58 protein-coding genes (2 of these 58 cut by a window edge) are annotated in these 57,671 nt (G+C 40.2%); 9 read left to right on the plus strand and 49 right to left on the minus strand.

Going from position 1 to position 57,671, the window contains the following annotated elements; genetic code table 11:
* Positions 1-565, plus strand: the 3' portion of a protein-coding gene (locus AC1TO8_RS18595; RefSeq protein WP_482057125.1) for an HAD family hydrolase. 197 nt of this gene lie to the left of the window's left edge; the window shows 565 of its 762 coding nt (coding positions 198-762); the start codon falls outside the window, past its left edge; its stop codon occupies positions 563-565.
* 19 nt (positions 566-584) lie between these two features.
* Here AC1TO8_RS18595 and AC1TO8_RS18600 read toward each other — a convergent pair whose 3' ends face one another.
* Complete coding sequence (locus tag AC1TO8_RS18600) at positions 585-2,837, minus strand: type IA DNA topoisomerase (RefSeq protein WP_482057126.1); 2,253 nt, start codon at positions 2,835-2,837, stop codon at positions 585-587.
* Positions 2,838-3,262: 425 nt separating this feature from the next.
* Between AC1TO8_RS18600 and AC1TO8_RS18605 the strand changes: the two genes are divergently transcribed.
* Positions 3,263-3,529 (plus strand): AbrB/MazE/SpoVT family DNA-binding domain-containing protein, encoded by a 267-nt coding sequence (locus tag AC1TO8_RS18605; protein WP_482057127.1) that lies wholly within the window; start codon positions 3,263-3,265, stop codon positions 3,527-3,529.
* Between the two features lie 87 nt (positions 3,530-3,616).
* Here the strand turns inward: AC1TO8_RS18605 and AC1TO8_RS18610 are convergent, their stop codons facing one another.
* The 3 genes from AC1TO8_RS18610 to AC1TO8_RS18620 all read right to left on the minus strand — a co-directional run bounded on the left by AC1TO8_RS18610 (position 3,617) and on the right by AC1TO8_RS18620 (position 5,463).
* Entirely contained in the window at positions 3,617-4,102 is a 486-nt protein-coding gene (locus tag AC1TO8_RS18610) for a dihydrofolate reductase (protein ID WP_482057128.1), read from the minus strand.
* A 19-nt stretch (positions 4,103-4,121) separates the two neighbouring features.
* Positions 4,122-4,916 carry a thymidylate synthase gene (gene thyA / locus AC1TO8_RS18615; RefSeq protein ID WP_482057129.1) on the minus strand — a complete coding sequence of 265 codons (795 nt, stop codon included), beginning with the start codon at positions 4,914-4,916 and terminating at the stop codon, positions 4,122-4,124.
* A gap of 352 nt (positions 4,917-5,268) precedes the next feature.
* Entirely contained in the window at positions 5,269-5,463 is a 195-nt protein-coding gene (locus AC1TO8_RS18620) for a hypothetical protein (protein WP_482057130.1), read from the minus strand.
* A 713-nt stretch (positions 5,464-6,176) separates the two neighbouring features.
* Here AC1TO8_RS18620 and AC1TO8_RS18625 point away from each other — a divergent pair.
* Complete coding sequence (locus tag AC1TO8_RS18625; protein WP_482057131.1) at positions 6,177-6,332, plus strand: Spo0E family sporulation regulatory protein-aspartic acid phosphatase; 156 nt, start codon at positions 6,177-6,179, stop codon at positions 6,330-6,332.
* Between the two features lie 58 nt (positions 6,333-6,390).
* Here AC1TO8_RS18625 and AC1TO8_RS18630 read toward each other — a convergent pair whose 3' ends face one another.
* The 5 genes from AC1TO8_RS18630 to pdhA all read right to left on the minus strand — a co-directional run bounded on the left by AC1TO8_RS18630 (position 6,391) and on the right by pdhA (position 11,571).
* Positions 6,391-6,591 carry a PA14 domain-containing protein gene (locus AC1TO8_RS18630; protein WP_482057200.1) on the minus strand — a complete coding sequence of 67 codons (201 nt, stop codon included), beginning with the start codon at positions 6,589-6,591 and terminating at the stop codon, positions 6,391-6,393.
* Between the two features lie 104 nt (positions 6,592-6,695).
* Complete coding sequence (gene lpdA, locus AC1TO8_RS18635; RefSeq protein ID WP_482057132.1) at positions 6,696-8,120, minus strand: dihydrolipoyl dehydrogenase; 1,425 nt, start codon at positions 8,118-8,120, stop codon at positions 6,696-6,698.
* A gap of 2 nt (positions 8,121-8,122) precedes the next feature.
* Positions 8,123-9,421 carry a dihydrolipoamide acetyltransferase family protein gene (locus AC1TO8_RS18640; protein WP_482057133.1) on the minus strand — a complete coding sequence of 433 codons (1,299 nt, stop codon included), beginning with the start codon at positions 9,419-9,421 and terminating at the stop codon, positions 8,123-8,125.
* Between the two features lie 33 nt (positions 9,422-9,454).
* Entirely contained in the window at positions 9,455-10,432 is a 978-nt protein-coding gene (locus tag AC1TO8_RS18645; protein ID WP_482057134.1) for an alpha-ketoacid dehydrogenase subunit beta, read from the minus strand.
* Between the two features lie 71 nt (positions 10,433-10,503).
* Complete coding sequence (gene pdhA / locus AC1TO8_RS18650) at positions 10,504-11,571, minus strand: pyruvate dehydrogenase (acetyl-transferring) E1 component subunit alpha (RefSeq protein WP_482057135.1); 1,068 nt, start codon at positions 11,569-11,571, stop codon at positions 10,504-10,506.
* A gap of 245 nt (positions 11,572-11,816) precedes the next feature.
* On the opposite strand from pdhA, the gene AC1TO8_RS18655 reads away from it, so the two are divergent.
* Positions 11,817-12,548 (plus strand): alpha/beta hydrolase, encoded by a 732-nt coding sequence (locus AC1TO8_RS18655; RefSeq protein WP_482057136.1) that lies wholly within the window; start codon positions 11,817-11,819, stop codon positions 12,546-12,548.
* A gap of 365 nt (positions 12,549-12,913) precedes the next feature.
* Here AC1TO8_RS18655 and AC1TO8_RS18660 read toward each other — a convergent pair whose 3' ends face one another.
* Positions 12,914-13,378 (minus strand): low molecular weight protein-tyrosine-phosphatase, encoded by a 465-nt coding sequence (locus AC1TO8_RS18660; protein ID WP_482057137.1) that lies wholly within the window; start codon positions 13,376-13,378, stop codon positions 12,914-12,916.
* 149 nt (positions 13,379-13,527) lie between these two features.
* Between AC1TO8_RS18660 and AC1TO8_RS18665 the strand changes: the two genes are divergently transcribed.
* Positions 13,528-14,169 carry a thiamine diphosphokinase gene (locus tag AC1TO8_RS18665; RefSeq protein ID WP_482057138.1) on the plus strand — a complete coding sequence of 214 codons (642 nt, stop codon included), beginning with the start codon at positions 13,528-13,530 and terminating at the stop codon, positions 14,167-14,169.
* 269 nt (positions 14,170-14,438) lie between these two features.
* Positions 14,439-14,948: a C40 family peptidase gene (locus AC1TO8_RS18670; protein ID WP_482057139.1), complete on the plus strand. Its 510-nt coding sequence runs from the start codon at positions 14,439-14,441 to the stop codon at positions 14,946-14,948.
* A gap of 126 nt (positions 14,949-15,074) precedes the next feature.
* On the opposite strand, the gene AC1TO8_RS18675 is transcribed toward AC1TO8_RS18670, so the two are convergent.
* The 3 genes from AC1TO8_RS18675 to AC1TO8_RS18685 all read right to left on the minus strand — a co-directional run bounded on the left by AC1TO8_RS18675 (position 15,075) and on the right by AC1TO8_RS18685 (position 17,888).
* Positions 15,075-15,758 carry a response regulator transcription factor gene (locus AC1TO8_RS18675; protein ID WP_482057140.1) on the minus strand — a complete coding sequence of 228 codons (684 nt, stop codon included), beginning with the start codon at positions 15,756-15,758 and terminating at the stop codon, positions 15,075-15,077.
* A gap of 137 nt (positions 15,759-15,895) precedes the next feature.
* On the minus strand, positions 15,896-17,449 hold the full coding sequence (locus AC1TO8_RS18680) for an ABC-F family ATP-binding cassette domain-containing protein (RefSeq protein WP_482057141.1): 1,554 nt from the start codon (positions 17,447-17,449) through the stop codon (positions 15,896-15,898).
* Positions 17,450-17,573: 124 nt separating this feature from the next.
* Positions 17,574-17,888 carry a hypothetical protein gene (locus tag AC1TO8_RS18685; protein ID WP_482057142.1) on the minus strand — a complete coding sequence of 105 codons (315 nt, stop codon included), beginning with the start codon at positions 17,886-17,888 and terminating at the stop codon, positions 17,574-17,576.
* Between the two features lie 64 nt (positions 17,889-17,952).
* On the opposite strand from AC1TO8_RS18685, the gene AC1TO8_RS18690 reads away from it, so the two are divergent.
* Positions 17,953-18,273: a hypothetical protein gene (locus AC1TO8_RS18690; RefSeq protein ID WP_482057143.1), complete on the plus strand. Its 321-nt coding sequence runs from the start codon at positions 17,953-17,955 to the stop codon at positions 18,271-18,273.
* Positions 18,274-18,376: 103 nt separating this feature from the next.
* On the opposite strand, the gene AC1TO8_RS18695 is transcribed toward AC1TO8_RS18690, so the two are convergent.
* The 24 genes from AC1TO8_RS18695 to AC1TO8_RS18810 all read right to left on the minus strand — a co-directional run bounded on the left by AC1TO8_RS18695 (position 18,377) and on the right by AC1TO8_RS18810 (position 41,894).
* Positions 18,377-19,372, minus strand: a complete 996-nt coding sequence (locus AC1TO8_RS18695; protein ID WP_482057144.1) for a hypothetical protein — start codon at positions 19,370-19,372, stop codon at positions 18,377-18,379.
* Positions 19,356-19,907: a hypothetical protein gene (locus AC1TO8_RS18700; protein WP_482057145.1), complete on the minus strand. Its 552-nt coding sequence runs from the start codon at positions 19,905-19,907 to the stop codon at positions 19,356-19,358. Before AC1TO8_RS18700 ends, AC1TO8_RS18695 begins: the two co-directional genes overlap by 17 nt.
* Before the next feature lie 14 nt (positions 19,908-19,921).
* Positions 19,922-20,317 carry a hypothetical protein gene (locus AC1TO8_RS18705; protein WP_482057146.1) on the minus strand — a complete coding sequence of 132 codons (396 nt, stop codon included), beginning with the start codon at positions 20,315-20,317 and terminating at the stop codon, positions 19,922-19,924.
* Positions 20,318-20,382: 65 nt separating this feature from the next.
* Entirely contained in the window at positions 20,383-20,868 is a 486-nt protein-coding gene (locus AC1TO8_RS18710; protein WP_482057147.1) for an ABC transporter permease, read from the minus strand.
* A 37-nt stretch (positions 20,869-20,905) separates the two neighbouring features.
* Positions 20,906-22,999 (minus strand): hypothetical protein, encoded by a 2,094-nt coding sequence (locus AC1TO8_RS18715; protein ID WP_482057148.1) that lies wholly within the window; start codon positions 22,997-22,999, stop codon positions 20,906-20,908.
* A gap of 5 nt (positions 23,000-23,004) precedes the next feature.
* Positions 23,005-24,888 carry a pilus assembly protein CpaF gene (locus AC1TO8_RS18720; protein WP_482057149.1) on the minus strand — a complete coding sequence of 628 codons (1,884 nt, stop codon included), beginning with the start codon at positions 24,886-24,888 and terminating at the stop codon, positions 23,005-23,007.
* A gap of 7 nt (positions 24,889-24,895) precedes the next feature.
* Positions 24,896-25,726: a CpaE/TadZ family protein gene (locus AC1TO8_RS18725; protein WP_482057150.1), complete on the minus strand. Its 831-nt coding sequence runs from the start codon at positions 25,724-25,726 to the stop codon at positions 24,896-24,898.
* A gap of 2 nt (positions 25,727-25,728) precedes the next feature.
* Positions 25,729-26,427 (minus strand): hypothetical protein, encoded by a 699-nt coding sequence (locus AC1TO8_RS18730; RefSeq protein WP_482057151.1) that lies wholly within the window; start codon positions 26,425-26,427, stop codon positions 25,729-25,731.
* Between the two features lie 16 nt (positions 26,428-26,443).
* Complete coding sequence (locus AC1TO8_RS18735; RefSeq protein ID WP_482057152.1) at positions 26,444-27,424, minus strand: SAF domain-containing protein; 981 nt, start codon at positions 27,422-27,424, stop codon at positions 26,444-26,446.
* An 81-nt stretch (positions 27,425-27,505) separates the two neighbouring features.
* The gene (locus AC1TO8_RS18740; protein ID WP_482057153.1) at positions 27,506-28,291 is read right to left on the minus strand and encodes a hypothetical protein; all 786 of its coding nucleotides are present in this window, start codon (positions 28,289-28,291) and stop codon (positions 27,506-27,508) included.
* Between the two features lie 164 nt (positions 28,292-28,455).
* The gene (locus AC1TO8_RS18745) at positions 28,456-29,934 is read right to left on the minus strand and encodes a serine/threonine protein kinase (RefSeq protein ID WP_482057154.1); all 1,479 of its coding nucleotides are present in this window, start codon (positions 29,932-29,934) and stop codon (positions 28,456-28,458) included.
* Positions 29,935-30,129: 195 nt separating this feature from the next.
* Complete coding sequence (locus tag AC1TO8_RS18750) at positions 30,130-31,194, minus strand: 23S rRNA (cytidine(2498)-2'-O)-methyltransferase RlmM (RefSeq protein WP_482057155.1); 1,065 nt, start codon at positions 31,192-31,194, stop codon at positions 30,130-30,132.
* Positions 31,195-31,200: 6 nt separating this feature from the next.
* Positions 31,201-31,974 (minus strand): ABC transporter ATP-binding protein, encoded by a 774-nt coding sequence (locus AC1TO8_RS18755; protein ID WP_482057156.1) that lies wholly within the window; start codon positions 31,972-31,974, stop codon positions 31,201-31,203.
* Positions 31,971-32,291 carry a thioredoxin family protein gene (locus AC1TO8_RS18760; RefSeq protein ID WP_482057157.1) on the minus strand — a complete coding sequence of 107 codons (321 nt, stop codon included), beginning with the start codon at positions 32,289-32,291 and terminating at the stop codon, positions 31,971-31,973. Before AC1TO8_RS18760 ends, AC1TO8_RS18755 begins: the two co-directional genes overlap by 4 nt.
* Positions 32,288-32,650: a cyclic-phosphate processing receiver domain-containing protein gene (locus AC1TO8_RS18765; protein WP_482057158.1), complete on the minus strand. Its 363-nt coding sequence runs from the start codon at positions 32,648-32,650 to the stop codon at positions 32,288-32,290. The genes AC1TO8_RS18760 and AC1TO8_RS18765 overlap by 4 nt, the downstream gene beginning before the upstream one ends.
* A complete protein-coding gene (locus AC1TO8_RS18770; RefSeq protein ID WP_482057159.1) occupies positions 32,640-33,440 on the minus strand; it encodes an Fpg/Nei family DNA glycosylase in 801 nt (266 codons plus the stop codon). Before AC1TO8_RS18770 ends, AC1TO8_RS18765 begins: the two co-directional genes overlap by 11 nt.
* A gap of 26 nt (positions 33,441-33,466) precedes the next feature.
* Positions 33,467-34,270: a TIGR01457 family HAD-type hydrolase gene (locus tag AC1TO8_RS18775; RefSeq protein ID WP_482057160.1), complete on the minus strand. Its 804-nt coding sequence runs from the start codon at positions 34,268-34,270 to the stop codon at positions 33,467-33,469.
* A 235-nt stretch (positions 34,271-34,505) separates the two neighbouring features.
* Positions 34,506-35,435, minus strand: a complete 930-nt coding sequence (gene rnz, locus AC1TO8_RS18780; RefSeq protein ID WP_482057161.1) for a ribonuclease Z — start codon at positions 35,433-35,435, stop codon at positions 34,506-34,508.
* A 136-nt stretch (positions 35,436-35,571) separates the two neighbouring features.
* Positions 35,572-38,964 (minus strand): methionine synthase, encoded by a 3,393-nt coding sequence (metH, locus tag AC1TO8_RS18785; protein WP_482057201.1) that lies wholly within the window; start codon positions 38,962-38,964, stop codon positions 35,572-35,574.
* A gap of 319 nt (positions 38,965-39,283) precedes the next feature.
* Positions 39,284-39,745: a FixH family protein gene (locus AC1TO8_RS18790; RefSeq protein WP_482057162.1), complete on the minus strand. Its 462-nt coding sequence runs from the start codon at positions 39,743-39,745 to the stop codon at positions 39,284-39,286.
* A gap of 96 nt (positions 39,746-39,841) precedes the next feature.
* Positions 39,842-40,636, minus strand: coding sequence for an HAD family hydrolase (locus tag AC1TO8_RS18795; protein ID WP_482057163.1), 795 nt, complete (start codon positions 40,634-40,636; stop codon positions 39,842-39,844).
* 24 nt (positions 40,637-40,660) lie between these two features.
* A complete protein-coding gene (locus AC1TO8_RS18800; RefSeq protein WP_482057164.1) occupies positions 40,661-41,197 on the minus strand; it encodes a hypothetical protein in 537 nt (178 codons plus the stop codon).
* Positions 41,198-41,221: 24 nt separating this feature from the next.
* Positions 41,222-41,425, minus strand: coding sequence for a DUF896 domain-containing protein (locus tag AC1TO8_RS18805; RefSeq protein WP_482057165.1), 204 nt, complete (start codon positions 41,423-41,425; stop codon positions 41,222-41,224).
* Between the two features lie 100 nt (positions 41,426-41,525).
* Entirely contained in the window at positions 41,526-41,894 is a 369-nt protein-coding gene (locus AC1TO8_RS18810) for a LysM peptidoglycan-binding domain-containing protein (protein WP_482057166.1), read from the minus strand.
* Between the two features lie 174 nt (positions 41,895-42,068).
* On the opposite strand from AC1TO8_RS18810, the gene lexA reads away from it, so the two are divergent.
* Both lexA and AC1TO8_RS18820 read left to right on the plus strand, forming a co-directional pair.
* Positions 42,069-42,695, plus strand: coding sequence for a transcriptional repressor LexA (gene lexA / locus AC1TO8_RS18815; RefSeq protein ID WP_482057167.1), 627 nt, complete (start codon positions 42,069-42,071; stop codon positions 42,693-42,695).
* Between the two features lie 100 nt (positions 42,696-42,795).
* Positions 42,796-43,449, plus strand: a complete 654-nt coding sequence (locus tag AC1TO8_RS18820; protein ID WP_482057168.1) for a pentapeptide repeat-containing protein — start codon at positions 42,796-42,798, stop codon at positions 43,447-43,449.
* Positions 43,450-44,211: 762 nt separating this feature from the next.
* On the opposite strand, the gene glnA is transcribed toward AC1TO8_RS18820, so the two are convergent.
* The 12 genes from glnA to mutL form a co-directional block, all read right to left on the minus strand.
* Complete coding sequence (gene glnA / locus AC1TO8_RS18825; RefSeq protein WP_482057202.1) at positions 44,212-45,540, minus strand: type I glutamate--ammonia ligase; 1,329 nt, start codon at positions 45,538-45,540, stop codon at positions 44,212-44,214.
* A gap of 35 nt (positions 45,541-45,575) precedes the next feature.
* A complete protein-coding gene (locus AC1TO8_RS18830) occupies positions 45,576-45,986 on the minus strand; it encodes a MerR family transcriptional regulator (protein WP_482057169.1) in 411 nt (136 codons plus the stop codon).
* 80 nt (positions 45,987-46,066) lie between these two features.
* On the minus strand, positions 46,067-47,320 hold the full coding sequence (locus tag AC1TO8_RS18835; protein ID WP_482057170.1) for a methionine gamma-lyase family protein: 1,254 nt from the start codon (positions 47,318-47,320) through the stop codon (positions 46,067-46,069).
* A 45-nt stretch (positions 47,321-47,365) separates the two neighbouring features.
* The gene (gene hflX, locus AC1TO8_RS18840) at positions 47,366-48,661 is read right to left on the minus strand and encodes a GTPase HflX (protein WP_482057171.1); all 1,296 of its coding nucleotides are present in this window, start codon (positions 48,659-48,661) and stop codon (positions 47,366-47,368) included.
* A gap of 28 nt (positions 48,662-48,689) precedes the next feature.
* Positions 48,690-49,664, minus strand: a complete 975-nt coding sequence (locus tag AC1TO8_RS18845; RefSeq protein ID WP_482057172.1) for an AAA family ATPase — start codon at positions 49,662-49,664, stop codon at positions 48,690-48,692.
* A 55-nt stretch (positions 49,665-49,719) separates the two neighbouring features.
* Positions 49,720-50,379 (minus strand): YdcF family protein, encoded by a 660-nt coding sequence (locus tag AC1TO8_RS18850; protein WP_482057173.1) that lies wholly within the window; start codon positions 50,377-50,379, stop codon positions 49,720-49,722.
* Positions 50,376-50,933: a ribonuclease FAU-1 family protein gene (locus tag AC1TO8_RS18855; protein ID WP_482057174.1), complete on the minus strand. Its 558-nt coding sequence runs from the start codon at positions 50,931-50,933 to the stop codon at positions 50,376-50,378. The genes AC1TO8_RS18850 and AC1TO8_RS18855 overlap by 4 nt, the downstream gene beginning before the upstream one ends.
* Before the next feature lie 266 nt (positions 50,934-51,199).
* Positions 51,200-53,800 carry a transglycosylase domain-containing protein gene (locus AC1TO8_RS18860; protein ID WP_482057175.1) on the minus strand — a complete coding sequence of 867 codons (2,601 nt, stop codon included), beginning with the start codon at positions 53,798-53,800 and terminating at the stop codon, positions 51,200-51,202.
* Between the two features lie 123 nt (positions 53,801-53,923).
* On the minus strand, positions 53,924-54,163 hold the full coding sequence (hfq, locus tag AC1TO8_RS18865) for an RNA chaperone Hfq (RefSeq protein ID WP_438350972.1): 240 nt from the start codon (positions 54,161-54,163) through the stop codon (positions 53,924-53,926).
* Positions 54,164-54,203: 40 nt separating this feature from the next.
* Complete coding sequence (gene miaA / locus AC1TO8_RS18870; protein WP_482057176.1) at positions 54,204-55,163, minus strand: tRNA (adenosine(37)-N6)-dimethylallyltransferase MiaA; 960 nt, start codon at positions 55,161-55,163, stop codon at positions 54,204-54,206.
* Complete coding sequence (locus AC1TO8_RS18875; protein ID WP_482057177.1) at positions 55,153-55,932, minus strand: class I SAM-dependent methyltransferase; 780 nt, start codon at positions 55,930-55,932, stop codon at positions 55,153-55,155. Before AC1TO8_RS18875 ends, miaA begins: the two co-directional genes overlap by 11 nt.
* 48 nt (positions 55,933-55,980) lie before the next feature.
* On the minus strand, positions 55,981-57,671 hold the 3' portion of the coding sequence (gene mutL / locus AC1TO8_RS18880; RefSeq protein ID WP_482057178.1) for a DNA mismatch repair endonuclease MutL. 211 nt of this gene lie beyond the right edge of the window; only the last 1,691 of its 1,902 coding nucleotides appear in the window; the start codon falls outside the window, past its right edge; the stop codon is at positions 55,981-55,983.

Genomic DNA, 57,671 nt, shown 5'->3' on the forward strand with positions numbered 1-57,671 from the left:
CGGTAACTTTCCTGAATCACTCATCCATACTTACCGTTACTTTAGTTCTAAATTCCAGCGGCTAATTCATCCTCATGAGGAAGATCAACTCTTTCAGTTGGGCCTTAGCGTATACGATCTAGAGGTAGAGCCCTATCCAGGAATGGTTGAGACACTCGAATTACTTAAGAGCAATGGTCATCAACTGCATCTCTATACAGGCGGTGAGACAGTCATTCAACAACGGAAGATTGATCAAATGAATTTAAGATTGTATTTCGATGATCGCATTTATATTCGTGAACATAAGAATACAGATAGTCTTGAGCAAATATTACGAAGTGGGCACTTCGATCGTTCATCCACTTGGATGATTGGTAATTCCCTTAGAACCGACGTCATGCCTGCATTAACTGCAGGAATCTGTAGCATTCATATTCAAATTTCGAATGAATGGGAGTATAACATTATTGAACTGGAAAGAACTCCTAATCAAATCCTTTATACAGCTAACTCCATTGATGAAGTCCCTCGATGCATCGCCCATAAAATAGATCTTGAAATGAAACAACGGACCCTAGGTTAAAGGGGTCCGTTGTTTGGAGCTATGGCTCTACCATGAGTTCGCCTGTCTCCAAGCTCTTTATAAGAAGTTTACCTTCACTTGGTGTTCCATCCTCCAAGGAAAGCTTCAACTTCCCTGTCTTCCCCTTCTCAATAAGTGCTTTCACTTGTGTATCGGTTAATACTCGCCCACAATTTTCTTTCCAGATGACAAACTTACAACCTTCTTTATAATGAGAGCAGCCATAACCTTTACGCCCCATGAATATCATCCCACCACAACCAGGTCGTGGACACTTGCCAATGATTTGAGGAGCCCCTGTAGAAGACTCAGTATCTGAGGTTGAGCTTGCTTTAGTGGCTACTTTGTTTCTCTTCGCAGAAGCTGATTTCCCACTAGCTGCTTGAGTCTTCGTGGTAGTTCTCTGTGTTGAGGGCTCACTCTCAAAAGATGTCTTATCCGCTCGAGATTGCACACGAACCTTGTCCACGATCATCGTAGCGAATTTCTTCACATTGCCCATAAATTGCTGATCAGACGCAGTACCACGAGATATCTCGTTCAATCGCCGTTCCCACTGCCCTGTCATTTCAGGCGAAGTTAGAAGTTCAATACCCGCACCGCGAATTAATTCGATAACCATGCGACCTTTTTGCGTGAGTTCAATTCTTTTGCCTTGCATCCCTACATAGCCTACCCCCTTCAGCCGCTCAATGGTAGCCGCTCGAGTTGCTGGCGTTCCTAAACCAGAGTCTTTCATGGCATCACGTAACTCTTCGTTCTCAATCTGCTTGCCCGCACTTTCCATCGCTTTGAGAAGAGTTCCTTCTGTAAAGTGCTTAGGCGGTTGAGTATCCTTCTCTTTTACGATTGCATCTGTGCATGTAACACTATCATTTCGCATAATGGAGAATGGTTCATTTACTTCATTTTCCTCTTCGTCGTCTTCTTCCTTATCCTTTGCGTTCGACTTCTTGACAACTTCCTTCTTTTGATCGGAAATGATGATCTTCCAGCCTAAACTTAATAGCTCTTTAACCGTTGTTTTGAACATCTCGCTTTCCACTTCCGTCATCACGGTATGAACCTTATATTCAGCCGCTGGATAGAATTGTGATAGAAAACGACGCACGATGAGATCATATAACTTCTGTTCGTCTGGACTAAGATTGGTTGCCTTACGATGAGTAGGCATAATTGCATGATGATCCTCTACTTTTGAAGGATTACAAATCGCTTTATTACCAATATGAACTAAGCTACGATCTGCCCCCGCCACCAAATCGGAGTACACTGTACCTTGTAGAACAGACAATGTTTTATGCATTTCCGGTATGTTCTGTTCAGTCACGTAGTTTGAGTTCGTCCTTGGATACGAAATGACTTTGTGCTTCTCATAAAGTGCTTGCGCAATATCTAATGTCTTCTTAGCTGAGAATGAGTATTTCCCGTTAGCCTCACGCTGGAGAAGAGTCAAATCGTATAACTTATTGGGATGCTCTTTTGTTTCTTTTACTTCATAAGAAGCTATCACTCCATCTTGCCCCTTAACTTTAGCTGCTAAAGCCTCCATCTTAGGCTGATCCGTCATTCGTTCTCCTTGCCACATTCCTTTGTACGTAACTTCGTTTTGCGTGAAATGGGCTTCCAAATCAAAGAACTTTAATGATGAGAAGGCTTCAATCTGTTTCTGCCTATCGTAAATTAACGCTAGAACAGGTGTCTGTACCCTCCCTACGGATAACAGCACATTATGCTTCGTCGTAAACGCCCGAGAACCATTCATCCCAATCAGCCAATCCGCCTCACTACGCGCCCTTGCCGCTTTGGTTAAGTTCTCATACTCGGACCCCTCTTTTAACTCGGCAAATCCTTTCCTGATCGTTTCAGGAGTTAAATCCGATATCCAGAGCCTTTTGACAGGCTGAGTTAATTTCAAGTGACGCTGAATGAGTGAGAATATATGCTGACCTTCTCGCCCAGCATCGCATGAGTTAATAAGCAAATCACTTCGTTTAGCTAGTTCTTCAATAACTTTAAGTTGATCAAGTGTTCTTGCATTAGGCACCAACATAAATGGATCAGGAATAATAGGGAGATCTTTGATATTCCATTTCTTATACTTTTCATCATATGCATCTGGCTCTGCTAGTCCAATTAAATGACCTATGGCCCACGTAATAATATATTGTTCTCCTTCTAAATAAGAACGATAGTTTTTTGCCTTGGGCTCAATTGCGGCAGCTATATTTCGACCCATATCCGGTTTCTCCGCAATAATGAGTGTCTTCAATAGATTGTCACTCCTTACATACTAATTCATTCACTTTTAGAGGTTGTTCAAAAAAGTCCTCTTTTGAACTCACACTTTTAATATATCGTATCATATAAAAGTTATGTAAACTATGTTATTTCTCAATCTATGAAATCTGAGGTTTTGGTAACCTGTGTTAAACTACCAATAAGAATAATATTTTTTATGTATATTCTTTTGAATATTTTAGCGAATTTTGTCGATTAATATACTGTGAAAAATGTAATTAAATAACTTTTATTCTATTGGAAAATCTATCAAAAGAATAATAAGTGGTTTTATATTACTTTTTAGTTGACAACAGACTACAATTAGGAATAAAATTCAAAAGAAGAATAGCATAAAAAGTCGAATAATAGTTTTTTTGTCGAATTTTATGTTTTACTATAAAGGGGGAAATGAATATGTTAAAAGCAACAGGAATTGTAAGAAAAGTAGATGAATTAGGTCGTATTGTTTTACCTATAGAATTACGTAGAACACTAGGTATTGAAATTAAGGACGGATTAGAAATTTATGTAGATGGAGATCGTATTGTACTTAAGAAATATGAGCCTTCTTGTATCTTTACAGGAGATGCAGAGAACCTTGTTTATTTCAAAGGTAAAATGATTAGTAAAACGGCTCTTGAAGAAATGATGGAAGTATATAATCAGAATTTCTCCAAGTAGAACCATTTAATCTGATATAATTGAACAATAATAGGGCTGCCCCCTAAGACCACATTCTGGTTCTTAGGGAGACAGCCCTATTTCATATTACTTTCGTATATAAGTACAGAAATGATGATCATAGTGATTCTTGTCATCTCGGATTCCACGTGTTTCCTCAGTTAAAGTCCAAACAGACCAATCTGTCTCTGGAAAAACAGTTTCACCTTCAAAGTCAGCATCTATTCTTGTCACAAGCAGTCGATCCGCAAGGGGCATCCATTGTGCATAAATCTGAGACCCACCTATGACCATTAACTCCTGATCTTGTACAAAGTCTAACACCTCTTCTACCGTACGAATAACATGCGCACCTTGTGCTGTATAGTTCGGGTCACGTGTCATGATAATATTCATCCGATCCTTTAAAGGCTTACCACCGAAGGATTCCCATGTTTTCCTCCCCATTACAACTGGTTTCCCAATCGTTTGCTGTTTGAAGAAAGCCATATCATGTGGTAGATGCCAAGGCATTCCGTTGTCTTTCCCCACAACACCATTTCGTCCCATTGCCCAAATCATAGTAACAGTCATGTCTGTTCACCCTCCCCTTCTATATAGCGACTGGAGCTTTTATTCCAGGATGATATTTGTAATCAATGAACTCGAAATCTTCGAAGCAGTAATCAAAGATAGAATCCGGTTTACGTTTAATTTCCAATGTTGGGAGATCATAAGGCTCGCGTTGTAGCTGTCTGTCCACTTGCTCCATATGATTACAATAGATATGCACATCGCCACCAGACCAAATAAACTCTCCAACCTCTAGTCCGCACTGCTGAGCCACCATATGCGTAAGTAGTGCATAACTCGCAATGTTAAACGGAAGCCCTAAGAACGTGTCTACAGACCGCATGGTGAGCATACAGGATAACTTCCCGCCAGCTACGTAGAATTGGAACACAAAGTGACATGGAGGTAGCTTCATATTATCAATTTCGCCCACATTCCACGCACTAACAATATGACGCCGTGAATCAGGGTTATTCTTAATCGCTTCAATGACGTTTGCCAGTTGATCAATTTTCTCACCGCTAGTCGATTCCCACGCTCTCCATTGAGAACCATAGACTGGACCTAATTCACCATTCTCGTCTGCCCATTCATCCCAGATCGAGACGCCATTTTCTTGCAAATACTTTGTATTCGTGTCCCCACTAATAAACCATAGCAACTCATGGATGACCGACTTCAGATGAATTCTTTTAGTCGTTAACAAAGGAAATCCTTTGGATAGATCGAAGCGAAGCTGGCGACCGAATACGGATACCGTACCCGTACCTGTCCGATCTTCTTTTGGTGTACCATTGGCTAAAATATCCTGTAACAATTCTAAATAGTTTTTCATTGTTAATACGCACCTCACAATTATTCTATATCTGTAATTTTTTTATGATCCAACATTATACGACTACATTCATTATCATCGTAAACACATCGTTTAATAGATCATCTATACTTACTTCTATTATAACTACAATCCGAACCCACTGTCACTTTAATAACTACTCCAGTATTCTGTATCTCTCGAAGGCGTTGAACGATGACTACTCTCTTCTTCCCTTCCCAACTAATGCAGTTCTTTCTTACCTGTTTTTATTTGTAGCTCTTTAATACTAGGAAATATTTTATGCATTGAATAATAATTATAAAGGATCCTCAATATGTTCCGCTCTAGATCCTCCAACACACTCTCATCTCTAAGCTATTTTATTAATAGGCTGCCATGCCAGCACATTGCCCTGGCTAAATGTCCGTGGTGATCCAGTCTTAAGGCAGGTCGCTTTAATCAGTCCATTGCGAATAGAATTCACCTCAATACGACGCTGCGTGATCTTACCTGATCGGTCCATATATACAATTTCAACGACTTGACCGACATATTTTACTGGCATGACATTCACCCCTTTTCTCGAACGTTCGTTCTTATTATATGCGAATATACGTTCTTTATTCAAGTAAATAATAAAAAAATATCATTTTATATGGTAACATCTACCTAGTTCTGATAGACTAAGTTTGTCATATATTATCATATTTAAGGGAAATAAAGCATGCGGATGGCTATAAGTTTATTAAGCTTTTTGGCTTGTGGTATGTTGATTATACTAGGGGTAGTATCTTTGATTAGGAAAAAGGGAACCTCCAAAAAGATGTTTCTATATTCGCTGGCTAGGTGATGTGCTCCCATCATAGTAGACAGTAGAAAAGACAAAAACACCTCCTGCCCCTGCAGCCAGCAATCAAAGTGTCACCCTGCTGTTGCGCGATGGCGAAAAGATAACGGGAGTAGCGGAAGTATCGAATGATCCCGAACGCGCCAAGGTACGGACGTCAGAGGGTCCAGTGTGGGTACCTTGTGCGGATATACAAAAGGTTTCTAAGGTAAAAAATATGTTTCAGTAAATTAATGGCCACATGGGTGATTGAATCTCTGTGGTCATTACCTTTCTCGCTCTAATCTTTAAGTTAATAATTACCGCCTGATGAGTCTGCAGGAATAGACGAAACCTACCGGACATCCCGGGATGGTCGCGGAAGTCCGCCCCACGGTCGCAGTGCACGGTGCCCGTATTACATAGATATTTGATCTTGGGAGCTGTTCGATTTGGATATAATCCGAAAAATTGAAGAACTCCGGTTAGAATTGAATAAACTATCTATGATTAAACAACTGGCTGACCGGGAAATCATAGAAACTAGTCAGCGTTTAGATGAAGCACTGAATCAATTCACCATGCTTAAGCAGAAGCCTATAAAATGAAATAAGGGAGTCGCGCAAGCGGCTCCTTCTTGGATTTAGTTCAAGAAAACTATACCCATCAAAAAAAATCCTTAGATGGTACTACTTCTTTAAACATAAAATCGCTATCAGACCACGATAACTGAGCGCGTCCAAAAGTCGGCCCTTTGAAATATTCCATCTTTATATCGCACTTCTTACCAGCTTCTAGCCAAATTCGACCTGTCAACTCTCCATCTCCCTGGAGCTCCCAATGATCAATTATTAACTCTTTATTGATCCATAGTCACGCACCATCATCTGAGTAAATATGAAAAGTGTAGAACAGCAGAAAAAAAGGAGGAACGTAATTACGTTCCTCCCTTCTGATAATATTTATGCTTATTATTTTTTACGAGGAGCTATCGCGTGAATAGGATTACCAAGACCTAACTCAGCAGCTTCCATCACGATTTCACCCAATGTTGGATGTGCATGAATTGTCAATGCGATATCTTCCAAAGTAGCACCCATTTCAATAGCTAAACCAAGTTCAGCAATCAAGTTGGAAGCTTCAATACCAGCAATATGGCATCCTAGTACAAGATCTGTACCTTCTTCAGAGATTAGCTTCACGAAGCCGTCTGGGCTATTCAGAGATAGAGCACGACCGTTACCGGCAAATGGGAATTTAGCTACAACAACTTTGTAACCTTTTTCCTTCGCTTCTTTCTCAGTATAACCAACACTAGCACATTCAGGATCCGTAAATGCTACTGCAGGAATACATTTGTAATCAACAACAGATGTAAGACCACCAATCACTTCCGCAGCTACTTTACCTTCATATGAAGCTTTATGAGCAAGTGCAGGACCTGCAACGATATCACCAATAGCAAAGATATGCGGATAGTTAGTACGTCCTTGATGATCTACCTTCACTAGACCACGATCATCCATTTCGATACCTACAAGATCAAGACCAAGTTCACCATCCGTATTCGGACGACGACCAACGGTTACAAGTAAGTATTCAGCAGTAACTTCCTTCGTTTCTCCACCAACAGAATATTTAACTGTAACATCTTTATCTGTTTGTGTAGCACTTTCTGCCTTCGCACTTGTAATAATCTCAATACCTGTTTTCTCCATACTCTTCACAACTAGCTTAGTCATATCCGGATCGAAGCCGTTTAGAACGGATTCCAAGCCTTCAATGATCGTAACCTTCGTTCCAAACTTCGAATACATTTGACCAAGTTCTGCTCCGATGTATCCTCCGCCAATAACAATCATCGTTTTTGGAATTTCAGGTAAGTTCAACGCTTCCGTAGAAGACATGATACGACCACCGAAAGGAAATGGTTTAAGTTCGATTGGACGAGACCCTGTAGCAATAATACAGTTCTTGAAACGGTAACGTGGGGATTCGTGATCGTTAAAGACACGAGCTTCGTTCTCATTGATGAACATACATTCACCATTGAATACTTCTACTTTATTCCCTTTAAGTAGACCAGCAACTCCACCAGTCAATTTCTTAACAACACCATTTTTATATTCTTGCGTCTTAGAGAAGTCTACCTTCACATTATCAGAAGTCACACCAAATGCTTCGCCATGTTGTGCAGACTCATATTGATGAGCAGCAGCGATCAAAGCTTTGGAAGGAATACATCCACGGTTAAGACATACACCGCCGACTTCAGATTTATCTACGATAAGTACCTTCTGGCCAAGTTGAGCAGCTCGAATAGCTGCTACATAACCACCAGGACCTGCACCAATTACTAATGTATCGATATCTAGAGAAGCGTCTCCTACTACCATGATTAAACCTCCATTACTAGCGACTCAGGATTATTGAGTAGCGATTTAATATAGTTCATGAAATGTTGTGCAGTAGCGCCGTCAATAATACGATGGTCGAAGCTTAAGGACAATGCCATTACTTTGGCTGCCACAATTTCGCCGTTCTTAATTACTGGCTTGTCAGAAATACGACCTACACCCAAGATAGCAACTTCAGGGAAGTTAATAATTGGAGTGAAGAACATACCACCAGCAGAACCAATGTTGGAAATTGAAATCGTGCTACCTCTCATTTCGCTCGCGCTCAATTTACCATCGCGTCCACGAATTGCAAGGTCAGTAATAGCTTCAGCAATCATCCAGATGCTCTTACGATCAGCATCTTTAATAACTGGAACGATCAAGCCTGTAGGCGTATCCGTTGCAATACCGATGTTGTAATATTTCTTGTATACAATTTCATTACTTTCTTCATCAATCATCGCGTTAAGAGCAGGGAATTGACGACTTGCGGCAACCAATGCTTTTACGATAAATGGTAGATAAGTAACTTTGATTCCTTTTTTCTCTGCGATTGGTTTCATACGAGTACGGAAATCAACCAGATCAGTTACGTCTACTTCGTCCATAATCGTAACATGTGGAGCGGTATACGCTGATTTAACCATCGCATTCGCAATCGCTTTACGAATACCCTTGAATGGAACGCGTTCTTCTTCAAGACTAACATTACCCGCAACAGTTGTTGTGCTGGATGCTTGTGATGTAGCTTCTTCAGATGCACTAGCGGCTGCTGGTGCTGCAGTTGCCTGACCACCATTCTTGAAGGATTCAACATCTTCCTTCGTAATTTTACCATTCGTACCTGTACCCGTTACATTAGAGATATCAATCCCTTGCTCACGAGCGAATTTACGAACGCTAGGTGTAGCTAGAATGTCTTTATTAGGAGCGACTGGAGCAGCTACATCAGCAACTACTGCTGGTGTAGAAGTTGTATCCGCACTACCTTTTGCAACATCTGCTTCTTGTGTAGATTGTGCTTCAGCAGGAGCATCTTCTTGATGAGGGATATCGCCTTCAGCATCAATAATTGCAACGACATCGCCGATACGACATACTTGTCCGTCCTTCGTTAGTACTTCAAGTACTGTACCATTCACTGGACTTGGAACTTCAATGACCGCTTTGTCATTCTGTACTTCCATGATGATATCATCATCCGTAATTTTATCGCCTTGCTTGATATGCATTTTAATAATTTCACCTTCATGTAAGCCTTCGCCTAATTCAGGGAAACGATATTCAAATTTAGCCAATGTGTTTACCTCCTTGTTTGTGCAGGAACCATTTTAGAATTCCATTACTTTGTTTACTGCAGTAATAATACGAGCTGGTGTTGGAAGCCAAGCATCTTCAATTTGTGCAAACGGATAAATGGTATCCGGACCCGCCACACGAAGAACTGGAGCTTCAAGGTGAAGAATAGCTTTCTCGTTAATTTGTGCAATAACTTCCGCTGCAATACCCGCGCTCTTTTGAGCTTCTTGTACAACAATTGCACGATTTGTTTTCTTAATAGATGTAACGATCGTATCGATATCAAGCGGACTCAATGTACGAAGATCAATGATTTCAGCTTTAATTCCACTCTTCTCCAACTCATCCGCTGCTTTGGTAGCTGTATGAACTGTCATACCATAAGATATGATCGTTACATCAGAACCTTCGCGAACGATGTTCGCCTTACCTAGTTCAACGGTATACTCACCTTCTGGTACTTCTGCACGGAATGCATGATACAAATTCAAGTGTTCCATGAAGAATACTGGGTCATTATCGCGAATTGCAGCAATCAAGAGACCTTTTGCATCATAAGGGTTGGAAGGTACTACTACTTTTATACCCGGAGTTTGAGTAATTAAACCTTCTAAAGAATCCGTGTGCAGCTCAGCTGCCTTTACTCCACCACCGAATGGTGTACGGAATACGATCGGAGAATTATAACGTCCTCCCGAACGATAACGCATACGTGCAGCTTGAATTACTATTTGATCCATTGCTTCAAAGATAAATCCGATGAATTGAATCTCTGCAATAGGACGGAATCCTTGAATTCCTAGTCCAACCGCCATACCACCGATTGCTGATTCAGCGAGTGGTGTATCAAATACACGATCTTCTCCGAATTCTTTTTGCAAACCTTCTGTTACACGGAAAACACCACCAACATTCCCTACGTCTTCACCGAAGATTAGTACATTCGGATCACGCTCTAACTCAACGCGCATCGCATCGCGAATCGCTTCTTTCATGTTCATTTGTGCCATCGCTTCATTATCCTCCTTAAACATTCACATTCAAATAAAAGTCATTTATTAAAAATGGTACGGATCTATTTTTATTCGAAATCAGCTTTTTGTTCTTCAAGATGTTGCGGTGTGTGTTCAAACATAGTGTCAATCAAGCCTGAAACCGTCATTTTTTCAACTTGTTCTGCTTTCTTGATCTCTTCATTTACTTTCGCTTTCGCTTCTTCTCTTACGCGAGCAGTGTCTTCTTCATTCCAAAGACCCTTCTTCTCCAAGTATTTAGCAAAGCGTACAATTGGATCTTTAACGCTCCATTCAGCTTCCTCATCTTTCGTGCGATACTTAGATGTATCATCAGACAAAGAGTGCGGACGGAAACGATACGTAACTGCTTCGATCAATGTAGCGCCTTCTCCATTACGACCGCGTTCAGCAGCTTGTTGAACAGCACTTATGACAGCAAAAATGTCCATACCATCAATTTTGATTCCTCTAATGCCTGCGGCAACTGCTTTGTGCGCAATTGAAAGTGCAGCGGTTTGTTTAGAGAATGGAGTAGTGATTGCATAACCATTGTTCTGTACAAAGAAAATAACAGGAAGTTTATATACGCCTGCAAAGTTCAATCCTTCATAGAAGTCACCTTCAGATGAACCACCGTCACCCGTATAAGCGATTGCCACTTGTTTCTGCTTCTTTAATTTGAAGCCCATTGCAATACCCATTCCGTGAAGGATTTGCGCACCAATAATAATTTGTGGCATTAATACGTTAACACCTTCTGGAATTTGACCTCCATGTTGGTGACCACGTGAGTATAGGAATGCTTGATAAAGCGGTAGACCATGCCACACTAACTGTGGAATGTCACGATATCCTGGACATATAAAGTCTTCTTTCTGAAGAGCGAACTCACTACCAACCATAGTCGCTTCTTGACCAGATACAGGAGCGTAGAAACCAAGTCGGCCCTGACGTCCTAAATTAACTGCGCGATCATCCCATGTACGAGTAAATACCATGCGATACATAATTTCTTTCAATTGATCATCGGTAAGATCCGGCATCATATCTTTATTAACAATTTCACCATCTGGAGAAAGTACAGATAATGCCTCTACTTCCTCTGCATACACTTCATAAGGAACCTTACTCATTTTCTTCACCTCGACAAAATAATTTGATTTATCATGTGCACCTGTTATAGGATTATTATACACCTGTTCTATACGTTCGTCAAAGGAAAATGCTAGTTAATTTCATTATTATTGATTTTTGTATATATAACAGGGTAATATAAGTAGTATAACAGTCAACATTTGTTCACTTCATTGTCTCTTAACAATTTTATCTTATCACTTTACTTATTGCAAAAATACACTATGAGAAAAGGGGATCATTCATGACCGATTCACGGTATTTGAAAAGAACCATAATTAAGGATCATATAACCAGTAGCTTCTTAAATGAAACACGTAACCTCCGTATTTACTTCCCACCTGGTTATAATGAGCTTGTAAGTTATCCTGTTGTTTATTGCCAAGATGGAGAAGAATTTTTTAATTTCGGGAGAATTGCCACTATTGCCAATCGCCTCATTCTCGATGAAGGTGCAGAACCTTTCATAATTGTAGGTGTTGAAGTGGACACATCGGTCCGAACGGCAGAGTATGCACCATTCGGGGACAGATTCCACAACTATATGAAATGCTTCGCTGAAGAGATTATTCCCTATGTAAGTGGCAAATATCCTGTAAGAACAAACCCAGATGACATCGTGATCGCAGGTGATTCCCTCGGTGGAAGCGTATCTCTTCATATAGCACTTCAATACCCACATCTGTTCACCAGAGTTCTTAGCCTGTCTGGTGCATACTATGAAGCATCTCAAGAAATCATTGCTTCTCAACAAGATTTGTCTTGGTTGAACATCTACATGATTGTCGGCCTACAGGAGAATGAGTTCCAGACCGATACCGGAGTATACAACTTCGTTCAACTTAACAGGGACACACAGAATCTGTTACAATCCCGTGGAGCACAAGTCCACTATGAAGAGAAAGACGGTCGACATCTTTGGGGTTTCTGGCAGAAGGAATTACCAGAAGCACTGTTATATTTCCTACAAGAATAAGGTTTTCCCTGCAACCGTGAATCCTAATACTCTTCTTTCTATAGAAGGAGAATTAGGGTTCATTCTTTCCGCTCCTCAATGATTACGCTTTCACTTCACCTTCAAAAAATGGCATGTTGTGACATGCCCATGGGTGCAAGTTCGAAAAGATGACTTTTTGAACTTCCTCTTTAATTGCGAGTTCAAAAAGTCAAATTTTCAGCACCGAGAAGATTGGATGAAGATAGGGAGTGAGGAGCGGAGCGTAGGCAGTACCTACGTGAGCACCGGAAAGACCGGCTGAATCCAATATTCGATGTCGAATACACTCCTTGCTATGCTTCGTGATCAAAAGATGACTTTTTGAACTTCCTCTTTAAGTGGAATTATAACTTTTCTTTCTTTATCTTGTCTAGCAATACTGAACAACCAGCGTCCATTAACGCGTATACCTCTTCAAAATTCCCTGTAAAGTATGGATCAGGCACTTCGCGTAAAGTCTCATTAGGTAATAAATCCATATAACTAATAATCTGAGCGTCTTCTCCTCCTTTTACTTTTCGGAGGTTAGACAGATTGGATTGATCCATACATACGACATAGTCGAAATTTGTAAAGTCTTCGCTTGACACTTGTCTTGCGACCATCCCTTCGTAACTAATACTCCGTTCATCTAATAACTTCCTAGTTCCTTCATGTGGAGGATGACCAATATGCCAATCCCCTGTTCCTGCGGAATCCACTGTAATCCGTTCATCTAATCCATCGATCTTAATTTTATCACGCAGTACAGCTTCAGCCATTGGTGAACGACAGATATTACCCAAACAAACAAATATTACGTTAATCATACAATCCTCATCCTTTTTTTGAATTCTGCTTCCCTTTAATTGTACCAACAATACTTAACATTTGTACAACCCTGCAATCTCAATTATACTTATCCCTAGGTTTCTCACTGCATTTAGAAGATAACTACATTGGAGGATCAATAACATATATGATACAGAAAAGAGTAATTATTTTCTCAGGAGGTCAACTCTATCCAGAGTACTTGAATGAGATTAAAGAAGATGACTTCATTATAGGTGCAGATAAAGGCGCATTATTTCTAATACATAATCATATTCACCCTCATTTATCTGTCGGTGACTTCGACTCCATCACACTACAAGAACAAGAAATCGTTTCTTCATCAAATGGTACAATGATTGCCTGCGATGCTTTTGACAAGAATCTTACGGATACTGAATTGGCCTTTGAATTAGCGCTGGAACAACAGCCTACTTCTATTTTACTTGTCGGGGGAACAGGTACTCGTCTCGATCATACTCTAGCTAACATTCACTTGTTAAATAGAGCATTAGAACATCATGTCTCACTGGCTATACTAGACAACCACAATTATATTACAATGACCAATTCTACTATTGAAGTCAAAGATCTAGGTTATACCTTTGTATCTCTACTGCCCATGACATCTGAAGTAACAGGAATTACATTACAAGGTTTTGTCTATCCTTTAGATCATGCCACTTTACGTCAAGGACAATCCCTCGGAATCAGCAATCGGCTTTCTAGCAATATCGGAAACATTACTGTCGAATCTGGATCACTACTTGTTATTCAAAGCAAAGATTAATAACTACATTTTTGTAACTATTCTTAATCTATAAGATACAAGCCGATAACACCTACTATAACTGGGTATATCGGCTTTTTTGTTGTTTTTATATGAACTCTAGCAATCTAACATTAAATTCTAATGAAATTTTAATAAAGTGGCTCTAACCATTGATATATTCAACCTTTTATGTAAAATACTAAAAATTAGGAGGTTACAAAACTGTTATACTTGGTCTCGTACCCAGAACAACAACAATAGAAACCAACTAACGGAGGTATTACAATATGAAAAAACAGACATGGACACATAGATTAGCAGTCGTAGGAATTTGCTCATCATTAGCTCTTACAGCAGCGGTAACGGTGGCTAGTCCAGTAGTCGAAGCAGCAACCACATCAACGGCAGCAACAACCAAAGCCAACAACATCGCTAACTACGGTAAAACCTTTTTGAAAATTCCCTATAAATTTGGGGCTTCAACTTCAACGACTAAATACTTTGATTGCTCATCTTTAATGAAACGAATTTACGGTAAATTCGGAGTGAATCTACCTCGTACATCTGTTGCTCAATCCAAGATGGGGGTTGCCGTTTCCAAAGCTAATCTTAAAAAGGGAGATTTATTATTCTTCTCAACTGGAAGTAGAGCGAACGGAAAGAATGTAACTCATGTTGGTATGTATGTCGGAAATGGTAAAATGCTTCATACTTATGGTTCACCAGGTGTAATGTACACAGAGATTAATAAGGCTCATTGGAAGAACACTTATTTAAAAGCACGTCGCGTTCTTTAGTATGTAATTGAATCTATCAAAACTTGATAAGAGTCACTTCATATTCAATATCTTATATTTCAACAGAGACGGCTATCGTTCTTGAAAAAGGACAGCATAGCCGTTTCTTTTTTTGCGCGTCCATTTTCACTCTGCAACTAACATATAGCCTATTCCACGTGAGGTTCGAATCATTTTATGGCGATGACCTTTATCAATCTTTAATCTCAAGTAACGTATATACACATCAACCACATTGGTCCCAAGCGAATAATCATATTTCCATACTAACTTCAGAATCTCTTCCCTACTACATACTTGATTCACATGTCTTGCTAAATACAGCAATAGATCATACTCTTTGGGTGTTAATTCAATATTCTGAGTATTACGCTTAACCCGACGACTTCTAGGATCAATATGAAGTTCACCTATCGTGATAGGTAGATCATTCTCATCATTTTTAATTTCTAGCAGATTAAATAGATTCCGTATTCGAACGAATACAATCTCCGTCTCAACAGGCTTCGTTATATATTCATTGGCTCCCGCAGCGAACCCCTCTACAATGTTCTCACTAAGCATCATGTTGGACAGAATCATGATTGGCAAGAAGCCCATCTTTGTTCGTAACTGCCTAATCACACTTAATTCATTCCCCGTACTTCCATAATCTAGTATCAACATATCAACCTCACGGATATCAACGTATTCCACTACCTCGTTATCATGACCTACCACGATCATTTCATATTTCTCTACCTTTAATGCTTCAATAATGGGTACAGCAGATTCGCCTTCATAATTCACGTAAAGGATCGTTTTATTCACAGATTCCCACCCGTTTTCCGCTAAAATGACAACGCATATGACGCTATCCCCTTAGTTTTCTCCAAAAAGAAAAATCCATCCCTCAACATTGAGGGATGGATCGTCATGGATGTTCTCATTTCATTAACTGATTAATATTATGCGTTCTTAGAAGCCCACTCTTCTACATTCCATTCTTTCGTTACCCAGTCTGCATAGAACTCTGGTTCATGGGATACTAGAACAACGGTTCCTTTAAACTCAGTAAGCGCCCGCTTCAGTTCAGCTTTAGCAAGAATATCTAAATGGTTCGTAGGCTCATCGAATAGAATCCAGTTCGCTTCACGCATCATTAACTTACATATCCGAACTTTAGCTTGCTCTCCACCACTCAACATAGCTAATGGACGTGTAATATGGTCATTTTTGAGACCTACACGCGCTAAATGCGAACGTACTTCACTTTGAGTAAGTGATGAAAATTCATTCCACACGTCATCAAGAGGCGTGATTTTGCCAGCAATCGCTTCTTGCTCGAAGTATGCTGGTTGCAAATATTCACCTAGGTATGTTCTACCACTTAGCGTAGGTATTTTTCCGAGAATGGTTTTGAGCAATGTAGACTTCCCTACACCATTACAACCAACGATAGCAATTTTATCGCCACGTTCGATCAACATACTCATCTTCGGAAGTAGAGGGTGAGTATAGCCAATTTCGAAATCAATCCCTTCGAACACGGTCTTAGCACTTGACCTAGATTCTTTGAAATGGAATGTTGGCTTGGTAGCTTCTTCAGGTTTTTCAATTCGATCCATCCGATCCAACTGCTTCTCACGACTCTTCGCCCGAGTAGAAGTTGAAGCACGTGCCTTATTACGATTAATAAACTCTTCTTGTTTCTTAATGTATTCCTGCTGTTTCTCATATGCATCGAAATGCTGATTCTTATTCATATCAGCCATCTCAAGGAATTTCTCATAATTCGCAGTGTATCTTGTTAATTTAGTAAATTCCAAATGATAAATAATATTCACGATTTGATTCATGAAGTCTGTATCATGTGAAATCAGCATAAAGGCATGCGGATAGTTCTTCAAATACTGTGTCAACCATTCAATATGTTCCACGTCCAAATAGTTCGTAGGCTCATCAAGTAGTAACACTGTCGGTTTCTCAAGCAATAACTTCGCAAGTAATACCTTCGTGCGCTGTCCACCACTTAAAGAAGCTACATCCCGATCTAAACCAATGGCCGTAAGCCCAAGACCTTGGCTCATCTCTTCAACTTTGACATCAAGCAAATAGAAATCACCAATTTCCAACTGTTCTTGGATGTCTCCCATTTGCTCTAGAAGTATTTCTAGCTCTTCTGGAGAAGCATCACCCATTTTGTTCGTAATCTCGTTCATTTCCTCTTCAAGTACCAATAGAGGTAAGAAAGCATCTTTGAGAACATCACGAACCGTTTTACCCGGTGTTAACTTCGTATGTTGATCCAAATAACCAAATTGAACTCGCGGAGTCCATTCCACTTTTCCGCTATCTCTGAGCAATGTACCCGTTAGGATGTTCATCAATGTCGATTTACCAACTCCATTGGCGCCTACAAAACCTACACGCTCCCCTTCCAACAATCGAAAAGAAACATCTTTAAACAACGTACGCCCACCAAAATTATGGGATAGATCCTCTACAGTTAATAAACTCATTTCTACTCTTTAACCCCTATCTATAATAAAAATCATTTGATCTCATTTGTTTGACCGTCAAGATTTGATTATAACATAAATAGAGGGTGTGACGAAACTATCATTTCTTATTCATTTCACTTTGTTAATGTGTTCCATTTGGCGCGTAATCATCATACGAAGATTTATTTGCATCATAGAAAACGACATCGCCATCTTGCAAGATGAATTGAACACCATAAGGATCGGTAATGATTCGGTCTCGCACTCCATCTGTACCATCAAAGCCTTCCATGTCCCACCATTGGTTATTTAACGGTCCATGAATATATTGCAGATGGGGTTTCTTTAGATCTGCGTTTCGAATCGTTTCAATATTGAAATTGACAGAGATATAACCTTTACGTAAAAAGATCGGTGAAGCTTCATCTAGTCGATTCGATCTGCCATAAGCGGCCAAGTCGGTTCCTTTGGCAACGACATAGACTGCAGCCGGTAAATTGTATTCTCCGTACCACTGTTGAATGGAAGCATTCGTTCTAACTGGACTTGCACTTGCATTGTCGGGCCTGTTAAATGTGTTAATGAATGTACGTAATGGGGATGAAAGTATTTCAAATCCATATCCACCTACTTACGTCTCTTCTTTTGCTCTTTTTTGGAATGCTGCTAAATACTGTGGCCTTGTGATCGACCAACCCGTATTCATATCATATATCGATCCGGCTGTGTTCACGATGTCAGCAACAGGAACATTGCGTAAGCGTTTATCAAGGATGATATTTCGACGATCTAAATCCGCAGCCGATCCGATCTTCACGAACTTTGCAGTGTCCGAATGGTAGTACAGATCAACTTCAATTCGTTTCGCAGGTGTTGAAGCATCGTTATCCTGGAAGTAATAAGTCGGAGTGATCCGAATCGCATCCTTATCTTCAAATTTGGAATCTATTTATTTCGATAACCGACTGTACAATCCAACGGGATATACCCATTTACTGCTGCGTCCTTCTCTGAGGTGAATACCTCCTCAGTTGTAAAAGAAGACACGCAAGCATTTCGATAGTAATAGTATTTACGTCCGTTCGCGATAATCCCGTTGTATACAGGTTGTTTCACGACACGGCTACCGCCCAATGCGTAGTTGTTATAATGCTTCTCTCCCATTGGAATTCCTTGTACGAATGCCAATACTCCGACATCATCAATCGTGTTATTCCATTCTTCTTGGCTTATGAGGGGAATCGTAAAGGTATATGCTACTCCGAGACGCTTGGAGAAATTGTTATATTGATTGATATAAAATTCAAGGTCTTGTTGTAGCAAGTTCACAATCGAGGTTCTACGTACTTGATCGAAATTATCGGCATTATGTAAGAGTGATATAGAAGTCTCTGAAGCAATTTCACTTCGAAAACCTTCAAACCATTTTTGATCTCCATTCCGGTTAACATTGACATAATCATCTAGTGTAAAGGCAAATGTATTTCCGTCTTGGTCCGCATAAGAATATGGTTTTTTAGGACTCCATACATGCTGGACTTCTTTCTCTCCCGAAGCATTACTATACTCATCCCAAGAATACACATAGTAGCCATCGTAGCCGACGATCATTAATGCTGGAACATAGTTCTTCAGCACACCTTGTCCATCTCGATCATTAAAAATATTGAAATTTAAATACAGCGTGTTGAAGAACGTTTGTACTGCTTCATCTTTATTGATTTTCACATTTTTTATCGTTTCATATTCCGTCTCATCTCGATGATGACCATTGCTTAACAACGCTTTGGCCGCATCTTGTGTCGCCGTATCAATTGCCCTGTTATATCGCATTTCGGTAATCAGGTTTTGGCGATGATGATCAAGATTAATATTGTTGAACACAAAGTAAGGTATAAGGATCAGAACAGAAAATATCGCGAGTTTAGTAATAGTCTTCATTGAGGACCATGCCTCCATATGGAATTACTATTGTTTCATTCGGGCTGTTGATACCCGCTGTAAGGAAGTCATTCATCAATGTTCCCATCGTTCGATTCGTATTTTTGACGGTCACATCGAAGAAGTCGCCGATTTTTAATTTATAAATCCGGGTAGGTGAATCTACAGGCTCACTTGAATTTATAGGAAATATTTTCTCATTGATTTGAGCATTAAAGAATTCCTCATAATGAACGTTGAATCCATCCTGGAACACACCATCATCACTGTACACAGGATCGTATCTCTTATGTCGATGAACCATTTGGATATCGTAGGTGTTCCCCGTTAAAGCCATTTGATCTACAAACTCTTTGTACATCGTAGGGGTCATATATCCCTTATCACGGACAGAATCCACAAAACGGGTAACTGAGTTGAGAACGACAACCTCAGAAATATCATCTTGTTTATTCAACGCACTGGATACAGGCCATATTAAGAGAAGAACAATCGCTATAATCGCAGCAAATACTTTTGCAACTGAATTGGACAAGATGAACATCCCCTCTAATTAAAACGTAACATCCTTAATACACCTTTAGAATCTCTTACATATGTAGGAGTATATTTTTTATTAAGATCAATAGCAGACACATTCAGTGTAGTTGGATCTAATGAACTGGAATAAATTAAACCATTCACTTCAATATCAACCCCAATCTCACTTATCGAATAAAGAGACTGCCTTACTTCAGCTCCGCTAACAGAATACTCCGTCGGTACCTTCAGAGTAGAATGCATATTTTTATCAGATAGCGTATTCATCTCGTACGTTTTCTGGATCGTATCCCCAGTCGTTATAAATAAGTATAAGGATACGGACAGAGACACAATGAACACAGAAACAGCAAAACTAAGACCAATGGCGTCAGATGCATTATTTTCAATATCGATTATAATCACCTTCTTTTATTGTTAGAAAGGAGATGTATCGTATACATCTCCTTTCTAATATTGAATGAGTACTATTATTTCTGTTTGAAGGTAATACCACGAATGACATTACTGTTATCTTTAACTACATTTGCTTCAAATTTACCGGATGGATTCACATAATCATTTTCGGATTCATTGCTAGCATGAGCAATAGTACCGGATGGCGCGGTTCCTTTAACAACAGATCCGTATCCGGGGTTTCCTGCTGGAGTTACAGTATCAATCGTTTGAAAGTACCATGAACCAAAATCGTTTTTACCTGTTTTAACTTCCACACCAAACTGACCTTTATCTTGAAACTTACGCAGAGCATTCAGCACCTGACTTCCTGATACCGTTGTGTTGTCATACACGGTAAAAGACGCTTGGGACATTTCAGTTTGAATATCAGCAAAGTTATTTTGTGCTGATTTGGTTGCTTCCTGTGCAGAGATAAACAGAACTACGACAATTGTGATCAAAGCAATGGTTAGAAAGATACCTGCAGATACTTTTAAAGCTGTTGAAGCGTTATTCATAATTTTTCCTCCTAAGTGTTTTTAATGGTGATCCTGTTTATAGTCTATTGATTTGATCATAGTACACACCCATTTGGGTAATGCTCATATAAATCAATGGAAATACTAAATAGAGAAAGATAATCGCATACAGTGGTGCAAAGCCGATCATTCTACCCCAGTTAGCTTTTGAATCAATGGTTCGCTCGTAATTTTGTTTACGCTGCTCATAATTGTAATTCCTCTCCGATTCGAGATCATCGAATGCTAGTTTAATAGGAATTCTTTCAACAGCTAACTGTAGACTTTCCACAGTCCTTACCAACGGTACAAAAGGTGCATCGTTCTTCAACTTTTCAAGTGCAGCATCTGCCCCACTCTCGAAGTTAATCACGCAGGTGTGAAGAGGTGCTTTAAATATGGAAGAGAATCGCTCCATCCATTCCAGAATGATCTCAACGGATACACGGTCAATTTCAGACAACATTGCAATAATAGTATGAAACTGATCCACTTCGTTTTGCATATCCATCGCTCTCATCTTCTTTTGGAAGATTAATATCCAATAAGGGATCTGGTATCCTGCCCAACCCATCCATACACAAATTAATATTTCCCACCATTTTAAATATTCAGAATCGATCTTCTGAACTTTTCGAATAATTCTCTCCACTGAAGAATTGAGAAGTGTATCGTTTGTAGCAACCTTCTGATCCAATTTCACCCCTTGAACAATACGTTCCTGTAACTGTTCTTTGCTCGCTCCCTTTACCTGCATAATGATGTTACTATCAAATTCAGTGAGGGATTGGGCATCCAGCAGGTCTTGATCTGACATTTTCCCAAATAAAGAACCGTTAGAAGTAGGCGCCTCCATCACATTTTTGATTGCAATGGAATGCATCGTTACAAAAGAGAACAACAACCCGAGTGCAAACACTAGGCTTAGTAAAAGACGGTGAAGAATATGCCAGTTCAGCGGATACCCAGCATTGGCATCTTTCAGCAACCTACTTATTTTGAAATATTCCGGTGAACTCTTAGTAGGTGTTAAACGAAATACTAACCAATCAACAATAGGTATTCGTAGAACTACTTTTTCCCATGGTCGCTTTCTCTCCACAGCAACATAAGTACCTTCTTGTTGATCTTGCATCTTTTTTAGCAATACATAAGAAAGCAATACTGTTGCAAAACAAACAATTTGAATAATAAAACCCATTTTGCTTGCATAAAACTCCTGCATAGCTGGAAACATCTTACCCGCCCATAATTGGATCGGCTTAGTGAAAATAATAGGTACTAATGCAATCACTGTAAGCCCCGAGAATAAATAATTGAGCTTAGATCGTTTTAGAATTTCTAAATTTATTTCCTCATTCAGTTTGTTTAAATTTTTCAAGTAAAGAGATCCTTCATCTACTTCCTTATCTCCAAACTCTTTCACTAGATAGGATAAACCGGCAAAAGATTTCAAAAATCGGTTCGGTGCAGAATGATAGTATTTCTCCAGTTTTTCCTCAGGACTTTCTCCATCATCTTTGATGATCTCATGGACCTTCCTTGCATGAAGACTTGCCTCAGAAGTTGTTGCATCAGCTGCTTCAATTAGAGCTTCTTCGATCATTCCGTATTGGTGATAGTGATAACGGATATCTTTATTAAGATCTCTCAGCTGTACTAGCAGACGATCTTCTACTCTATGAATAAAGGTATCGATCAACATGCCATTTACGACTAAGGCACTCAATAACAACATAAAAACAAAAGTGATATCTTGATTGATAAACAATAGAAGCAACACTGCTGCTGACATGATGCCCAGTGTTGAGAAAACAATCTTCATCGTCTCTCGGCGCATCGTCATTTCATCGTAAGAATGAATCGATTGCAATCTACGTCTTATTTTCAGAACGTATGCGCGAAGTATCGGCACCTTATAGTAGGCAAAGTATGAATCCTGCATTAAATGGTTAAATTTACTTTTCCAATTTGGTTTATTTGAACCCACAAGATCTTCATAACTTTTAAATACTTCACTGGAACCATTTCTATCGGCCCTTCTAGCCAAAAGCTTGACAATCATAAATAGGATGATACTAAGGGAAATAGAAAGTATTAATATGGTTAATGCAATAGCTTTCATATCCACATCTTCTACCCCCAGAATTCTTCCATAAATTGTTGAAAATCAACTTGTTCTGATGATGACATCAATTCCATCATTTCATGCCTATTTCTCTCTGAAATTGAATTTACGGCTATATACTCACCATTCCTATACTCAATGATATTAGATTCAGCAAATACTTTGCGATCTGTACTACGGTCATAATATTCGGTAGTGGCTTGATAGAAAGCTTGAACCCGTTCTTCAGCATTGCTGATGCTATCAAAGTCGACTTGTATGTTATTTTGCTCTAAAGGAATACACTCTGTAATGCGAGAAATATATCTACTTCCATCCGGATCTTTGGATAGATGGATATTAAAGTTGATGACTCGAACGACTTCCTCCTCCGCAATCCTTTCATCATTAAACACATTCGTTTTTAACAATGAATTGCGAAGTGAATAAATCAGATTCTGGAAAGTCTTCGCATGATGAGTGAAGATTGTAAATAAACTCGCAACTTGCGTCATTTGAATCATCCAAGCAGCCACTCGATCTGTCGCTACTTCCCCAAGTATATTTACAGTGCCATCTGTTTTCTTTTGCAGATCAAGACCATCTTGACCAGAGATCGTATCTGTTTCTCTAAAGGTCAGGATATTTCGTCGCTTGTAAATTTTCCGAAGATGTAATTCAAAGGACATTTCTTGTACGCGCAATGTATAAGTGGCGTTAATATACTTAACGAGAGCCATTAATAACGTCGTTTTCCCGCTCCCTTGTGAACCTGTAATTGCTGTTACTCTCCCTCCTTTGATCAGAACAATAAGAAGGTTGATAACTAGTTTGCGATTTCCGATGTTATTATTAATCAATTGATCTAATGTTGCACTTTGAGTATCAAATTTTCTGACAAAAAAGGCCCATGATTCAGCGAAAGGTGGCCGAACAACGACAATTCTAGACCCATCTTTCATTTCATTTACCTTAAATCCGTTATGTTCAGAAAGTTGACCAGGGTTTTTGTACTTGTAAATGTTCTGACATACACGGATTAATTCACTTTCAGAGCCAAAGCTTAGGAAGGATAGATGAATGGACTTCCCTTTGAAAAATATCCAAACACTATCATGCGCCATTACATGTTCATTTTTATTGATCTGGTCTGCAAAGTGGATCATGCCATCATCGGGATCAAGTTGATTCAGTGGCGTTCCAGATACCCCTCCGGATACGCCATCAATCCGCATATCACGAATTTCATCAATTACACTAAACCCTTTGAATTGTTGATAAATCCTTTGAACGATAATATAGAGCTTGTCTTCAAAATTAAGAGGAATAGATTCTTTTTGGTAGACCTCATCAATCTCCTCGGGGGTAATGATGTATGATTCAGATTCAGCATCTTCAAAAACATCTTTAAGTTCTGCCAGTCTATGCGTATCAATCCATTCAGTAAGTGCATTAAATCTATGTTTTTTCTTATAGTGGTATAACATAATCTCAAATTTGTCTTGATGTGATAACTCCCGTTTATTATCAAAGGGAATAACCCAGTTAATATTCTCTTCATTCAGGCTATAGTTCTTAAGAAATAAATCAAACATCGTTTCTTTCACGTACAGCTTGTCCTGTAGGTCCCCGTGCGTGCTACCCTTGAGTGACTTTTTGAGTAGTAGCATTTGGTTAGTACGTCGGATATACTCCTCTTCAGACAAACCTAAGTGTTCGAGATTCGTCTTTGTCATATCATCAAAGGCTGCTCTCATGTAGTCAATCATCCCACCAATCGTATATTTTTTGTCTAACTGATGGGGGTCAATACGTAATTGTCGGTTATCCGTAAGCTTAAAAAATACAACAATCCCTACAAGAAAAATAATGATGATTATGAAAGAAATATTGATTAAGGAGCCTAGACTCATTTCTTATTTAGGCCCCCTTCTCACTAAAAATCCTCGTATCAATATCGACCGCATCCATGATTCCCTTAGCCAGTTTTCTTACTTCGACCATGAATAAATAATTATCATGATTGGCTCTCACATTTTTATTTCTCAAGAAAAACTCGACTACTGATTTGTCATTACAAGCATCCAAAAAACTGGAAGTATGGGGAATGGTGAAGATCGGTGCTTCACATTTAAACAATCTTTTGATGTTTGCCGCCGTGTATTTGGAGTTCCTATCATATTGCCCGAGAACGATAATATATTTCTTATCCATTAGGCAATCAGGAATTTCATTAAAGAACTCGTTCAACACATTGATATTCTGATTAAGGCTTACTACGACTAGGTCTGACATAGACAAGACGGATTTAGTCAACATGTTCTTCGTTCCACTATTCACGTCTATGAATGATAAGTCGTAATACGATTTAGCAGCATTAAGAATAGAGCCTATGACTCCATTTACTGCTACGTACATTTCTTCTGAAGGCTTTGATGTTCCTACGATTAGATCTAATCTGTCTCGCAAAATAGGAATAGCGTAGTCTTTCACATTGGTAGGCTCGAGTCGATTACTTTTAGCTAATCTCTCAAGGGCATCGATTCCTACATTGGTATAATCCTGATTCACATCATAGTTAAGCTTTCTTTCCTTTAATAATGTACTTTCTAATGTAGACATTTCCCAATGAGTATGACTTATCAGTATTTTTGTTAAATACTCAATACCGATCAACATAGACACCGCGATCATATTACCAGTATTCCCCGTTTGTCCGTGACGATTGCTCCAAAATGCAACTTGTCCCATATCTATGACCTCCTCATTGCAATCTTCATAGCTACTTTCATGTCCTTAGCTTCTAGACCAGTAATTTCTTTACTAATCCGACGTACAACATGTTTATAATTCCTAGAGAGTTTGCGCATGTTTATTGTTCCGTTATGTTGATTATTGATTTTCGTCGCATAATCGATTTCGTCAAAGATGAGTTCGAAGGGTTCATCAGACCATCCCAGTGGTAAATTAGATAACACGGTTTCTAAGTAATCATCTGCGATATTGGAATCAACATTATTTACAATGATTTTTGAAAAGAGATCGATACTTGATTCTCTTTGTTCATCAAAAAGTGATTCCAATATGCCAACAGTCTTCTCAATGCTCCATTTCTCAGTAGTTGTAGCAACATATTTGTTCTCAATCTTTGTTAGATCATCTCCATTTAAAAAATTAGGAGTGCTGCAGTGTATAATGACATGATCATATCGAGTGTTATCAGATAACGATGTTTCCAATTCACTAAAAGTGGAATAGCCTGAACATACATCAAACCCACCGAACTCGATTAGTTTCATCTTCGGGTCTGGGATTGGTGTACCGTAATAGATAAATCTTTCTACCGTAGTATCGACAAGGAGTGTCTTTCGACCTGAACTTGTAATGACTTTACTTATATATTGAAGTAAGTCACTAATGTCTGATGCCCCCACAAATAAAGCATATTTCACTTAAAGTCTCCTCTCCTTATTTAATTAGTTGTTGTTCAAATACATCCATCTTTTCAGAGTTAGTCATAACTTGATGATCCGTCATATAATTGGGTTGAACGACCTCTTCTTTTGGAGTAAGATCCATATGATTGGTAGGTTGTTGCAATATCACACTGCCATTTTCTATCTTCATTTTGTCAATTTCATTCATTTTGGAAAGATTCAATTCTAAGTTTCTTCTAACTGACTTTTTCAGTTGCTCACTTGCTTTTACCAATACGTTAGGATCTGATTGAATCAAGTCAATAACTTGTAAATTCACTGGATAGTTCTCAATTGCCTTTTGCTGCATGAATGGGTCTACATAAGTAGTCGCATATAATTTTGCACTATTGAGGTAGGCGTCAACCGTTGCGCTGGACATGGCTAAAATTTCGGATTCATTGACGTTATACCATATGGTCGTTCCAGATACGTCATTGACTTTTTTCTTCGATAACACGATGAAATCTTCGCCTGTAGGAAAAGCTATACGGACATCAACATACTGTCCCTTTTGGATCTTTGTTGGTAAATCCATCACCATGTATTCTTGCACACGGAGATCATTTGGCGTTGCACCTTCTTCAAATACCATGGACTTAATTAAAGGTGTATTTAAACCTACATCTAGCTTTACTATTTTACCTATCAAGTCTTCCTTAGTTTGGACTATATTGGCCGGCGCTTCCGTCTCTGGTATCTGTATTATTTTTAGATCTTCCTCAGTCAATTTCACACCGGCAGATAGCTGCTTTGAAGTGACTATTACTTTTCTCATGATCGCTTGTTGATCTTGAAGTAAGGTCTCAACTTCTTTCAATTTAGTTTCATACTCAACTCGGAGCAATTTTTGATCATTTGCTTGTTGATTGATCATATATATTGCACCACCGGAGGCTACAATCCCCATGGTGATTGCCCCGACAAGCCCGGCAACTATAAGATTTTTAGTACGCTGCCTTATCTTCGACACAGATATACACCCCCTTACTTAATGATTCACCTTACGCATCTAAATTAGCTTTTGCCTACGCTACGCTCCTTGCTCCTTTCTTCATACAATATCCCGAAGATGAAAGTTTGATTTTTTCACTAAAGCACTCAGATCTAACTGCGCAATAATATCTCTAGATAAAGACCTAACGCTTTCATAGAATGAGAATGCCGGTTGTTGTTTATTCAAATGACGACTTCTGTGTATAAAAGGTAATACGGCCTTCATATTCCACGCATCAAGTAAGCCCGTTGAGTACGGAATCCCATGAATTGAGCCGTTAAATCCAAATCTTTTCTTTATATTCTGAATCGTACAGTAACAATCACCGTCATATCTTCCTATCGCAACAATATATGGTTTATCCTGTATTGCTGCAGGTAGCTGGTTACCAGAGAAAAACTTCTCCAGAGATTGAATATTTTGTGTCAGACTAACAACAATCAAGTCTGCAGCAGACAACAGTGCTCCGTCTCCCCTCAGATCCAGTTCTTCGTTCCCACATCCAGCATCCATAAGTACTAGGTCATAATATTCATTTGCACAGGAAAGAATGGTCGGTAATAATGATGTTCTATAACCAGGTAACGTTCCTTCCCTCTTCGCATTTCCAGCAACAAAATCTAATCTGTCAAACATTAAAGGAATGGTATAGTCACGAATATTTCCCTTGTTAAGTCTCCGATTTAAACATAATCGCTCTAATGCATCCATCCCACTATCTTTATTTGATATAAATGAATGATCTAAAACTACCTTCCCACTCTGAAACGCTCCCTCAATACGTTCACCTACTGCGCCCCCGTGACCTAGCAATAACCGCGCTCGATATTCCAAACCAATCATTGATGCAACAGAAACGGTATGCGCCGTGCTTCCACTCCCCCCCTGAAGAGGACTCCAAAATGCAACTGTACCCATAATGTTTCCTTTCCGCGTCTAAGACGCATGCTTTATGATATATTGGATATTCCACAAACGTTAGGAAAATAAACATGCATATGTTAACATCACCGGGAACCTACCCCAAAGCGAAACTTCTTCTTTTTCTTTAGTATGGGTATGTACCGGTGTAATACTTCGGACAGCACTTCATCCGTTTCTTCATCTATATCAAAAGGATCTTTATGCAACGGTAAACTATACACTTTCATGGAATCTATCTGCTTGCGAAGACGTTTCACTGCATCTGGTTCAGCTAGAGGCATACAATAGACCCATTTGTTCTGTCGATGTCGTGTTAAACTACTAATAGCCTCCTCCATATCTTGCATACGCCACTCTGAACCCCAACCTACAATAATTGGGATATCAGCACGTAGAAATTCTTCCAGTCCATCACTCTCTTGAAACGATCCCAAATCCAAAACGATATAATTGTAATTCTCACCTAATAATTCAATGATATTAGTTCTAGTACTCTGTCGATAATAATCGACACCTTCTACAGAGAAACAATGTTCTTTCTTATTCTCATAAACATTTCCTTCAACAATATGCTGGATTCTAGCAAATGCAGATGCATATCTATTCAATTCAACAATGGCTACGTTATTAAAATTTCTAGCTAAGTAATGAACGATGCTGATCGCTGTATGCGTAGTCCCTGCACCGCCACTCGCCCCCATTACAGCGATAACATATGTTCCTTTATGTTCAGATTCAAGTCTCTGCTCTTGAACTCGTGATGCTCCTTCTACCATCAAAGCCTTTCTAACCTCACTTACCGATGGATAACGATCTTCAGGATATGTTTGCAACAATTTACGTAATACCGGGATCTTATCTCTAGGAAAGTCAGAGCGTATACAAGACTCTACCCCCTCACTCCATTCACTTCGGACCCCTTCTGTGGCGAGGTATAGGAGCAATGCCCCTAACCCATATAGATCAGATCTAGCATCACTTTGACCACTACCATACTGTTCAGGAGCTGCAAAACCAACAGTTCCAAGCTTCACAGTATCCTGGTCTTGTTCGTGTTTATAATTTCTAGCAATTCCAAAGTCAATAAGACGTAACTCCAATTGCGATGTCAGCATAATATTGGATGGTTTGAGATCACGGAATACAATAGGTGGTTTATGGTTATGTAGATATTCAAGTACATCAAGAGTTTGATCAGCTAATTGTAGAATGAAGTCACTCTTCAATTTTCTATTAAGACTATTGAAATACTTCTCTAATGTCACTCCATGAATATAATCCATAACCAAATAGGAATTTCCTTGCTCATTAGGTGGAAAAAAATCTACAATCCGCGGGAGTCGAGGATGACCCAAAGTCGTTAGTAACTCTGCTTCATCCCCAATATTGCTATACTGTTGTGGTGATGAGAAACACTCTTTCACCGCCCATTGCTTACCTGATAATTTCAGATCATCAGCTAAGTAAACATGACTCATCCCTCCCGATCCAATTATTTGCTGAATTAAATACCTTCCACCAATGATATGACCCTGACGCAGTAAAGATCGTTCGTTCATCATTTCACCTCCATTTCGCAACAAAAAAAGGAAAGCATCTAGAAAAGGAAAGATACGGTGATAACCGATTATCTTTGAACTCTTCGGGATACTTTCCCTATTTATATTGCTTGGTTAAATTTGGAACTAGCATAATACAAACATGTAGACTTGTAAAGTGCTATTTTCACAATCTATAATTAATAACGTTTTACAACATTAATATTTAATCATGTGAAGTGTTATTTCGTCCCGATTATGGAACAGTTGCTTAGCATATTGTAATTGCATCTGGTTTTCTTCAAGCGAAGCTATCACTTCCTTGATTAAGGCCATCGGCTTTTTATGCATTAGCTTTACCGTCACTATGGCCGTCCCACCTGGGGATAGACAATACAGCAGGTCTTTCACAAGCTTAACCATTTGTTTAGGGCTCCAGCTCATATCACATACTAGTAGGTCGAATTGGTTATCACGAAAACGTACTTCTGAAGCATTCTTACGCATGATCTTAAGTTGCGGATGACCGACTAGCGATTCGTGCATCTTGGCAGGATCTACAGCCGTCACATGAATGCCACGCTCAAGTAAGAACGAGGTCCAACCTCCAGGTGCAGCCCCGATGTCAAGTGCATGGCGAAAAGCAGTGAAATCAATTCCGAAGGACTTCTCTGCCTCCAACAATTTAAATTTAGCACGTGAAATCTGCCCTTCTTCCCGCTGAAAGCGAACCGCTCCACCGTTCCAATCGGAAAGATTATCCTGCGGAAGAGACACTCCTGCATAGATATGATCTGACGATACAAACACCGAAAGAATCCAATCTGCATCCTGAACAATGAACTCCGCATGAAGGTCTTGTAAATCCTCCAAGATTTGTTCTCGTAGCGCACCTGCACTTACTTCACTTAGGCTATGTTCAGATTTGCGAACTTGTAGTGATACAGTGGCACCCTGGAGATCTTTCTTGTCCAATACATAGACCTTCAACTCTTTCAGTCCACTACCCAATTCTTCAGCAGATATCTCAATATCTACTGGCTGTATATGACGCACGAAGATTGGAGCTTGTTTGGCAATCATCGCTGCAACTTCATTCCATGTATAAGCCACGCTAACTAGAAATACCTCACCCGATACGAGGACGGTACTCTTAACACTGCCGAATAAACGCCGTAATTCTTCCTGAGCAAATGGAGCAAATCCATGATTGGCCGTACAAATAAACCGAGTTTGTTGTTCTTGTATTTCCTCTTCACTTACATTTACATTAAATTCATCCAAGTTGGATTAACCTCCAGAAGTTACCTTGATCCAGGGACGTCCACCGTCCCATTCCAGTTCAACTGGAATTTCATAGGTACGCATAATCATTTCTTTATTTAGAACTTGTTCTTTAGGTCCTGCTCCAACCAACTTACCATCTTTTATGAGCGCAACATGGGTGAACAGTGGGACAATCTCCTCCACATGATGGGTGACGTAGACAACTGTAATATCACGTTTGCGTAACCGGTCTACTTCCACTAACATCTTTTCCCGTTCATATAGATCTAGACCTGCACAAGGCTCGTCCATAATGAGTAACTTTGGATCACCCATTAAACAACGGGCCAGCAACACCTTTTTACGTTCACCTTGAGACAAGGTTCCTAGTGTATGCTCTGCTAATCGAGCTATATTCATCTCTTCTAATAGACGGTACGACTGCTCTTTTACCGCTTGAGGTATCGCTTCATAGAAGCGCAAGTAAGCATAGGCACCCGTTGCCACAATTTCCCACACCGGATCTGTCAGAGACATTCTTTCCAACAATGACGGACTTATGTAGCCAATACTTTTGCGTATTTCACGAATGTCACACTGTCCGTATACATTTCCCATCACTTCGACTCGACCTTGGCTAGGAAAGAGATAACCCGTCATCATCTCAAGTAATGTAGTCTTTCCAGAGCCGTTGCGACCTAAGATGACCCAGTTCTCACCACTTTTTATATCGAGAGATACATCATTCAGTATGGTATCATTCTCTCTTCGTAGCGAAATATGCTGCATAGATATCATTCCATCACACTCCTTATAGCTACTAATAATTCTTCTACTGAACCCATACGGTAAAGAAGATTGGGTGGATCATTCCGATCTGCATCCATCAGTAGCATTGCAGGTACACTTCTAATTTTATATTCCTGAGCCAATAAGGGCATCATATTCACATTCGCCGCTGATATCGTACCCTCAGGAAGTAAATGTTCAGCAACCGTAAGCATTCTTTTGACTGCATTACAGGTTCCGCATAAAGGTGTGTATAGGAATACAACGACAGGCTTACCTCTACTGTCCATTTGTGAGCGTACTTCTAGTTCATTAAGTTCTCTCATATTCGGTCAGCACCCATTGCTATATCATGTAATGTCTCTTCACTCATAGGTCCATTATGAAGGATCATTTCAGCCGGTTTATGTTCATATAATAACTGATACATTTCACGTTTCCCAATGAAACTGGATGTATGTAAATAAACTTCCCGCGGGAACAATCCTTCACGAATGATAGCCATAACCACATCTTTACCGCACATTTCACTATGGAATCCCAGTTCATAATCAAGTGATAGAATATTCACTTTACATTCACGAAGCATCACCAAACAATCTTCACCCGTACGAGCCAATGAGAATCCAATGGGACAACGACGAATATCATCTAAGAACAAGTGAATTTCAACATTATTGTTCATGCTGACAAGTCGGACAAAAGAAAGCTTTTCGCCCATTCAACTCCACTTTATCTATGACTCCATTACATTGACTGCATCGTTCACCCTCACGGTTATATACTTGCAGTTTGTAACTTCCCGTGTGTACATCTTCATTCGCAAATGGTTTATTAATAGAACCACCAGACTCCACAGCATGATTCAATATTAATTTCATACTATGGTACAATCTCTCGATTGCCGATGTCTCTAGATCTTGAACTTTAGTTGATGGTAATAATTTGGCTTCAAAAGAAATTTCATCGGCATAACGATTGCCGATTCCTGCAATCACACTTTGATTTACCAATAATGTTTTCAATGCTCCACGGCGAACTTTCACCATGTTAATAAAGCGATCCATTCCCATCCTACGATCACTTAGTTCTGGACCAAGTTGACTCAATACTTCACCAACTTCCTTCGCAGATAACAAATGAATATAACCTGAACGAGGCAACATGAAATACAGTGTAAATTCGCCAAATCCAATTTCTACCTCCGCATTGCGATCTGACGATTCCCCTTGCTTACCATATTGTATATACCCACCTACCATAAGATTCACTAACAATCTCCGACCATTATCTAAATGAAAGTTCAGAAATCTCCCACGTCGTTCTACAAAAATAACCTTGGTACTTTCCAGTTCCGAAACAAGAGTATCTACATCCAAATTAACAGTATTCTTCTTATTCACTGTTACGTTGGTAATAGGAGCATCCAATATTTTCTCAGAAATCAACTTCCGATAATTTTCTAATTCAGGCATTTCAGGCATCTGTCATTCGCCTCTTTCTAATGAGAGTTGTGTAAACCACATAATTGATGAAGAAGTTCATGAAGATCATTACAAATCATATTAGGTTCAATTCCGGCCATACGAATATCCGCCTGTAGACTCGCTTCTGTTGTAATCCCCGTTAGAACAAGTATCGTTTCACAACCAGCCGCTGCTCCAGCGGAAATATCAGTCCGCATATTGTCACCAATCACGGTAACTTCAGAAGGTTCCATACCTAGTACATCCATCGCATAGGTCATCAAATGGCTAGCTGGCTTACCAATAACGAGTGGCTTCACACCCGTTCCCGCTTCAATAGCTGCGGCAATTGTTCCCGCACCTGGAATAACTCCTACATCGGAAGGTAGACGTAGATCGGGGTTCGTAACAATAAACTGAGCTCCCTCACTAATCCATTGAACTGCCGATGTTAACGTGTCATATGAGAATGTTCTATCTAGTCCTTGCACGACATATTCTGGATTCTGATCAACTTCTAGTAATCCCGCCTGCATGATTGCCTGACGTAATCCATTTTCACCTATTATGGAAACGCGGGCACCTGGAGATCGTTCAGCTATATACTTAGCGGTAGCTTGTGATGACGTACACACTTCGTTAGCTTCAGCTTGAATACCCATGCCATTTAATAAGACCGCTACATCCTCTGGTGTACGTGTCGAATTATTCGTTACAAACAAATAGGGAATATGATTAGCTTTTAATTGACTGATTAGAACATCAGCACCCGAGATCATATGTTGTCCATGATACAACGTCCCATCTAAATCTATTAATAGACCTTTACAGATTGTCATTGCCCATGCACTTCCTTTCAAAATAGAGAGTACAATCACTTTATATCATATAATAGTTTGTCAAGCTCTGTCGTTCTTCACTAGAAAAACCGTCATTTGTAATCATTTCCGCTCGTCATTCGTCACATTTAATCGAAGAGACGATCGATATTGTACCGTTATTATAGAATCCTATGTCATTTCCTGCGCTTTCCCGGAAAATAATTCATTTCTAATCGTTGATTTCCCACCACAATTATTGATTATGCTGAATAGGAATAATGGTAAATTCCTCTGCCAATAACGTATTTGGAAAAATAGACTGGGCCTCTTTTAGCAACTGACCCAACTGCTCCATGTCTTTATAACGGGAGCTGAAATGGGTTAGGACCATCTGCTTCGCTACCGCTTGCTGTGCAGCTTCAGCAGCTTGAACTGCAGTGCTATGGTAATAATCATGAGCAGTGTCTGCCATCTCATGAAGGTATGTGGATTCATGGACCAACATATCCGCATCCTTAGCAAGAGTCACAACAGCAGGACAAGGTCTCGTGTCCCCTAGTATAGTTACAATCTTGCCCTTTTTAGGAAGTCCCAACACATCTTCTGATCTTATAACTTGACCGTTCTCAAGTTCAATACTCTCTCCACGTTTAATCTTACCATATATAGGCCCTGGTTTGACTCCGTATGATTTCAGTAAGGCCAGATTAAGTGTACCTGTTCGGTCCTTCTCAATCACTCTGTACCCATAGCTATCAATTCGATGCTCTAGTAGTTCAGAATGAACAGCGAATGTCTCATCTTCAAAGATCAACCCACCGTCATGCTCCACGACTTCTAATATATAATCCATTCGAGATTGACTCAGCTTCATCGAGGTTTCTATATACTCCTTTATTCCATGAGGTCCATACACCGTCAATGGAGATACCCCACCTTGATTACTTCGACTTGCGAGCAGTCCAGGCAGTCCGAATATATGATCACCATGTAAATGAGTAATAAAAATTTTCTCAAGCTTACTGAGCTTTAACGATGACCTCAGGATCTGATGCTGGGTAGCCTCACCACAATCAAATAGCCAGAAGTAACCTCTCTCTTCAAATAGACGTAAGGCAATCGAAGTCACATTCCGCTGTAGCGTTGGTACACCCGCATTCGTACCTAGAAATAATAATTCCATCTTGCCCACGTTCTCCTTCCAATAACTCAGCATAAGATCCCTCGTATTATCGAAGGATCTTATGACTAGTATGAGCTAGCGTAACTAATCCAACTCTAAGAGGTTGTTCAAAAAGCTCACTTTTTGAATTCACTCTCTAAGCTTTTTCAACATTGAAGTATTGGGCTTGAGGATGACTAAATACCATCGCTGATACAGATGCTTCTGGTTCCATCATAAATCCTTCAGTTAACTCAATTCCAACATCCCCAGGTTGTAATAGTTCAAATAATGGTCCTTGTAACTCTAGATCAGGACAAGCTGGATAACCAAAGGATACTCTAATCCCTTGATACCGGGCACCATGTCGCTTCTTCATTGTCATATCTTCTGGATCAGGGAACCCCCATGAATCACGCATCATATGGTGAATACGTTCAGCCAATCCTTCAGCTGTCTCAAGGGCAACCGACTGCAACACGTGAGATCTTAGATAGTCCCCATTATCCTTCCATTGTCCAGATAACTCCGACACGCCATGCCCCGCAGTTACAATCAAGAATCCTACATAATCCATAACCCCGCTATCCACTGATTTCAGGAAATCCGAAAGACATAGATATGGCTCCACTCTCTGACGAGGGAATGAGAATCTTTGTAGCACCTTTGTGTGATCCTCTGGATCATAGACCAAAATATCATTTCCTTGAGATTGTGCTGGGAAGAAACGATATATCGCATGTGCCTGAATAATAGCGTCTTGCACCGCTTCATTCATAATTGCGTCTACTGTTTCTTTTAACGCAACTGCCTTCTCATTGCCCTCCGCAAGCAATTGCTCCACTGATCCACGTAATCCTAGATGGTGGCCCATCAACATCTGCATATTCACATAAGGCATGATATGGGAGATTGGATAGTTGCGTAGAACGTGGCGATCGGTATCAGGCGGAATTAACACTGGGTTATCGGTCGCAATGTTCGACTTCATCGCCCGTGTCAATACCGGGAGAGCTTTCTCTTCAAGTTTCGATTCGAGAAAAGCCTCAAGCTCTTCTTGCATCTTCACTCGCATTTCTTCACGTTGTATTGGATCCATTAGTTTATTTGCTATATCAAGTCCATCCATCGCATCCTTAGCATACACAACCATACCGTCATACTCTGGTTTGATTCGGGTCTTCGTAAACTTACGAGTTAGTGCTGCTCCTCCAACCATGATTGGAACATCAATTCCTGATGTTCTCAAATCCTGAGCAGTGATGACCATTTGCTGTGCGGATTTCACGAGAAGTCCTGATAATCCAATGATGTCTGCTTTCTCTTCACGATATACTTCAATTATTTTTTCCGGAGGTACTTTTATACCTAGGTTAATAATATGGTAACCGTTATTAGACAGTATAATTTCGACTAAGTTCTTACCGATGTCATGTACATCACCTTTTACGGTTGCTAACATGATTTTCCCTTTTATACTACTCTCATTCTTCTCCATGAAACCTTCAAGATAGGTGACTGAGGCTTTCATAACTTCAGCGCTCTGCAATACTTCAGCTACGATGAGCTCATTATTATTAAAGAGTCTACCGACCTCAGCCATACCTACCATTAGCGGACCATTGATGACCTCAAGCGCAGAATATTTTTTCAACGCCTCAACCAAATCAGGAATTAGTCCTTCTTTCGTACCTTCAACTACATAAGAAGAGAGACGTTCTTCTAGCGATAGACTAGATATCTTCTCTTTCTTCTCCACTTTCTTCTCACGAAACGCCGCTACAAATTCAGCCAACGTCTCATCATTCGTATTAAATATAAGGGCTTCCGCGAGACGACGCTCTTCCGCTGGGATCGAAGCATATCTCTCTAGCTTTTCCGTATTCACGATGGCGTAATCAAGTCCTGCTTTCGTACATTCGTACAAATACACAGAATTAAGCACTTCTCGACCTGACTCTGGCAATCCGAAGGATATATTACTTAGTCCCAGAATCGTTTTCACCTTAGGGAACTTTTCCTTAATCAATCTGATCCCTTCAATCGTCTCCACAGCTGAACCAATATACTGAGGGTCACCTGAACCAACTGGGAACATGTTAGGATCGAATATAATATCTTCTGGATTCAACCCATATTTATTTACAAGAAGATCATACGAACGGCTAGCCACTCCCAGCTTGGCTTCACGAGTGACCGCTTGTCCAGTCTCATCAATTAGGATACACACCACAGCGGCACCATAACGATGTATAAGTGGCACAACGTTCTCGAATTTTGATTCACCATCTTCAAGGTTAATGGAGTTAATTATCGCTTTACCTTGGGAATACTGAAGTCCTAACTCAATAATATGATCATACGTTGAGTCAATCATTAGAGGGACTTTTACTTTCTTAGCAACCAAAGGCAAGAAGTTATGCACCGCATACTCTTCATCGATATCCGTATCTTGGAGGTTAATGTCAATAATCTGAGCTGCTCCTTTAACTTGAGAACGAGCAATTTCAGATGCTTCATCAAACTTTCCTTCTTTAATCAAACGTTTAAATTTACGCGATCCTGAAATATTCGTACGCTCTCCAATCATAATCGGACGATTATCTGGTTCTACAAATACAGCATCTACCCCAGATATTGCAGGTGGGTGATCTCCATATTCACGACGAGGCTCATATTTCGAAAGTGCCTCGGCCATAGCACGAATGTGATCTGGTGTCGTACCACAGCATCCGCCCGCGATATTTAACCATCCTTGTTCAGCGAAAGCGACCATTTTCTTAGAAAGTGATTCTGGTGATTCATGGTAATTCCCATCTTCATCTGGTAACCCAGCGTTTGGATAACAACTTACAGCTGACTTGGAGATTGCAGCTAATGAGCGAATATGATCTCTCATAAATTCTGGTCCAGTCGCGCAGTTGAGTCCAACTGATATCGGATTTAAATGCTCAAGTGATATGTAGAATGACTCAATATTCTGTCCAGCTAATGTCGTTCCCATCGGTTCAATCGTACCCGAAATCATGATCGGAAGCGTCACACCACTTTGTTCAAAAGCTTGACGAATACCAATACTACCTGCCTTCACATTCAATGTGTCTTGACTCGTCTCCAATAGAAGCAAGTCAACGCCACCTTCGATCAAAGCAAGTGCTTGTTCCTCATACGTTGCTACCAATTCCTTAAATGTAACTCCACCTGTGACAGACAACGTCTTCGTTGTAGGGCCCATAGCCCCGATGACATAGCGTGGTTTAAGATCTGTACTATATTTATCAGCTGCTACACGAGCTAGCTCAGCTGCCTTTAAATTGATTTCACGGGACTTCTCAGGTATATCATAATCAGCAAGTACAACGGATGTTGCACCAAATGTATTGGTCGAGATCATATCTGCACCAGCATCTAAATATGATTCATGGATTTCTTGAATCGCATCCGGTCTTGTAAGAACTAGCATCTCGTTACAACCATCTAACTCTTCTCCACCGAAATCCTCTGGTGAAAGATCAAGCTGCTGAATCATGGTCCCCATTGCACCATCCATAATGAATATCCGTTCTTTTAATGATTCTTCTAAGTTCTTTATACTCAACTCGAATCCCTCCCACTGAAACATTAATTATTAGTTTAACAGAATAGCTCTCATTATAAAAGGAAAACACGGAGTTTTGTTAACATCCATATGCAACATCATCATTTATCTAAACACGAATGAATACATCATAATTACGAGAATCGTCCGTGTTTCCATATAGTTTCAATCTACTTTAGCTTAACCATAATAATCATTATAATTTGCGCAAAACCCCATTCTCCAATAATGGAAAACAGGGTTATTCAATCTCAGTTAAAATATTTCGACCTTATTCAGTAACCACTAATTCTTTCTTAGGCATCGAATGCATAGCCCCAACCGTGACATGAGAGATGACGTTATATGTATCTGCTTGATCCAAGCTTGTCTCCAATACATATTTGCCTTCACCTGCATGTGTAGCTTCAAGTTCAGTATGTATACCACCTTCAGTTGAAGGAACGAATTCTATTAATACTTTATCTGCATCCGTTACATTTTTATCATTTTGCGTCACTAGAACCTCAATCATAACCTTGTCATTCACTTTAACCTGTTCAGCTTGAATGCTTAATTCAACTAGAATAGGCATAAATGAATCATCGTTCCCCATATTCATTCCCTTGCGATTACTTCCTTCACTATTGCAGCCTATGATGACTATGAAAGACATAATAATAACTACCAAGCTGATTCGATTGCTTAATCTCACATGCTCCCAACCTTTCAAAATATAATTAAATAAGCTCATTTCACTACATTTCAAGATGTTGTGACATTAATCATATTAACATAAAAAAGCCTCTTCGTCTGCTGTTGAAGCAGGGAAAAGGCTTTTTGTGTCGATTTATGAGAGTCTCTCAATAATCTTATGCAACTCTGACAAATGCTCTATCTCAAAGTCTGGTGTAATCTCAGGATCTGTCGGTCGGTCTGTACGATTGATCCATACTGTTTGGATGCCAGCTGCAAGGCCGCCACGGATATCTGTCGTTAATTTATCGCCTACCATGAGCGCTTCGTCATTGTTCACTTCAAGTATAGATAACGCGTGATTAAATATAGACACATCGGGCTTACCTATACCAAAGCTTCCAGAAATCACAATTCCATCAAAATAAGGAGCCAACTCCGGAACCCCATCCAGCTTCTCTTGTTGCAATGCCGGACAACCATTCGTTAGTAGAAGCAATTTCACTTGTCCGCGCAATTCCTTAAGCACATGAAATGTTTCGTCATACACATGCGGACGAGAACGTCTTTCTGCAGCGAATTGGTCAGAAAGTTCAAGAGCTAAATTGTCATCATCTATACCCATTTTCAAAAGACCACGTTGCCATGCATCTTTACGGTACACCTTAACTATTTGTTCTAACTGTCGAAATTCAGATTGTTCCCCTGCAGTAAAATTCGCCCACAGCCCTTCAAAAGGATTGATACCGATCTTAGTAGTGAAAGGAAATGTATCATACGATTCATATAATGCCCTCGCTTCACTTCGAACGGCTTCTTCAAGCGCAACATGATCGATGCCTGAAACTTCAGCAGCCCTCTTACATGTAGCTTCAAAAGACTCCAACACACTGCGTTCATCCCACAACAGAGTATCATCCAAGTCAAAAATAACAGCTTTTATCGACATATCTCTAACTCTCTCCCTCACCCATTACTTTTCAATAGGAATATTGTTATCCTTCGCAAATCGTTCCAAACCTTCACCCATCGCCTTAGTATCGTACCGATTAATTAGACGAGTGAACACCCAATTAGCTCCCTTAGCTTTCGGCTCAATGACAACCGATCCCCTATTAACTTTAATTTTAGCTATACTGGATGCAGTTAATGTACGAACTCGACTTAGCTTTGTCGTTTGTAAATTATCTTTATTTACTTGTAAGTAAGGACGTCTCAAGTAAAGTATGACCGCCAATGCGATATAAGCGATCGTGACAACCCATGTCATTACTGGACTAGTAGTTGCTGTTTGTTCTTGTTCGGGCAATGTACTCGATGCCCATCCAAGAAGTGCATATAATATAGCTAACATGATCAGAACAATAGGAAACACATATTTACGCCCTTTATATGTATCGCCGTTCACGATGACACCATGCTTAATCATACCTGATTGACCTTGTTTCTTGCGTTGCTTATTAAGCTCTGTTCGATTCTTTTGAACCATTCTCTCCCAAGAACGTGACATACTTTAGCCTCCTAATGATGTGGATTATTGTAATCTATCCTTTACCGATTCCGTGTCTTCCTCTACGAATTCAATGGAATCCAATTGATCTCGAACATTTCTACGAATGTTCTGAAGGTACATCTCACGAAGAGCAACCCGTTCTTGCAATTCATCCTCCGTTAGACCCTCAGTTTTCTTCTTACGGGCAAGTTCGTTAATCCGTTCTATCACGTTGTCAATATCCATAAAACTGTCCTCCATTCATAAATATCAGTATTAACTTTGACATGATAAAAAGAGCTTGTCAAGGAGTTCACCCCACCAAGCTCTATAGATGTAATAATATTTAATATACGGGCAGCTTCAGTACCTCTCCAGCCATGATATTACCACTCGTTAATCCATTTAATTGTTTCAGTTTTTTAATATAAACCCGTGTATCCATATTCGTTGGTTTCTCTTGAACAGCAACACTCCAAAGTGTATCTCCATACAGTACGATAACATTCTTCTCGACTCGCTCTTCCTCAGCAGAATTAGCAAAGGCCTGAATCATTCCAGAGGAACCTACAGCTACTATTAGTAACAGCCAAATTGATATCTTAACAAATGAACGTGGTACTATCGATTTCACCCGATCTCTCCATAAATATGTATGTGTGTTTCTTTCATTCGTAGTTTTGTAAATACTCTCATAAGTACTGTATCTCAACATAATAAACTCATCTCCCAAACGTTTGTTCTTGTTATTAAAATCACTATAACACGAACACTTGTTTTGTTCAACACTTTTTAGAACAAATGTTCTGAAAAGTTTAGAACCTACGTTTGTGCGAACGGTAGTTCTATGTTATAATTTCACAAAGTAACTTTAATGAGGTGGAACAATATGTCTAAGGTATCTAGCCGACAACAAGCAATAATAGAATTCATACGTAGCGAAGTACGCACTAAGGGATATCCACCATCTGTGCGGGAGATCGGAGAAGCGGTTGGATTAGCTTCTAGTTCAACTGTTCATGGACACTTGGACCGTCTAGAGAAGAAAGGTCTTATTCGGAGGGATCCAACTAAACCGCGCGCAATTGAAATATTAGGTCAGGATGATTCCGAGAACCAACATCAGTTTAGTCATACTGTAGCTCGTGTTCCCGTTGTTGGGAAGGTGACTGCGGGTGTTCCCATTACGGCAACAGAGAATATAGAAGATTATTTCCCTCTACCACAACATTTTGTAGGTGATGAGAAGGTATTCATGCTCAACGTAATGGGTGATAGTATGATTGAAGTCGGAATACATGATGGGGATATGGTCATTGTTCGCCAACAGCAAACGGCTAATAATGGTGATATCGTCGTTGCCATGACTGAAGAAGATGAAGCCACGGTCAAGACTTTTTACAAAGAGAAAGACCATATTAGGCTTCAACCGGAGAATCCAACATATCCACCTTTACGTTTGAATCATGTTACGATCCTTGGTAAAGTTGTTGGTCTCTTCCGTGACATTCACTGAACTCGTACATTGCCATTATTAATCATGATAACTATTAGAAAAGGATACGGTTGCTTATCATGCGCTGTATCCTTTTCTTTGTATAAGGAGAATTTAACATATGAGTAAGAAGAAAACTTTAAAAATTGAATTACCTAAAATATCTCAAGCAATGACGGACCTCCCCTCTCTATCATTAGATATACAATCCGAGGATTGTATCGAACGAGGTGTGTTCCAGGATTGCTCTTTAGATAGTAAAACGCTTCAGCGAGTGACATTCGATGAGGTTATTTTTAGAAATGTAGACTTTTCTCAATCATCATTCATGTACCTCGAACTGACCGACGTCATCTTTGATAACTGTGATCTTTCTAATACAGATTTCAGCAATGCAAGCATACACAGAACAGAATTCAGAAATTGTAAACTCATTGGATTAGATTTATCAGAAACTACACTTCGAAACGTTCTATTTCAACACTGCTTAGGGGATTTTGCAAATTTCCGTTTTTCCAATATGAAATCGGTTAACATGGAAGACTGCTCCCTTTCTAGCTCAGATTATTGTTATTCTACTTTAGAACATGTGAATTTTCACAGAACTAATCTTGATCAATCTCAATTCTCTGGCTCAAAGCATAAAGGAATAGACTTCAGCACCTGTGAGTTTTCTTCCTTAAGTATCAACCTAGAGGATTTAAAGAATTGCATTATTTCTAAAGAACAAGCTTATGTATTTGCAGGCTTATTAGGTCTGGTGATTAACCAGTAGGATTAGGCGGGTTAGATCAGATATGCACCTTTTCTTTTTCCTTAATAAGTCTCCTTCAGTCAAATTCGCAAATTGCTCACACCCACACTGTTCCTTTATTAACTTTATAAGCATGAGCTAGCAAATACCCTAGCTGATGGGGATCACTTATTTCAGGAGATACACAATGAGCGATCAAATATTAAGTCAAGTATTAGAAGAACTGAAACAAATGAATTCTCGGATAGGTAGTTCAACATAATATTAATCACGTTCAAATATAATCTCGCCCTTATGGGCTTTTCTTTTTACCAGAAAACAGAACATACGTTTCATCTCCAGAGTTTCTACATAGAAAATGGCTCAACACTACAATCATCACTTGACTACTTACTATCGCGCTATAGAACAACACCAACTGACGTGTGGTATAAAGCCTGCGCTTTCGCAGGAATATGACAACCACCTCAACAAGTAGGTAGGAAGAATGTCTCCTGCTGATTCCGCGGTCTTAAGTTCCTAATAAGTGGGATTGGGTCGGGTGAAGTGGAGAAGTACGAAGCAGCAAAGATGACGGAATTGTCCTGAAGAAGCGATAGCGTTCGCCAACAAGCTTTCCGTTGGAAAGCTACTTCGGAAGCCTATGCTTTGCCCTCTGATTTCAACCGCTATAGCGGTATATAATCAAGAAATCAGAGGGCAACAGCGATCGTAAGGACAATCCCCACCATATGCCCCAAAAATAAAAACCCCCGAAGCTTAGAGCCTCAAGGGTTTCACGGATTAGTACATCGTCATATATTGATCAAGTTCCCATTGATGAACTCGTGTGCGGTACATATCCCATTCAATTTCTTTCAACTCATAGAAGTAAGCAAGGGCATGATCTCCGAGTGCGGAGGTAATCACTTCACTGCGGATCATCTCATTCAAAGCTTCCTTCAAATCTGCAGGTAAGCTTGGAATTCCCTCTTCAATCCGCTCTTCTTCTGACATGACATATATATTACGGTCAACTGGAGCAGGCAATTCAAGCTCATTCTTGATTCCGTCCAGTCCAGCTTTCAACATAACAGCAAGAGCTAGATATGGATTAGCTGCTGGATCCGGGTTACGTACTTCCACACGTGTACTAAGACCACGTGAAGCAGGAATACGAATCATTGGGCTACGGTTGCTACCAGACCAAGCTACATAACACGGAGCTTCGTATCCAGGTACAAGACGTTTATATGAATTCACAGTTGAGTTGGTGATGGCTGCAAAAGCACGTGCATGCTTTAGAATACCTGCCATATAATAACGTGCTGTACTGCTCAACCCTAATTCATCGGTCTCATCGTAGAATGCATTCTCTTTGCCATTGAATAGAGATTGGTGACAGTGCATACCCGATCCACTCACTCCATAAAGCGGCTTAGGCATAAAGGTTGCATGAAGCCCATGTTCGCGTGCGATCGTCTTGACGACCAGTTTAAACGTCTGAATCTGATCAGCGGCTTTAACAGCATCTTCGTATTTGAAGTCAATCTCATGTTGTCCAGGCGCAACTTCATGATGTGATGCTTCAACTTCGAAGCCCATTTCTTCAAGAGTTAGAACGATCTCACGTCGACAGTTCTCACCAAGATCCAAAGGTGCAAGATCGAAATATCCAGCTTTATCATTTAGCTCCATCGTTGGATTACCTTGTGCATCTGTTTTGAATAAGAAAAATTCAGGTTCTGGACCCACTTTCATGGACGAATAACCCATTTCTTCCGCTTCTCTCAAACAACGTTTCAAGATACCACGTGGGTCCCCAGCAAATGGAGTTCCGTCAGGCATATAGATGTCACAAATTAAACGAGCAACACGCTCTTCCGCTACCCATGGGAATACCACCCAAGTATCAAGATCGGGATATAAATACATATCTGATTCTTCAATCCGCGCGTAACCTTCAATCGAAGATCCGTCGAACATCATTAAGTTATCTACAGCTTTCTTGAGCTGACTTACAGGAATCTCCACATTCTTGATTGATCCTAGCAAATCAGTAAATTGTAAACGAATAAATCTTACGTTCTGTTCCTTAGCCATTTTAAGGATTGCTTCTTTGGTATAACCCACAGTACCCTCGCCCTTCGCAAATAGAATATTATACATTATTTATCAAAAAATCGGGATAATTCTCCTTTAATTAAGGAGCCTCGACCCGGTCTCCTATTTTCTGAAAGTTCTTGCTTAAGATCACGATGAAGTTGTGAATCATATAATCCTCCACGTTTAATTCCAGTATCGAGTGTAATGACTGTAGCCTCATCAGATTCCTTCGTAAAGGGCTTCATGACTTGCTTCATGCCCGCGATATTAACACCTTTCTCAATAAGCGCCTTAATCTCAAGCAATCTTCCCACGTCATTAAAAGAAAACAACCGTTGATTACCAGCTGTGCGAGCTGGAACGATCAATTCATGTTCTTCATAGTAACGAATCTGTCGTGCAGATAAATCAGTCAGTTTCATTACGATACCAATTGGGAATAATGCCATATTCCTACGAATATCATCACCCATGATTCATCAACCTTCCAGTGATCTAATATCTATCATTCTACATACCGCATTTTCTAGTGTCAATAGAATGTCAGGTAAGCTCACACAAGTTTTTTATCGATCATCATTTGTAGTGCCTTAAGCACCCCGTACTTCACATGAGCGTAGGTCAATCCACCCTGCATATAAGCAATATAAGGTTCTCTAATAGGTGCATCTGCTGATAATTCCAAGCTTCCACCTTGAATAAATGTACCGGCAGCCATAATAACAGGATGTTCATACCCAGGCATCTCCCATGGCTCAGGAACGACATAACTATCTACCGCTGCAGCACGCTGAATACCTTGAACAAATGCGATTAAATGCTCTGGTCCTGTAAAAGAAATCGCCTGAATGAGATCCGTTCGCTTCTCGTTCCAAGCTGGTTTCGTAACAAATCCAAATTTCTCAAACATAGCCGCAGCAAATACACTACCTTTAATAGCCTGTCCTACAATAGTAGGGGCCAAGAATAGGCCTTGATAAATCCCTCGTGTCGTTCCCATCATCGCTCCTACCTCACTACCAATTCCCGGTGCGGTCAGACGATAAGATGCTTGATCTACATATTCTCTCTTGCCACAAATATATCCACCCGTCTCCGCTATGCCACCACCAGGGTTCTTGATTAAAGATCCTGCTATTAGGTCGGCACCCACATCTGTTGGTTCATATTCTTCTGTAAATTCTCCATAGCAGTTATCAACAAATACAATGAGTTCTGGATTAATCGCCTTGACACGTCGAACCATTTCCCCAATTTGCTCCACCGAGAATGAGGCACGCCAATCATATCCCCTAGAACGTTGGATTCCAATCACTTTGGTTGATGCTGTTATCCCTTTCTCAACAGCATCCCAATCCACACTCTCATCCTCTAACAATGCGGCTTCTCTATATGTAATCCCGAAATCTAATAAGGAACCCAAACCATCGCCCGCTGCACCTATAACCTTATGAAGCGTATCATAAGGCCGTCCTGTAATATAAAATAATTCATCACCTGGGCGTAACACACCAAATAAAGCTGTCGAAATAGTATGAGTACCCGATGCAAAATGAGGCCGAACAAGTGCTGCTTCAGCCCCAAATACATCTGCATATACTAAATCTAAAACTTCGCGACCACGATCATTATAGGCATAACCTGTAGAGCCAGCGAAATGATAATCGCTGACTTTATGGGTTTGGAATGCATCAATCACTTTCCACTGATTCAAATCCACTATGCGATCAACTGCTTGCACCTGATCTTTAATCTGTTCTTCCACCGAAATCATATACTGTTCCAATTCTTCCGTAAATCTTGCCATTTCTTTTCAATTCTCCCTTGCTGTCTTCATTCTCTTCTAGTTACTTCACTTTAATGTCTCAATATATTCTTGTAGCAAATAGCCTTCTCTCTCATAATCGGCCTTATGAAGCAGAACCGTATAGAGTGAATCACTACCATCGAACTCCTGATCAGTGACCTCACCAACACGATACAAGAGTGACACTATATCTCCACGATTTGCAGGAATACGAAAAGTTAAAGTATCCCCCTTCAGAGTCGTCTGAATCGCATCACGTATCGCTAATAAATCCGTTTCATCGAACGCACTAATCTTTAAATACCCTTCACCCGAATTCAGCATTTGCAGTTGTTCCGGTGTACAAGCATCCTTCTTATTATAGAGAACGATTTGTGGTTTGTTCGATGCCCCTAAATCTTCAAGGATAGATTGAACGACAGCCATCTGATCTTCTCTCATATCGGATGACGCATCCACCACATGAAGGATCAATGTTGCCTCATTCACTTCCTCCAACGTAGAACGAAACGCTGCAATCAGGTCATGGGGTAAATTCTGAATGAATCCTACAGTATCCGTAAGTACGACTTCCTTACCAGTAGGTAATTCTAACACACGTGAGGTAGGATCTAAAGTAGCGAACAATTGATCTTGAATATATACGTCAGCATCCGTTAATTGTTTGAGCAAGGTAGATTTACCCGCATTCGTATAACCAACAAGTGCGACTTGAACCACTTCACTTTTCTTTCTACGTTCGCGATACAGCTTGCGATGACGGGTAATCTCATCTAATTGATGCTTCAAATCATCTACACGACCTCGTATATGGCGTCTGTCCGTTTCTAGTTTACTTTCTCCCGGCCCTCTAGTCCCAATACCGCCACCTAGACGTGAAAGATTCTGACCCTGCCCGGATAGACGTGGCAGTAGATAAGTTAACTGTGCCAGTTCAACCTGAATAATACCCTCACGCGTATTCGCTCTTTGGGCAAAAATATCAAGGATCAACTGCGTCCTGTCGATAATTTTAGCATCTAACATTTCTTCTAAATGCCGAACCTGTGCTCCGGATAGCTCATGGTCAAATATAGCTGTATTGGCGTCATTCTCCTCCATAATCATCCGAAGTTCATCTACTTTACCTTTACCAATGAAAAATTTAGGATCCTTTTTGGCAAGATTCTGACTTAGGGAATCCACCACTTCTACACCTGCTGTTTCGGCTAATTGAATTAATTCATGTAAAGAATGCTCTGGGTCGATTCCTTTTCTTTTTACCTCATCTGTCACTAGACTTACTAGGACTGCACGTGCTTGTATTTCCGCTTCTGTATCAAACGTGATGGTGTTTGCCATAAATTTAATTGCCCCTTTATCTGCTAAATCATAGATTGAACCTGAAATCTTCCGTACGTAAAGTCATCAACTCTTGCTTGCCTGGGTTACTGTTCTCATATTGATTCAAAAGCCTTACAGCATGATTTCGAATCGACTTCTCAATCATATTACGAACATATCTTGCATTACTAAACGCATGTAAACCTTCCGTCTTCTCTAGTACAATATGTTGCCTTAATTTTAGTATCGCCTGTGGCATTAGAATATAATCTCTATCTTTTGCCATAAGTTCTGAGATCTGAATGAGTTGATCCACCGTATAATCAGAGAAATCGACCTGTATTGGGAATCTCGAAGGAAGCCCAGGATTGGTCTGCAAAAAGGTATCCATCTCATCGCAATATCCAGCAAGGATAAGAATAAATTGGTTCTTTTGGTCTTCCATTGATTTTACTAATGTATCGATCGCCTCTTTACCGAAGTCCTTTTCCCCGCCACGAGCCAAGCTATACGCCTCATCAATAAAAAGAATGCCACCTAAAGCCTTTTTCACGAGATCTCTCGTCTTCTGAGCCGTATGACCAATGTATTCACCAACTAAATCCGCACGCTCAACTTCAATTAAATGCCCTTTAGTTAGCACACCCATCTTCTGAAATAGTTTAGCTATAATTCTCGCAACGGTTGTCTTTCCTGTTCCGGGGTTCCCTTTAAAAATCATATGATAGACTTGAGAACCACTTGCCAATCCCGCATCTGCACGCATAACCGCCACCTGAAGCAACGCAAAAATTTCAAAAACCAACTCTTTGATGTTATCCAAACCCACAAGTTGTTCCAGATCTCGCTGAATTTCTTGGTATAACCCTTGTTCAGGGGTTACTTTTGGAACCTTGGGGTTCTCGCGATCAGACACCACTTTAGTCAGCACAGGTGCATCCTGGCTACGTAAAACAACATTGATTTGTCTAGATGGTCTGCCATCAGCCTTGCCGTTTGATGCGACGACACGCCCGCTCATGCATCCATCACCTCATTATCTACTGGGATGATATCTCTATTCAATGTATTCTACTTTACTTGGGGTTATTAACAGATTTCAACGATTTAAACCCAAGCTTTAACAAACATTCATCTAGCTTCCACTTTGAATATGCCAGAATCTCTCTGCTCTTATGATAAGACATCGAAAGAACCTTCGAATCCGTCGTTGACAGTAAAGGATGAGCGTAATCCAAATGTTCTGCTATTTCGAATGCACGCATCCCATGGTATGTATGTGTAATAATGATTGCTGAGGACCATCCATGCTGATTCATAATTAGTTGGCTAAATTTCAAATTCTCCAATGTACTCGTTGCCTCATTCTCCATCATAATGACTTCATCGGATACACCATGATCTAGTAAATATTGGCGCATACCTTCAGCTTCAGTGAAATTGAATTCAGGCTGGTCCAGTCCCCCACTTACGATAAACCAATCAAACTTACCTTCATTATACTGCTTTAGTCCATGATCCAGTCTTTCCTTAAGACTAGGGCTCGGCACATCGCCCCACATAGAAGAACCAAGGATGATACCAACTTCCGCAGATTGACTCGCATCAGATGATTGCACAGAATTAATCTTCCATAATGCATAGCCTGACCACATTAGAATCAAGAAGAAGATTACGGCAATCGTGATAACAATCCTCTTGAACCCATTCATATTTCTACTATGATTCCGAATCATGAATTCCTCCTGAACTCATCGTTCTCAAACAATTGTTTACGATGTTCTAATGACATCAAGAAGTAAGGGAATTTCTGATTATCAATCTCATCCAATAGGTTCTTTGCTGTTGATACAGCTAATCGATAATCCTCTTCTGTAATATCTTTTCGTCGCAATGCATCATCCAACTCGTCTTCATCTAGAAGGAATACTTCACCATTTCGAAGCACGACAACATCTAAATACAAATCATCAAACCAAGGTACGCCTTGATCGGTAACTCCTTGTATTTTGCATGTATCAATATACCATTGAATAATTTCTTCTCGCTCATCAAACATAGCAGTGACAATATAATGACTGTTCTTTGGATAATATTGTAGCCAAGAATATCCCTTATCAGCAATCCGACACGTGTGTTTGCCATACGTTTTCCATAGCGGTTCCTTCAGATTATAAATGGTATACAACGTAATATAGCCTGTAAACCTGTCGGATTCTACATACCGGCAGGTAAAGCGGCGGCGTGAGATTCTTCGCCAGTTCGCACGATCTCCAAATTTACGTTTCATGGAAATTTCCCTCTCCAACTATGTTAGCTACAGCTTATCACATATGTGATTCACACTCAAAAAAGAGCCATACTATTCAAACCGTCTCTTTTAGAGGTTGTTCAAAAAGTCATCTTTTATAGCTTAATTATACAGCATACCACCATATGTCCTACTCTGAAAAGAAAAAATCCTGACGGAAATCTTACCGTCAGGATCATGTGTCACTATTTGCATATCATATTACTGATAGTGCGAGTTAAAAAGATAACTTATTAAACTTCCTCTTATGGAGATGTCGTCTCTGGAATTACGTAATCACCTATAGTAGTATCACGGCCTCGATCTTGAGATGTCGTTTCCCCAACACCTCCTCCTTCCGGATCAACAGGAGTTACCTCCTCAGCGGGTGGAATGATTTCACCCTCATTCACAGGTGGCGTTTCGACGCCAGGACCACCATTCCCATTGCCGTGTCCATTGCCGTGTCCATTACCGTTGCCGTTGCCATTTCCGTTGCCATTACCATTACCATTACCGTTGCCGTTCTCATTTCCATTACCGTGTCCGTTCCCATTGCCATTCTCGTTTCCGTTACCGTTATCTGGTTGTTGATCAACGTCTGGTAGCTCGGGAAGCTCCTCGATAGGTTCTTCAGGCGCGGTCACGATCTGAACAATATTAGATTTCTCTGATTCCACGTTATCATCTGCGAGAAATGCTGTAACGTAATATTCGTAAGAAAGTCCTTCGATCGTGTCGAAATCCTCTACACCACTTGATGATGTAGCTTCCACAACTATTCTAAAATCTGCCTCGGAAGATTCTTTACGGTACAGACGATACTGAACATTACTATCTTCTATACCATTCCAATTCAGCGACACAATTTGTGTATTCGGATCATATGAGCCATTTAATCCTGTAACTACCAGAGCCATCTCTGGTTCTGGTTCGGGTATTGGCTCTTTCGCCTTTTCAGGAGCCGAGAAACTTAACGGATCGAACCCTTGCACCGCCTGTTCCATCACTTTTCCCCAAAAGGTTGAAGCTACAGAACTGCCCTTCTTGAGCATATGTGTTGCATCAGGTTGGTCATATCCCATCCACACTGCTGCAGTGAGTTCAGGTGTGTAACCTACAAACCACACATCACGGTTACCACTATTCCCCTTAATACCACTCTGAGTTGTGCCTGTTTTCCCTGCAACCGGTCTACTTATTGCTGCTCTTTTACCCGTACCACTAACTACAACATTCTGCAACATTTCTGTCATTTGAGAAGAAGTGTCCTTACTCATCACTTCTTTACCATTCTGCTTACGCTCATATTTAACTTTATCTTTACTATCCTTAATGATTTTGATTGAATAAGCTTCATTCAAAATGCCATCATTCGCGAATGCGCTAAAAGCCTGAGCCATCTCTAGCGTATTGGTACCTGAATTAAGACCACCCAGCGCTAAAGACAAGTTCTTATCTTCTGGCTCTAACGTTATTCCTAATTTCTGTGCAAACTTAAAGCCGGTATTCACACCTATTTCATTCAATAACCATACAACCGGTATATTCTCGGAGGTCTTTATCGCATCAGACATACTGATCGTTTCCGAATATCCACTCAAGTTACGTGGACAGTAATTACCGAAACATTGCTTCATGTTACTAAGTAGTGAAGTACTACTATATTCTCCAGATTCTAGTGCTGGCGCATAAGAAACTATTGGTTTAATTACCGATCCCGGTTGTCTTCGACTGCCCGTAACGCGACTAAATCCCTTCCGTTCATAATCTCTGCCACCCATGAGAGCCACGATAGCCCCACTCTGATTATTCATAATAACCATAGAAGCCTGCACCTGAATATTATCCGGGCTCTTCTCGAAATTATCGCTATCGGCGAACTCTTTTTCAATAACCTTCTGCGCATTCGTGTCCATTGTCGTATAAATCTTATATCCACCGACGTTCAGGTCATCTTGCGTTAATCCGGTCATTTCTTCAGCCTCACTCATCACATAATCAATGAAGGCTAAATACTGTTGCTTCTTCGCAGGCGGAGTGTAGTCATACACTACATTCTTTGCTTCTTCTCGCTCTGCACTCGTAATATATCCTTGCTCCTCCATCAACAGTAACACTACAGAGCGACGCTCCATAGACAACTCTGGATTTCGTAAAGGATTATATTTCGTTGGCCCTTTTGGCATTGCCGCCAAAGTTGCCATTTGCCAGATCTCCAAATCATTCAAATTCTTCTTGCCAAAATAATACTCTGATGCAGCCTTGATCCCATATCTTTGACCACCGAAATTGATCCGATTAAGATACATCGTAATAATCTCATCTTTAGACATCTTACGTTCTAACGTCATCGCAATCGACATTTCGGTTGCTTTACGGAAGAATGTCTTCTCACGTGTCAGAAATATATTTTTGGCGAGCTGCTGAGTAATCGTACTACCACCCTCAACCATAGACCTTGCCATAACATCTTTCACGGCTGCACGGCCAATGGACCAAATGTCCACTCCACTATGCTCCAAGAAACGTTTATCCTCCGTTGCGATAAAGGCATCCTTTAATAGCTGAGGGATTTGATCACTCTCAACAGGGTCGCTTTGCTGAATAGATAATTCGTACATCAAGCTCCCATTACGATCATACAATTTCGAGCTTTCATTCGGGATAAGCTTATCCTTATTTTCCATATATAACTTCTCACCACTTAAGGTGATATATAGAAATCCTGCTAATGCGCAAAACACGGCAATCGCTATTGTAAAAAACAAGCTCCAAAAAATCTTCTTCTTGGATATCTTTCTCTTGTTTTTCTTCTTGGGCTGATCTGTATTTGTATTCGCCCTAGTAGGTCGTTTATGAACCATTGTAATTCCCCCCTTGACTCCTTCATTCTAGTACTGGAATGAAAAGAACAACCCTTAGTAGGTTGCTCAGTCTATTTCCTATTCATTTAAACGTAATAACACTCCAAAAGGTTTCACAATGACTTATCCCACAGTGGGAGGTTCTTGCATCAATGAAACATTACGTTGCGGTGTAATCGTTGATATCGCATGTTTGAACAGCATTTGTTGACGACCTTCACTATCCACAACAACCGTGAAATTATCGAATGCTTTGATCGTACCTCTGATTTGAAAACCGTTAACCAAAAATATGGTAACAGAAATGCTCTCTTTACGTAGTTGATTTAGAAAAGTATCTTGGATGTTGATGGATTTGTTCATAAAACGTTCCCCCAATGTTTCATTTATTTTTCTTTGTTAACTATTCCCTATTTGAAAGAAGCTTTCCTGCTATTATATCATGAATCTGGGCGAAGTTCTCGGAAAAGTTTTCTTTGTCCGTTACATCCACCCATGAAATATCTTTCATATGGCGGAACCAAGACAACTGCCTCTTTGCAAATCTCCGCGTATCCCGCTTCAATAACGTGATCGTATCTTCCCATGTCAACTCACCCTCTAGGAAGGAAATAACTTCTTTATAACCCAATCCTTGCATAGAGATCAGACTCTTGTCAAAACCTTTATTCATTAAATTCGTTACTTCAGCTACTAAACCTTGTTGTATCATCTCATCGATACGCGCTTCAATTCGTTTATATAGTATTTGCCTATCCATTGTCAAACCAATGATGCTTAGATCATAGGGAGACTCTTTCGTTTGGGCGGCCATTTGCGCAGATAGTGTCGTATTCGTTAAATGGTGAATTTCCAAAGCACGAATCACTCTACGTTGATCATTCATATGCAATCTCTCTGCACTGATGGGATCTACAAGCTTTAATACATCATGTAATGCCTCCGCACCGTAGCTTTCTGCATATTGAACCTGCTCACTACGGAATACTTCGTCAGCACCAACTTCAGTAAACTGAAACCCATAACAGACAGACTCAATATACAGCCCCGTTCCTCCAACAATAAAAGGGATACGCCCCCGACCATGAATTTCTCCAATGAGACGATGGCACTGTTCTTGGAACTCTGCGACTGAATAAGCCTCATCTGGATCGTGAATATCTATTAAATGATGTGGAATGCCTTCCATTTCATCGACGGAGATTTTGGCAGTACCTATATCCATCTGGCGATACACTTGCATCGAATCACCCGATATAATTTCGCATCCGAATAATTTAGCTAGTTCAATACTCATCTTTGTCTTGCCGACGGCGGTTGGACCCAGGAGTACCAATAAAGATGGTTTAGTTTCAGTTGTCAAGGAATATCACTCCATACGTGATTTTTGATTGGTTACGTTCTAACATTCGGAAGCCGAGTCGAGCAAATTCGGGACTGCCCCATTTCTCTTTAAGCATGACAGTCTTTCTAGCAACTCGGACAGCTTCTTGTATACTATCTAAACTCAGTGCGTCCCCATTTGCAAATTCACGTAAAGGATTAATCGCTGCCGAATCCATCAAAGGTTCACGAAACATAGGATCGAAGTATACGATATCTACACTATCATCTGCCATTTCTCGCAAAATATCTAGATGATGTCCATGTTTCACTTTTATTCTGCGCATCGCCTGATTGACCGTCTCCATACCTGTTACATAATGACCGAATCCTTCTTTCAACAATACAGCCATATCGATCGAGCTTTCTAAAGCTGTCACTTGACCCTCGGATCCAGCCTTCACTGCAAATACGAGTGAATCGCTTCCTAACCCGGCTGTACAATCAAGGACCGAATCACCTGGCTGCATCCCTGCCGCATCTAACATCGGATCAGGGTCACCCTTTATTACACGCTTCGCCCGTACATACCCCATACTCGGATGATACTCTATCAAAGAACCATCTGGTCTAACTAATCTCGCGCCACCCTCTAAGACTACAAGGGCTACTGTTTCACCTGATCTTTCCATCAGTTTCGTTAACGAGGTTGACTCACGCGGCACATATGTAAACCCTGTATCCACCGCTATAGTCTCAGCACGCTTGACCAATTGTTGTCCAGCCGCGTTTCCTGTCGTAATAATCATTATGTTCTCCTATCCTCTGTAAGAATAATCCTTCAACCCCTATATTAACTACATGACACGTTTAAATAATTTCTCTAGATCATAAGCCGAGAACGAAATAACAATAGGTCGTCCATGAGGACAAGTGTAAGGTTGCTTGCAAGCAGCCAACCGTTCTAAGAGAGTATCCGACTCTAACGGAGTCAACCTTTGATTCGCTTTAATTGAGGCCTTACATGAGCATAGAACAGATGACTTCTCTCTTAACTTGGCTAAATCAATCATGCGTTCACTAAGGACCCACTCTGCCATCTCTTCAATAATTTCCTGCTCTTCTCCCTTAGGGAACCAGTAGGGATGTGATCTCACCCGAAAGGTCTGCCCACCGAAATGTTCTAAATAAACCCCTACCTGTTCGAACCAATTCAATTTTTGTTTCAGCTGCTCAGACTCCGAAGGCGTAAATTCTAACGTTATCGGTAGTAAAAGCTCCTGCGAAGCATCGTCAGGACGACCAAATTGTTCATAATAAAATTCATAATTGATTCGTTCATGTGCTGCATGTTGATCGATCAAATAAAGCCCCTCTTCGTTTTGTGCGATTAAGTAAGTTCCATGATGCTGACCGATAAGCGTTAATTCAGGAAATGGAGGAAGTTCAGACGAACCACTTGCTGGTGCAGCATAGACTTCCGGGTTGAAGGGCTCATTTTTCACTTCTGCAGGTCGATATCCCATTTCCCTATTTGCTCCATAATTCTGATCTTTACGTTCTCTCATAGGAGAACTCACATCTGTGCGAACAGGCCATTCGGATCCAGAATTCACAGATGAAATAGGCTTAACAGGCAATCGTTCCTCTTGACCACTTAAACCTTGCCCTACGATAGCACTAGATTGATCTTTCGTAAACCGGAACTGTTCTTGAATAAAGGATGACCCACTTTGACCAATGTGATGTTTCACAGGTTGTGGAATGAGGACTTGTTGACGTAACACAGCATAAATGGCTTGTTCAACGAAAGGATACAATTCATTTTCTTTACTGAAACGCACCTCAAGCTTGGCCGGGTGTACGTTCACATCCACAATCGAAGGATGCATCGTTAGAGAAAGAATAGCTAATGGATAGCGGTTGATCGGTAATAACGTATGGTAGGCTCTCGTAATTGCTTGGTTCAAGCCATAACTACGAATATATCGACCATTTACAATCGTTGAAATTCCGTTCCGATTCGATCGCGTCCATTCCGGGCGACTAACATATCCTTGCAAACTGAAATCCTTATCTTCTACTTGCAATGGAAGCATCGCCTTCGCGGCTTGTGTTCCGTATATTGCGGCAATTACCTGTAACAGATCCCCATTACCTACGGTTTGTAGTAATGTATTCTCATTATGTCTCAATATAATACCGATCTCAGGATGAGATAAGGCAATGCGGTACATATAATCTGAAATATGACCAAGTTCTGTCTGAATGGTTTTCATATATTTAAGCCTTGCCGGTGTATTATAGAATAATTCCTTCACGACAAAAGAAGTCCCCCGAGATGAGGCTGTATCTTCGTTTTCAATTAGCTTTCCGCCCTCAATAACTAGCTTGCGGCCCAGTCCATCCTCATTGCTCGAAGTGGTTAGCGTCAACTTAGATACCGCTGCGATACTCGCTAACGCTTCACCTCTGAATCCTAAACTAGTAATGTTAAAAAGATCGCGTCCATTCGTTATTTTACTTGTCGCATGGCGATAAAAGGCCG

This window comes from Paenibacillus sp. Y859 (genome assembly GCF_056786405.1).

What these genes read in the sequence shown, in the direction of transcription:
- AC1TO8_RS18605 (WP_482057127.1), top strand. Translation starts at nt 3,263, where the DNA reads ATGTTAAAAGCAACAGGAATTGTAAGAAAAGTAGATGAATTAGGTCGT.
- AC1TO8_RS18610 (WP_482057128.1), bottom strand. Translation starts at nt 4,102, where the DNA reads ATGACTGTTACTATGATTTGGGCAATGGGACGAAATGGTGTTGTGGGG.
- thyA (WP_482057129.1), bottom strand. Translation starts at nt 4,916, where the DNA reads ATGAAAAACTATTTAGAATTGTTACAGGATATTTTAGCCAATGGTACA.
- AC1TO8_RS18620 (WP_482057130.1), bottom strand. Translation starts at nt 5,463, where the DNA reads ATGCCAGTAAAATATGTCGGTCAAGTCGTTGAAATTGTATATATGGAC.
- lpdA (WP_482057132.1), bottom strand. Translation starts at nt 8,120, where the DNA reads ATGGTAGTAGGAGACGCTTCTCTAGATATCGATACATTAGTAATTGGT.
- AC1TO8_RS18645 (WP_482057134.1), bottom strand. Translation starts at nt 10,432, where the DNA reads ATGGCACAAATGAACATGAAAGAAGCGATTCGCGATGCGATGCGCGTT.
- pdhA (WP_482057135.1), bottom strand. Translation starts at nt 11,571, where the DNA reads ATGAGTAAGGTTCCTTATGAAGTGTATGCAGAGGAAGTAGAGGCATTA.
- AC1TO8_RS18655 (WP_482057136.1), top strand. Translation starts at nt 11,817, where the DNA reads ATGACCGATTCACGGTATTTGAAAAGAACCATAATTAAGGATCATATA.
- AC1TO8_RS18660 (WP_482057137.1), bottom strand. Translation starts at nt 13,378, where the DNA reads ATGATTAACGTAATATTTGTTTGTTTGGGTAATATCTGTCGTTCACCA.
- AC1TO8_RS18665 (WP_482057138.1), top strand. Translation starts at nt 13,528, where the DNA reads ATGATACAGAAAAGAGTAATTATTTTCTCAGGAGGTCAACTCTATCCA.
- AC1TO8_RS18670 (WP_482057139.1), top strand. Translation starts at nt 14,439, where the DNA reads ATGAAAAAACAGACATGGACACATAGATTAGCAGTCGTAGGAATTTGC.
- AC1TO8_RS18680 (WP_482057141.1), bottom strand. Translation starts at nt 17,449, where the DNA reads ATGAGTTTATTAACTGTAGAGGATCTATCCCATAATTTTGGTGGGCGT.
- AC1TO8_RS18690 (WP_482057143.1), top strand. Translation starts at nt 17,953, where the DNA reads ATGGAAGCATTCGTTCTAACTGGACTTGCACTTGCATTGTCGGGCCTG.
- AC1TO8_RS18695 (WP_482057144.1), bottom strand. Translation starts at nt 19,372, where the DNA reads ATGAAGACTATTACTAAACTCGCGATATTTTCTGTTCTGATCCTTATA.
- AC1TO8_RS18710 (WP_482057147.1), bottom strand. Translation starts at nt 20,868, where the DNA reads ATGAATAACGCTTCAACAGCTTTAAAAGTATCTGCAGGTATCTTTCTA.
- AC1TO8_RS18720 (WP_482057149.1), bottom strand. Translation starts at nt 24,888, where the DNA reads ATGAGTCTAGGCTCCTTAATCAATATTTCTTTCATAATCATCATTATT.
- AC1TO8_RS18725 (WP_482057150.1), bottom strand. Translation starts at nt 25,726, where the DNA reads ATGGGACAAGTTGCATTTTGGAGCAATCGTCACGGACAAACGGGGAAT.
- AC1TO8_RS18740 (WP_482057153.1), bottom strand. Translation starts at nt 28,291, where the DNA reads ATGATTGGTTTGGAATATCGAGCGCGGTTATTGCTAGGTCACGGGGGC.
- AC1TO8_RS18745 (WP_482057154.1), bottom strand. Translation starts at nt 29,934, where the DNA reads ATGATGAACGAACGATCTTTACTGCGTCAGGGTCATATCATTGGTGGA.
- AC1TO8_RS18755 (WP_482057156.1), bottom strand. Translation starts at nt 31,974, where the DNA reads ATGATATCTATGCAGCATATTTCGCTACGAAGAGAGAATGATACCATA.
- AC1TO8_RS18760 (WP_482057157.1), bottom strand. Translation starts at nt 32,291, where the DNA reads ATGAGAGAACTTAATGAACTAGAAGTACGCTCACAAATGGACAGTAGA.
- AC1TO8_RS18765 (WP_482057158.1), bottom strand. Translation starts at nt 32,650, where the DNA reads ATGAACAATAATGTTGAAATTCACTTGTTCTTAGATGATATTCGTCGT.
- AC1TO8_RS18770 (WP_482057159.1), bottom strand. Translation starts at nt 33,440, where the DNA reads ATGCCTGAATTAGAAAATTATCGGAAGTTGATTTCTGAGAAAATATTG.
- AC1TO8_RS18775 (WP_482057160.1), bottom strand. Translation starts at nt 34,270, where the DNA reads ATGACAATCTGTAAAGGTCTATTAATAGATTTAGATGGGACGTTGTAT.
- rnz (WP_482057161.1), bottom strand. Translation starts at nt 35,435, where the DNA reads ATGGAATTATTATTTCTAGGTACGAATGCGGGTGTACCAACGCTACAG.
- metH (WP_482057201.1), bottom strand. Translation starts at nt 38,964, where the DNA reads ATGGATGGTGCAATGGGGACCATGATTCAGCAGCTTGATCTTTCACCA.
- AC1TO8_RS18790 (WP_482057162.1), bottom strand. Translation starts at nt 39,745, where the DNA reads ATGAGCTTATTTAATTATATTTTGAAAGGTTGGGAGCATGTGAGATTA.
- AC1TO8_RS18795 (WP_482057163.1), bottom strand. Translation starts at nt 40,636, where the DNA reads ATGTCGATAAAAGCTGTTATTTTTGACTTGGATGATACTCTGTTGTGG.
- AC1TO8_RS18800 (WP_482057164.1), bottom strand. Translation starts at nt 41,197, where the DNA reads ATGTCACGTTCTTGGGAGAGAATGGTTCAAAAGAATCGAACAGAGCTT.
- AC1TO8_RS18805 (WP_482057165.1), bottom strand. Translation starts at nt 41,425, where the DNA reads ATGGATATTGACAACGTGATAGAACGGATTAACGAACTTGCCCGTAAG.
- AC1TO8_RS18810 (WP_482057166.1), bottom strand. Translation starts at nt 41,894, where the DNA reads ATGTTGAGATACAGTACTTATGAGAGTATTTACAAAACTACGAATGAA.
- lexA (WP_482057167.1), top strand. Translation starts at nt 42,069, where the DNA reads ATGTCTAAGGTATCTAGCCGACAACAAGCAATAATAGAATTCATACGT.
- AC1TO8_RS18820 (WP_482057168.1), top strand. Translation starts at nt 42,796, where the DNA reads ATGAGTAAGAAGAAAACTTTAAAAATTGAATTACCTAAAATATCTCAA.
- AC1TO8_RS18830 (WP_482057169.1), bottom strand. Translation starts at nt 45,986, where the DNA reads ATGGGTGATGATATTCGTAGGAATATGGCATTATTCCCAATTGGTATC.
- AC1TO8_RS18835 (WP_482057170.1), bottom strand. Translation starts at nt 47,320, where the DNA reads ATGGCAAGATTTACGGAAGAATTGGAACAGTATATGATTTCGGTGGAA.
- hflX (WP_482057171.1), bottom strand. Translation starts at nt 48,661, where the DNA reads ATGGCAAACACCATCACGTTTGATACAGAAGCGGAAATACAAGCACGT.
- AC1TO8_RS18845 (WP_482057172.1), bottom strand. Translation starts at nt 49,664, where the DNA reads ATGAGCGGGCGTGTCGTCGCATCAAACGGCAAGGCTGATGGCAGACCA.
- AC1TO8_RS18850 (WP_482057173.1), bottom strand. Translation starts at nt 50,379, where the DNA reads ATGATTCGGAATCATAGTAGAAATATGAATGGGTTCAAGAGGATTGTT.
- AC1TO8_RS18855 (WP_482057174.1), bottom strand. Translation starts at nt 50,933, where the DNA reads ATGAAACGTAAATTTGGAGATCGTGCGAACTGGCGAAGAATCTCACGC.
- AC1TO8_RS18860 (WP_482057175.1), bottom strand. Translation starts at nt 53,800, where the DNA reads ATGGTTCATAAACGACCTACTAGGGCGAATACAAATACAGATCAGCCC.
- hfq (WP_438350972.1), bottom strand. Translation starts at nt 54,163, where the DNA reads ATGAACAAATCCATCAACATCCAAGATACTTTTCTAAATCAACTACGT.
- AC1TO8_RS18875 (WP_482057177.1), bottom strand. Translation starts at nt 55,932, where the DNA reads ATGATTATTACGACAGGAAACGCGGCTGGACAACAATTGGTCAAGCGT.